Here is a 57148-nt window from a genome sequence, read left to right on the forward strand (position 1 = left end):
GGGTGTCACCGAACTACCAGGGCTAACATCAGATCCCATCTATACGGCGGACCGCAGGGGTGGAATCCTCATGTCTTCCGGACCCAATCGTAAGCCGAGAAGGGCTATAAACCCTTCGAACCGGCTCGGACTTGATCCGGGGTGCGACCGGGGCGATCCGTGCCCCGTCCGAACCACGTTCGTATTCAATCCGAAGTGCCCTGTTACACTTAAGGGCATCGGATCGAATCGCACCACGCGAGTGGCGCGACGCGGTCGGAGGGGCGCCGTTCGCCCTTCGTCGCTGCGTATCTATGCAGATGGGAGGTAATTACTTAAACCCGTCGAAGGAGACCCGCCACGTCATGCGATTACAAGCAGAGAGGGATGTCGTACCGTGACATGGTGGGCGTGGTATCGGCAGCGGGCCCACACACCCGCCAACACGTGGGGTCTGTGTGTGAGACAAGGGAAGATTGAGGCCATACGAGTCGACGACCGTTTGGCTGGAGGGCCAGCCCGGACACGGGAGTGGTTACTTCCGGAGCTGTAGTGACTCCCGGAGCAGGAAGAATGTCGCGCGGCCGGAGGTCGAGCGGTCATCCCGCGCGTCGTGCGTCAGGTCACCCCGAGTGAAAGCCGCGCACCGGGGGTTGGCTGTCGGGATAGTAGAGACTATCGACTCCGAGAAACCGCCGAAAAGTGATGTGCGGGTGGGGCTTGCCTCAGATTTCCTCGAGATGCTCGACACCCTGCTTGGAGACGTTGCCCTTGGTGATCTCACCGGGCATCCAGTCGGGCTTGTCGTCGGGCGCGTCCTCTTCCCAGGCCCAGCCTTCGTAGACGTGGACCTTCTCCGTCCCCTTCTCACGGAGCCGGATCGTCTCGGGATCGGCCGCGTCCTCGCTCGGTGCCGGATCGAGCCGTCGTGCAGCCTTCAGCGCCGCCTGGCGAGGTGTCCCCCCCGAGAAGACACTCGACTCGTTCCCGTCCGATTCGCGCAGTGCAAAGTTCCGTTTGTCCGTATCACGTGCCATGGTTTTCGATACTCCATGTCAACCCAGAACATGACACACTATAAAAATACCCCCCGATTCGGGGGGCGATTGCCACAAAATATTTATGTGAAAAATTGACGGGCGGCGATATTCGCCCGATTACCGGGCATTCGACCGACAGCGCGCGGTTCGCGCGCGCCCCATTGAGACCGATGTCCCAGAGTCCACAGTATGAGGCGCCTGAGACGGACGGCACGGTAGGCTTAAGTGTGTCCTCCGGCCAACCACAGGTTAAGATACCGCGATGGTGCGAAAGAAGAAGCTCAGCCCAAGTGGCGCGAAGGACGAGGACGGGGAATACCACAACGTCCACATCAACCTTCACGAGGACGAGTTGGCGGTCGCCGGGATGGAGATCGGCGACGAAGTGTTCGTCAGAGTCCGGGACAACAAGATCATCATCCAGAAAGCAAACCCGGAGGACGTCGAACACGACTTCTAGGCCCTTCGCGGGTTGGCCGCACCCGGGATCGACATACCATGAACCCCTATAACCTCACCAAGCCGCTGTTGTTCAAGCTATCACCCGAGACTGCACACGCGCTCGCGCACGAGGGACTGTCGCTCGTCGACGGGACGCCGATCGAATCGGCCCTCGCCCGCGCATTCGGTGTCGACAATGATCGGCTGCGGACGTCGGTCTTCGGGTGTGAATTCCCAAACCCGATCGGCGTCGCGGCCGGCTTCGACAAGACGGCCGAGGCACCTGGCACGCTGGGTGCGCTCGGCTTCGGTCACGTCGAGGTCGGCGGCGTCACTGCCGAGCCCCAGGATGGAAACCCGCGCCCGCGCGTGTTTAGACTCGTCGAGGACGAAGCAGTCATCAACCGGATGGGGCTCAACAACCCGGGCGCGGACGTCATCGGCGAGCGTCTCGATCACACCGACGTCTCGATCCCGGTCGGCGTGAATCTCGCCAAGAGCGAAGACGTGCCGATGGAGGAGGCGGCCGCGGACTACCGCTACACGTACGAGCAGGTTGCCGAGGGTGGCGATTTCTTCGTGATCAACGTCTCCTGTCCCAACTCGCCGGGGTTCAGAGACTTACAGAACCGCGAGTCGCTGGAAGACATCTTCGGCACGTTGAAAGACGCCGGCGCGAGTCCGCTCCTGGTGAAGCTCTCGCCCGACCTGCCGGAGCCAGCCATCGAGGAGACGTTAGAGCTCGTCGAGGAGTACGATCTCGACGGCGTGATCGCGACCAACACCACGACGGACCGGCCGGAGACGCTCACCAGTCCGGACCGTGTCGAACAAGGGGGGCTTTCGGGCAGACCCATCGAGGAACAGGCGACCGAGATGGTGAAGTTCGTCGCCCGCCGAACGGACGTCCCGGTCGTCGGTGTCGGCGGCGTCTTCACTGCAGCCGACGCCTACCGGAAGATCCGTGCCGGGGCGAGCCTGGTCCAGATCTACACCGGCTTCATCTTCCGCGGGCCGACGATCGCCCGGAACGTCAACCGTGGGCTCGCGACGCTACTCGAACGCGACGGCTTCGACAGCGTCGAGGACGCCGTCGGTGCGGACCTATAGGCAAAGAGCCGAGCAGAATACTCCGAGAAAAGTTCTTATCGCCAGTCGGCCGCTGACACCGCGTAGTCTACGTCAACGGAGATCCACGTTGTTCCGATTTCCGGCCATTCGGCGTCAGCCGGAAACACCGTCAGGATCGACGGATCGTCTTGGTCATCGTAGGCCCGGTCCAGTTCGCGATCCGTCTCGCGAGAACTGGCTGGCAATGCGGGCGTCGCGGTGTCGTCGGTGGTCGACATCGTTACTCAACTCCCTATAACAGTTGTTTCCTTATATATCGGATTGTACCGGAAATACTGGCGTCATCTCACAGAATTATCGGACAAAGTAATACAATCCAACCTAAATCCATACTGCAGAGTTAAATTATAATCCTAACACCCGTGGCAATGAGTATCCCACCACTGACTGCCGGCTTTTCCATCGACATCGACACTTCTCGCGCGCGTGGTCCACGTGAGCGAAGCGAGTGTGGGGCTCGGGAACGTTTACTCCGGTGACGAAAAACCGCTTGCTTACTGCAACGCCGTCAGGTCGAACTCGAAGGCCACTACCGGCAGTTCCAGATCGTGTTCAACCACCTTTTTCCGCTCGAAGCAAAGCTTCTCGCGCAAAAACGTGGGCGAAAAACCGCTTGCTTACTGTAACGCCGCCAGGTCGAACTCGAAGGCCACTACCGGCAGTTCCAGATCGTGTTCCACGAGCACGGCGGGGTGAACTTCGCCGATCACGCCGACCGCGTCGCCATCGATCTCGACGGCAGCAGTCCGACCGTCGATGAACGAGGGATGCGCCGTGGGTGGCGTCTCCAGTTCGGCATCGAAGTCCGCCACCAGTGCCTGGAGGCGAGCCTTGGCGTCCTCGTAAGACACGTCATGACGCGCGAGCGCGCCCGCGACGTGACGGGCTTCGGCGACGCCAGTGTTTGCGCCGTCGTCACGCTGGGCGACGAACCCGACCTCGGCGAGGTCCTGGGGGTAGCGTCGATGAGTGTTGTTCTCGAGGACCTGCATGATCGACGGGAGCAGCCACGTCCGGACGACCGTGTAATCCTCGCTGTAGGGATTGCGGATCTCGACAGGGTCGCCGCCACCCAGGGCGTCCACGCCTGGCGCTATCCCCATGCGGTCATGCAGTTCCTCGGCGCTCGTCAGATGGAAGTTCAGCAGGTCCTGAAAGCCGAGTCCGACCAGCGCGGTCCGGACGGCCTCCTCGAGTCGTGCGCGCTCGTGTCGCCCGCCGATCGTCCCGACCGCGGGATAGCGCGGGTCGAGGTTATTGAAGCCGTAGGCCCGCCCGATGTCGTCGATCACGTCGACGGGGTGGAGGACGTCGACGCGATACGGGGGGATCGTGACGTCGTAAGCTGGCGACCCGTCCGTCTCGGTAGACTCCCCGTCCAGTCCGGATCGTTCGAGTAGGTCGATCACGTCCTCGCCTTGCAGGTCGATCCCGAGTGTGCGCTCGATCCGATCATGGGGAACGGTCTTGGTTTTCGTCGAGAAATCGGGGCAGAGGAGCGAGTCGCGGTACTCCTCGGGTGCGTTCTCGTACTCGACGCGGACATCCTCGATCGTCCCGCCGCGGGCGTCCAGGGCGTAGCAGACCACGTTGAGCATGTGATCGATCGTCCACTGGTCGGTGCCGGTCATCTCGATGAACAGATCCCGCGAGTCGGTCGAGACCTCCGTCCGGCGGCCGTTGACCACCGGCGGGAACGAGAACAGCCCGATCGAGTCGTAGATCGCGGGCACGCGGTCGTACTCGGCGACGAGGTCGGCGTACTCCTCGCCGATGTGGTGCTCGGAGAGGACCTCGCCGGGCGTCATCTCGGCGTCGCCCTCCAGTGGCACGAAGGTGTCGCCGTCGCGGTCGATCCCGGTGTAGCGGACGGACTTGCCCTCGCTGTCGTCGGCAGCCTCGCCGCCTTTCAGCATTGTCAGGTCGTGCACCCCGATCGCGCCCTTCGCACGCTTGCGACCTATCGTTGCGTGGAGTTTTTCCTGAAGCTGGATCAGCGAGTCCAGCGATGCCTCGTCGAGATCCAGCCCGCGGACGACTGCCCCTGTGACATACGGGCGTTCCTCGGGCACGTCCTCGACGCGGATCGTCCAGTCGGCGTCGTTGGTCTTCGGGACGTAGACGCCCCGCGAATCCCCGTACTGGTAGCGCAGCGACCGGGCGACCCCTTCGACGGAGAGGCGATCGAGGCGGTCGGGTTCGAACTCGAAGCGCAACTCGCCGTCCTCGGTTTCGCCCTCGTACTCCAGGCCGAGTTCGAAGAGATCATCGCGCAGGTCGTCATCGCTCTTCTCGCCGTGGCCGGTCAGTTCCCGCAGTTCGTCAGTGTCAATGTCGACAGTGGGCATCAGTAACGCACCTCCTCGGTTCGCAGGTACTCAAGGTCCGCCAGCGTCCCGTGAACGTCCCGGATGTCCTCGGCACCGGTGACGAGCATCATCAGCCGCTCGAGGGCGAGTCCCCAGGCCATCACGTCACACTCGACGCCGAGGGGATCGAGCATCTCGGGCCGGAAGATGCCGGAGTTGCCGATCTCGACGACCTCGCCCGTGACCGGGTGCTCGCCGAAGAGCTCGAAACTCGGCTCCGTGTAGGGGTTGTACGTCGGCTTGAACTCCAGGTCGGTGATCCCGAACTGTTCGTAGAACTCCGTGAACGTGCCCATCAGGTCCCGCACTGAGAGGTCCTCGGCCATCACCCACCCCTCGATCTGGAAGAACTCGAGGAGGTGAGTCGCGTCGATTTCGTCGTTGCGGTAGGCCTTCTCGACGGAGAAAAAGCGCTGTGGCGGTTCGAGGTCGCCCTGCGCAACGCCCGCGAGGTGACGGGCAGAGAGTGACGTGGTGTGGCCACGAAGGTCGACCTGGCGGGCCATCTCCTCGCCCCACGGCGAGTGATATCCCTCGCCATCGGGGCCAGCACCCTCCCGATGGGCTGCCTCGACATCCTGGCGGACCTCGTCGGGCAGGTCGTCCATCGGCGGGACGTCCAGCGCGAACTGGTCCCAGTGCGTGCGCGCGGGGTGATCCTGGGGCATGAACAGCGCGTCGTTGATCCAGAACTCCGCGTCGGCGTGGGGACCGTTCATCTCCTCGAAGCCCATCCCGACGAGGACTTCCTTGACGCGCTCGGCCATCCCGCGAAGCGGGTGCATCTTCCCGCCGTCGATGGCTTCGGCGTCGGCCTCGACGTTGTAGTCGGCGAATTCGACATCCTCCCACTCGCCGCTGGTGAGGAGATCGGGCGTCAGACGATCGACTTCCTGGGCCTCCTCGATCCCGGCCATGAGTTCCGTCACAGCCGCGTCGGTGAGTTCGACCGACCGGACGGTGCGCTCATCGCGCTCGATCAGCCCGCGTCGGTCGAGGTGGTCGAGGACGTCGTCGTCCCCGACAGCGTCGCCTGCATCGATGGCCTTCAGGGCGGCAGCTTCCGGGTCGTCGTCCGGGTCGATGCCGGAATCAGCGTTGATCTCGCCGGAATCGATCTCGCCGTAGCCCTTCCGGGCGAAGTTCGACAGCGCGATGTCGACGGCCGCGCCATCGAGATCGGCGGCCCCGATGACCTGCCCCATCGAGACGCCCCCCTCGTCGGCACCGGCCTCGACGGCAGCGGAGTAGAGGCGGTGTTCGGGCAGACCGGCGTCGAGATAGGACTCGCCCTCCGCAGTCAGCGAGACGGATTCGTCGGTCGTTTCGGTGACGGCAACCAGCCCCTCGGCTTCGAGTTCGAAGGCGGCCCGCGTGACGGCCGCGGTGGCTAGGCCGGTTTCCTCGCTCAGCTGTTCGACGGTGCGACGGTCGTCTGCGCTCGCGGCTTCGACCACCGCGAGTTGGTCGCTCGGGAGTTCCATCAGTTGTTGTCGGAGTACCGTGTGTTGTTCGGATAACGGTTCTCAATTTCACTCATAGCGGAGCGCAACCTGCGACGTCGGTTTCGTCAAGGGGGCAATCCGACCCCCGAGTCCACCGATCGTCAGAACCCGTCAAAAAAGCCGAACGCCCGACCGACTCGCGACTGGCTGGCGATCCACCGAGCGTGGGCGTTCGGTGCCATATCCCTGGGTTGGTAAGCCATCACACAAAAACGTTGCGTCCCGTGACTACAGCGATCAGTCGTCCAGCGCCGTCTCAGGGCGGTACTCCCGGCTGATGGCCTTCCACTTGCCGGTCGAGAAGCGGTAGTAGTTCCCGACAGCAGGCACGAGCGTCTCGCCGAGGAACGCGACGTAGATGCCCCAGACGCCGATCGATGTCTTCGCACCGAGATACGCGGCCGGAATCGAGACGGCGAAGACGCCCAGCGTCTGATAAATGAACGGCCAGTTCGTGTCGCCGCTGGCGTCCAGGGCCCCGGCGATGGTGCTGTTGACGCCCTGGGGAATGATCGCGAGGCATCCGGCAAAGACCATGCCGACGGCGATCGGAATGACCTCGCCCTCGGCCCCGAGCAGGACGACACCTGGCCGAGCAACCAGGGCGACGACTGCGGCCGAGACGCCGTAGGTCGCGACCGCCATGAGGACGATCTCCCGGCCGTAGACCCCGGCTGTCTCCTCGTCGTCCTCGCCGAGATGCTGGCCGACCAGACTGGACGCCGCGAGGCCAAAGCCCCATCCGGGAACGTTCATCAGCCCCCAGATCCGCCGGGCGACGGTGTACGCCGTCAGGACGGTCGTCCCGAACATCCCGACGATGAACAGCATGGGAAAGCGGGCGACCGTCCAGGTCATGTTCCGGCCGACGACGGGCGTGCCGATGGAGACCACATCGGTGATGTCGTCCCAGTGGAAGTACGTCCCACGCGGTGAGACCGAGACCGGGAACTGGCCGATACCGGGGAGCCAGCCGGCGATAAGCCCGACTATGAACAGCGACGTGACGAGGACGTTCGCCGCGACGGTCCCCCAGGCCGCACCGGCCACGCCCATTCCCATCCCGAAGATGAACACGCCGTTGAGGACGATGTTGAGAACCGCACCGCCGCCACGGAGTATCATCGGGATCTGGGCGTCGTCGGCCCCGATGAGGACGCGACTGCCCACGAGGTTGAGCCCCGCGAACGGGACGCCGAGGCCGAGGATCTGGAGGTAGGTCGCGCCGTAGGTGATGACCGGTTGATCGCTGTTGAGCAGGCTGATGAGCCACTCGGGGAACAACCAAAAGGCCGCGCCGACGGGGACGGTCACCGCAACGACGACGACGAAACTCGAACGGACGGCCTGGCCGAGCTGGCCGAACTCCTCGGCCCCGAATCGCTGGGAGACCAGCGCGATCGTCCCGGCGGCAAAGCCGCCGCCCAAAGCAAACGCCAGCCCCCAGAACGGGCCGGCCAGACCGACACCCGAAATCGCCGGCTTGGTGGCGATCCCCGAGGCCGCCCCGACCATCGCCACGTCGGCCGCGTTTTTCGACATCCGGGCGATCCCAGTGACCACACGCGGCCAGGAGAGATCCGTCGCTTTGCGTGCCCGCTCGGCGTCCATCAACCCGAGGCGGGCAAGCCCCAGGCCGATGAGAAGGATAACGCCTCGGACAGGGTTTGCGCGGGAACCGGTACGCTTGATCGACTGGACGGCGCTGTCGATCGAGGACTCGGGACGAGACACGAAGTGATTGTTCGTTCAACGGCAGCGGAAAAAGGTCTTCCCATCTTCCGCGAATATCACTGCGAGGTACCCATTCGCGGACGGCAGTTCGGATTGTCCGGCCGGCTGCGGGTTCATGGATGGTTCCATCGTAGGCATTACTGGCGAAGATCTGGAGAATCGAACGATTCAAGCACGCACTGTCCGACAGGGCCAATCGGATGATACCCTGGATGGTCCTCCTGGCCGCAGTCGTCGTGTTCTCGGGTGGCTACTGGTGGTTCGTCGGCGGTCGCGGGCGCTGGGAGTCTCTGACCCGGGATCGGTTCGTCCGGGGGGTCCCCTGGGCGACGTTCGCGACGGCGGCGCTGGTCGTCGGCTTCTACCTGTTCGTCCAGGGCGGCATCGGACACTGGAGCCAGCCACTGACGATCCCCTTCCGTTCCTGGAGCCTCTTCGAACCGGTCGGACTCCTCACGTCGGGACTGGCACATGCCGGTCCCGCTCACCTGCTCGGGAACATGACGGGGCTGGTGGTGTTCGGCGCGATCGTCGAGCACGCAATCGGCCACTACCCAGGGGACAGGGACGACACTGCCTCCCGACGGTGGAACAGACTGCGTCGCCCGGGAGTCCGAATCCTTCTGATTTCGCTCGGCATGATTGGCCTGGCCGTGGTCCCCTCACCGTTCGTCCTCGGGTGGGTCCTTGGCTACTCGGGGGCGGTCTACGCCCTCGCTGGTTTCGCTCTGATGACGCGACCGCTCGCTGCCGTCCTCGCCATCGTCGCCCACGACGCGCTGGGAGTCCTCGTCGACGCCGCCGAACAGCCGGTCGTCGAGGCGACGCGGTCGGTCGGCCCGCCGACGCCACCTTCCTGGGCCGGGATCGCCTTCCAGGGCCACCTGCTGGGCTTCCTCATCGGCATCCTACTGGGAATCGGCCTCCTCCGTCGGTACGATTGGACGCCGGAACCGGTCAGGCTGTTCGGCGCGGTGATCGCCTTCGCCCTCACGAAGTCGCTGTGGTTGGTGGTCAGCTCCGGGGTCGAGGGCGTCTACGTGTTGTATCGCGGTGCGGGCGTCGTGATGGTACTGCTCGGGACGCTCCTGGTGACGCTTGCGGCGACCGGCGCGCGGCCGGGGATCTCGGCCCCACGCGCGCTTCTGTCGCTGTCCTGGCAACCGGATATCGACACCGGCGTGATTCCGGGAGCACTCCGCCGTCGGGTCGCTGCCGTTTCGATGCCGACGTGGGTCCGGGAGGTACTGATCGTCGGACTCACGTTCGTGGCGTACGTCCTCGTCGAGCCGATCTCGGAACTGGCCGCCAGAGCGTTAGCGCTCGGCGTCGTCGCCGGCAGTGGCTATCTGGTTCTCAAACTCCTGAAATGGGCCCTCGGCCACCTCATCGCCGCGGTGCCGACGGGCGGCTGGGTCGGACGCGTTCCAGTGCCGTCGATCCCCCGTCCAGGCAAGGCAACCGGGACGCTCCTTGGCGCACTCGCCGTGGTCGCACTGCTCGGCCTCCTGTTCAGCCCGGCCACCGTGAGCACGGCCTCGCTGGCGGACACCGGCGAGGTCGAGATACAGGACTACACGATCACCTACGCCGAAAACGTCAGCGAGGGGCGAGCACTCACCTGGGACAGCGAAATCTTCGACGGAACGTCGAGCGGCGTCATCGTCGCCAGCGAGCGCCGGGCGGTCTGGATCGAGGCGATCAGCCCGGATCGACTGGCCCACGACGGGTCGGCGACCGTCCGCGTCGGTGGCCTCGACTGGGAGCAGACAGTCGATGTTGAACGGCAGGCGGTCAGCGTCGTGGGGAACGAGAGCGTCTACGCCGTCGACCTCCGCACGGAGGGCACGACGACGCGGTCGTTCAGATCGGCCCCCGCGACTGCTGACGCCCGCATCGACGGTCGCCGGGTCGCGGTTGCACCGACGGCGGACGGCTTCGAACTTCGGGTGCGCCGGAACGGAACACTCGTCGGGTCGCGCCCGCTCCCGGCTGCCAACGCGTCCACGTCGGTCGGGTCGCTCCGGTTCGTCGCGTCCGAAGCGAACGAAACCCGGTCGATCAGGGCCGTTTCGGGGACGACGAGCGTCCGGATCGCCAGCGTAGAGGGTAACGCGACTAACTGATGCCGAAGAGGATTCTAGCGAATGAGGGGTGAGCGAAAAACGAGACGAGGGGTTCGGATCGCCAGGGGAGGCGGACTCACCCGGTGGCAGAAGTAGCGAATCGAGGACGGTCGATCAAGTTCGTTTACGGCTCGAATCGAAGTCGATATCGAGTTCGTCGAGTTTCTCAGTCCACTCCTCGCGTTTTTCCTGGTGATCTTCGAGGAAAGACTCCATCAGTTCGGCGGCCTGTTCCTTGCAGCCGCCACAGAGTCGCTCGCCGCCGGCACACTCCTCGTACACTTCGGTCGCGAACTCGTCGTCGTCATCCGCCAGCAGGTAGGCGTAGAGTTCGTAGACCGGGCACTCGTCGGGTTTCCCGCCGAGTTCGCGCTGTTCCTCTGCGGTCTCGCGGCCGCCGGTCGTCGCCGCCCGGACCTTGTCGTAGCCGTCTTCGGGATCGTCGAGCAGGCTGATGTGACTCTCCGGAACGGACGAGGACATCTTCCCGCCGGTCAGACCGGTCATGAAGCGGTGATAGATCGAGGAGGGGGCCAAGAAGCCGTAGCCGCCGTTGGCGAGTTCGACCTCGCGGGCGAGTGCCGCGGCGGCCTCGTGATCCAGTTCGAAGGCGTCGATGTGCTCGTCGTAAACCCGCTTCTCGCCGTCGATGGCCTCGATCAGGGCCTCGAAGGCCTCCTCGGTGGCGTTGCGGTCGAGGAACCGGACGCGGGGACGGAGCGGTTCCTTGCCGGCCTCCCGGAGCATCGTGATGAGGCGATCTTTGGTCATCGCGCCACCGTCAGTCGCGTCGCGATCACGCTCGTTGTCGAGGTAGGTCGCGGCGTCGCCACACCGGATCGTCTCTCCCGGATGGTCGCCGGCAAGCGTCTCGTAGGCCTCCGCAAGCAGCGCTCGCTCCTCGTCGTCGGTCTCGAAGGAGGCGTAGGCCTTCGTGACGCCGAAATAGCGCATCCGGGCGGCGACGTCTCTCGCCAGGCGCATGTGCGGATCCTGGTCGGGACCCACCGGGATGACGGTCGGTTTCGGCTCGTCGAGTTGCGGGTAGAGGATGTCCGCGATCTGCGTGACGACGCTCTGCATGTGACTGACATCGGTCTCGCCGTCGAAGCCGTAGATCCCCTCGAACTCGGCGAAGCGGGCCTCCGCGCCGAGTTCGAACGCCAGATCCTGCAACTCGCGGTTCTCGGACTGTCGATAGAGCGTCCCTTCCTCCGGGTCGAAGCCCAGCGCGAGCAGCGAGAGGATGTAGTCACGGGCGTGCTCGTCGATCTCGTCCCACGTGAGTCCGCGGGCGGCGTGGGCCTCCAGATCAGCGATGAGGCCGTAGGCGTCCCCGCCCTGGCGTTGATGCCAGATGATCTCGTCGAAGACGAGTTTGTGGCCGATGTGGGGGTCGCCGGTGGGCATGAATCCCGAGAGGACGGCGAATGGGTCGTCGTCGCGCATGGCGCGGGCGACCGGCCGGTAGTCACGATGGCCGAAGATGACCCCGCGGCGCATCAGATAGTGGGGCGCAGGGACATCGGGCAGGATTTCGTCGAACTCCTCGATGCCGAACTCCTCGAAGAGGTTGCGGTAGTCGGCGACCGTCGAGGAGCCCCACGGATCAAGCGTCGTGTCGTCGGCACCGGCGGCTGCGCCGCCGTCAGTGCGGAGTCGGGGGGTGGCCTGTTCACGCCGTCGGTCGTCTGTCGGTTCGTCGTCGGTGTGTGAGTCTCGCGTCATTGGTGTCGTGTCTCGTGTGGTTGGTGCTCGAAGCCACCGGGCCGAGAAAGCGGAGGGAGCATCGCCCGCCGGGCGACGAGTTACGCCCGCCGACCGGCGACGGCGACACTGTCCACTTCCCGGGGGTGCCAGCGACGGACGTCGGGGGAAGTGGACGCCATGTGCGTACGTCTCCACCAGCAGGGGTTTAACTGTTGTGAGACGACACGCCCGAGAGTGGATCACAACACGCCTGAACGATCCAACAGGCAGGACATCGCCACAAAGACAATATATCCGGTCGTGAAAACATATATAACTCGTTATGCCGTATCAATCGTATGATCGATACGAGCCCGGGCAGCCGGTGGCGAGAGGAGCGGACGACGTTTCAGCGAGTCTACGACGTGATCGTCGGCACCCAATCACCGGGCACCGCCGGCGAGATCGCCGAGCGAGCCGATTGCTCGGAGACGGGTGCCCGAGAATCCCTGGAGCAACTCGTCGAGATGGGAGTCGCCAGGCGAGACGACGGACGCCCGGCCACGTACCGGCGAAACGACGCCTACCTGACCTGGAAGCGCGTCGAGCGCCTCGCTCGCGAGCATCGACCGGCGGAGCTCCGCGAGCGCGTGGACTCGTTGCTCGAAGCGGACGAGGCCTTTCAGACGCGCTACGGCGTCCCGGAGCCCGACGCCGTCACGAGCGAGGATGTCGAAACCGAGGATCACGACGCACTCCACGACCACTGGGAAGGATTGAACGAGTGGCGGACGGTTCGTCGGGATATCCGTGTCCTGCGTCGGGCCGTCCAGCGCGCCGAGACACGACTCGACGGCGAGGCGCGGGCGTGAACGACGACGAGACGGCGGGTGGATCCCGCCACGATCAGGCGAGTGGAGCGCTCGACGTGGCGACGCTCTCTTTGCTTGCCCGACGCGCCGAGACACACCCACTCGTCGTGGGGTGGGCATTCGAGCCGGATTCGATGTCGCCTCGGCTGCTCGAAGTCCATCTCGACGCCAGCCAGTACCCTCGATCAGTCACTGACGTCCGACTGGACGTTCGCTGGTTCGAGGGTGGCGACTACACGTTCCACTATCTCGAAACCCACGAACGAGACGACTGGCAATGCCGATGGGACCGCCACCCGAAGCCCGAGGCACCACGAGCACACGTCCATCCACCGCCGGACGCCGCGGGTATCGAGGAATCCGGGATCGACGAATCACACCATCTCGGCGTCCTCTTTACTGTCCTGGAGTGGATCGAATCACGTCTCGAAGCACTTCATGAAGACGACTGATCGACGAGAGAGGGACGGCCAATACCGTCTATGGCGTCAGTCGCCCGACTTCGAGCCACTCGATTCGGGGGTCGCCGTCCGCGTCAGCCTCCGCCACCAGCGCGAACACCATCCGCTTTCGAACGCCGTGGGCCAGTCGGACGTCAAGCGCGAGATCGCGCGGCGTGAAAGCGTGATTCGCCGGTAACACCCGCACGAGCAACTCGGAGTGGCCCAGCGAGTCGACGGTCTCGACGTCGGCGTACGTCCGGAAATCAGCGCCGAACTTGTAGCCCGTCTTGGGCACGACGCCACGCTCGCGGAGTGCCCGATAGACCGCGAGGCGACGGTCGAAGCGCTCGCCCTCGACCTCGCGACCGCACTCGACGATCGCGTCCGCACCGCCCTCGACGTCGAGCACGCCTTGGCGGGCCAACGCGGCGGCCTCGATCAGCGAGAGCTGGATGGGCTCGCCCGTCTCGTCGTCGAGCGGTTGGCCGTAGAACCCCTCGTGGTAGAGTGCTTCTGGCGGGTCCCAGACCAGGACTCGGTCGCCCAGCAGGTCGGCCGCGACCCCGGTCGACAGGTCGACCGTCGTCGAGCCGTCGATCTCGGGGTGGCCCGTTTCGAGATAGGTGATCGCCGACTCCTCGTCGACGACTGCCAGGACGCTATCGCCCAGCGTGGCCGCGGAGACGGCCGTCCGCTCACTTATCGCCCGGATCCGATAGGCGACATCGTCGTCCCAGGGCCCCTGTCCACGCGGGTAGACAACGAAGTCGGCCCCCGCTGGATCGTCGACCCAGCCCTCGCGGGCGGGCGAGAGGTAGAACCCCCGATCCCGGAGGTCCTTGTAGACTAAGACGGCGATCTCCGAGACGGCGGCCGAGGAAACGAGCGTCCGGAAGTCCAACGCATCGCCGGTTGTGGCATCCCGGACGTGTTCGACGTCACCCCGGTAGAGAAGATGGGCGGCCTCGACCGGTGCCAACACCAGCCCGCCGGCCTCGACATGACCGTACCCACGGGAGTCATAGAAGCGCTCGCGAGCCTCGCTACCCCCGCGGACCACGTCTCCCTCACGGACCAGTTCCATGGTCTGACCTGCCGGCGGGCGGGCAAAGGCGCTACGGTCCAAGCCCACAGCGGCCGGTCGAAGGGAAACGGCCCATCGCCGTGTCAGGGTTCCGCCGGAACGCCGCCCGAACCGTCCCGCCAGGCCTCACAGGTCGCGTCCAGACACCGCCGCCCGCCGGCGGTCTCGAACAGCGGAAGGCCACAGGTACACTCGCCGACCACGACGCCGGCGGGGAACGCAAAGCCGGTGTCACACTCGGGATAATGCTCACAACCTGCGAGCAAGCCGCCGCGACGGAGAACCCGGAGATCGCCCTCACAGTTCGGACAGTCCCACTCGCGGTCGAAGACCTCGGCGACGGCGTCGTCCATCGATTCGCAGTCGCGGTCGACACAGACTTCGAATGCTCGACCGCGTTCGACCCGCATTTTCGGGAGGCCACACTCGCAGTGATCGTCGATGACTTCGGCGTCGCCGGGGAGTCCATGGCGGGCGTCACAACCCGTGCAGGCGACGGCGTCGGTAACCCGGACGAGGGCCGCTCCGCAGTCAGGACACTCGCCGACGGGCGACCCCGCGGCGCTGGCAGGGTAGCGACCGCTCGCCGTCTCGTCGTGGATCTCGACGGTGAGGCGCTGGTCGCCGTCGGTCGCCGCGAGGTGGGTTCCGTCGATCGTCACCGTCTCCGCCCGGGTGAGCCACGCGACCGGCTGGTACCCCTCGGCGTCGTGGACCAGGACCGTGTTGTCCGGCTTGACGACGACCAGGACCTGCCCGCGCTGTTCGTGCTCGCGGACGCGAGAACCGTCGAACGTAGTCGTACACTCCCCGGCGACGACGTGAATGCCATCGTGCATACGCCAGTTGGCCGCCCCCTCCGGTATAAACGCGCGGCCGGACTGACGGGCGACGGCGAACGGAACGACAGACGGCTGATCGACGGTGTTGCAGAAGTGCAGCGGTCGATCCCGGCGTGAGCACGGGCACGGCCCAGCGAGAGGGTCACCGCGAAGCACGCTCTGCAGTCCAATCAGCCCTCGGCTCGACAGCGTTTCGAATCGTCAGCCTGGCGACTTCCGGCCGGGCGTTGTTCTCGCCGCCGGCCGGGAGGAATTCGAAGGGGTATGGGCCCCCACTGTCGCCGAGGCGTGCCGCAAGCGTAACGAGGTCCCCGGCCTCGGCAACAACGAATTCGCGCCGGACCCGGGTCTCGCCGGCGGGAACGATCGTTTCGAGGGACGCTTCGTATCGGTCTTCGACGGCCGTTACCGAGACCGGAAGTGAACGCGCGGCCGTGTTCTCGATAACCACCGTGCCGCCCGGATAGATCGGATCGGCACTGTCGGTCATCACTAGCCCGAAGCAGCCTGATATGGACGTGATGCCAAGCAAACTCCCGACTGTTCCGAGAAACTGTCGTCTGTCAGACATCGTCTCTCGTTTCGCGGATGGTGATGTCTCGGGTCATCGGTGGCGGGAACTGTCTGTCAGTTTCGGGGCCGTTACAGCAACGGCGGGAGTATCCCCACCTCCCCGGACGGAGTGATACCCGAAGGGGACGGACGATGACGACGGCGGCGATCACGACGAGGGCGAAGGGAGGGCGCATGGATTGAATGTCTGATGTGGCTCGACTGGGTCGCACTGATCGACGGGCTTGCTGGACGGTCGTCGACAGGACGTCCGTTCCGGCGTTTGCCGCCAAGAGATATACGGATTGTTCGGCGTTTCGGATTCGGAAACCGTGCAAGCTATGGTATCGGTGTGACCCGGAAACGCAAGTATGGGCGTACGCAACCGGCTCGGTGAGATCGACGGCCTCGTCGCATTGCGGTAGTCGCTACTCAGTGTGTCTGCAACGATTGAATCGGCGGTGCTCCCCGAGCAATCCGACCATCACATTTATCCCCCTGTGTAAAACATGCTTTACTGTAAAGAGTTGTTTACACCCATGACGGACGACTCCGCCCCAACACGGTCCCCACAGCACGCATCGCCATGTGGTCGACGAACGCCCGGTGTCCCATGTTCGAGGAGGGAGCCACAATGACGGAACCAGCTGTCGTCGCCGACGGCCTCACGAAGCGCTACGGCGAGGACCCCGTGGTCGATGACCTCTCGCTGTCGGTCCCGCGAGGAAGCGTCTACGGATTTCTCGGGCCGAACGGAGCCGGGAAGACCACGACCATGCGAATGCTGGTTTCCCTCTCGGAACCGACAGCCGGGTCCGGGACGGTTGCGGGCGTGCCGATCTCGAACCGGCCGGCACTGACCCAACGGATCGGCTATCTCCCGGCTGACCCGCCAGTCTTCGAGGAACTCACCGCCTGGGAGCACCTGCGTCACGTCGCCCGTCTCCACGGAATCGACGACGAGCGAGCCGACGAGCGGATCGAGACGCTCCTCGGTCGATTTGGCCTGCTCGAAGACGCCGATAGCCGGATCGAAGCCTACTCGACAGGGATGACCAAGAAGGTCGGGATCATCGCGGCGCTGTTTCACGACCCCGACGTGGTCTTTCTCGACGAACCGACCGCCGGCCTCGATCCGCGCGCCGCCCGCACCGTCAGAAACACGATCGCCGATCTCGTCACCCGGGAGATGACCGTTTTCCTCTCGACGCACATCCTGCCCGTCGTCGAGGAACTGGCCGACACCGTCGGCGTCATCGACGAGGGGACGCTCGTCGCGGAGGCCCCGCCCGCGGAATTGAAGCGACGGGCCGAAGCGTCGCCCGATCTCGAGACGGCCTTCCTCGAGATCACTGCCGAACGGGACGGATCGCCCGCCGATCAACCGGCATCGTCGGCAACCACCCAGGCAGCCGCCGGCGGAGGTGGGGCGGATGGCTGAGGAGTCGTCTGTGCTGTCGCGGTCCTCGACGAGTGCGTCGAGCGACCGCGGCGTCCGGTCGGTGGGAGGGTGGCTGTACTCGTTCCTGCCGGTCCCGGCCCGGAGCCTGGAGGTCGCCCGGATCGACCTGTTGCGGGGGTATCGCTGGGTCAGACACCAGGATCTCTGGCTCGCCTTTAGCGCAGTCGTTGGCGTGATGGGCGCGTTCTTCCTCGTCCAGACGTACGCGATCGCGAGTGACGTCGGCGCGGCGATCGCCGCCGGGGAGAGACTCCCGACGTGGCTCGTCTTGGCGACGAGCGTGGTCTGGGTCTTCCTGGCGGTCTTCCTCGCGGGGGACGCCTTTGGGACGAACGGCGATCTCGATCACGGCGGACAGTACCTCACGATCCGACCCGCCGCGGACCTTGTGGGCGGACTCCTGCTGTCGGCCGCCGCGAAGTTCTCGGTGTACACGATCGGTCTCGGCCTGGCCGGCGGTGCGGGACTCGTCGTCGGGACTGGCTCACCACTCCCGCTGGTCGGAGTCGCCGGTGCGGCCGTGCTCATACCGACGACTGCGACGGCGGTCGGCTACCCGGTCGGGTTGGCGCTGAAGGGTGTGGTCCGCCGCTCGGCGAACCTCAAGCGGCTGACGACGGTGCTCGGCGTCGGGATCGGCCTCGCGTACGTCACGCTCTCGGTGACCGGCGAGTTGGTCACCCTGGTCGTCTCCCTCCACCCAGTTCTGACCTCGCCCCCGCTAACGTGGTTCGGGCATCTCACCGTTGTGACGACGCCCGGTGCCGGCGTACCCGTCGCCGGCGTTCTCTGGCTCCTCGCCGTCGCCCCGCTGGTCGTCGTCGGTGGAACGATCCTTTCGGTCCCGATCGCTCGCTACGCGTGGCTCGCAGATCCAGCCCGCAGGACTGACGACGAGGACCCGGATCTGCCGGCTGCCCCCGACTCCCGGCTTGACGACGTGCTCGACGTGCTCTGTCGAACGCCCGCGACGCGTGGCGTCGCAAGTACGACGCTCAGGCGGGCGGTCCGGTCGCCGTTCCAGTTCGTCTTCGTCGCTCCGCCGCTTTTGGCCGGGATCCTCTTCGTCGAGAGTGCGGTGACGACCGGCACCGTCCCGTGGTACGTTCCCTGGTTCGTCGTCTGGTACGGGGCGTGGGCGGCCGGCGCGGTCGTGCCGCTGAATCCACTGGGGAACCAGGGCGGGACGCTGCCCAGGCTGCTGACGTCCCCGGCACGGGGCCGACACGTCGTCCACGGCACCGTTGTCGCCGCCACGCTCGTCGCCGCTCCGCCGACCGTCGGCATCGCGCTCGGGGCTGGCTACCTGGCCGACAGTTCCCTGGCCGTGCTGGCCTCCCTCGCCCTCGCCGGCGTCGGTGCTGTCGCGGGAAGCGCCGTCCTCGCGACCGGAATCGGGTCCGTCTTCCCGCGCTTCGAGGGGATCAGTCTGGACGGGGGTCGACAGGCAGTCCCGCCGAGCAAGCGTGCCTACACCCTCTTCTCGATCGTGCTGAGTACGGTCGTCCTCGCTGTCGCATTCGTCGCCGACGGGACCGCTCGGGTTCTGGGGTCTGCCCTGGTGTCGCAGTGGCTGCCGTTCGGACTCGATATCGGTGCAGGGATGCTTGAGACGGTCGCGTGGCTCGCCCTTGCGAGTGCAGCCCTCGCGCTCCCGCTCGCCTACCGACTCGCCGTCCATCGGCTCGAAACCTATCGTCTCCCGTAACGGTGTCCGATCGACGCCATCCGTCGTTACCGATCGTGCGGTTCGCTCCCGACGGCGGATGACACCAACTATATGATCGCGGTGTAAAACAGCCTTGACGACAACGAGGCTCAACCGTGACTACTGGAAACGTACTGAACCTGACCCGTCAACGCTACCGGGGGCTCGTTTACGGTATCGCCGCCGTCGCCATCCTTGCACTCCTCGCCGGGTTGGCGGTTGGGCAGCACCTCGCCGGTACCGTCGTCTACATGGTCGGTGCATGGTTCGCCGGCGGCATTGCCGTGGTTGGGCCCGTCTGGAGCGACAGGACACTGCAGGACGAGCGCGATTACGAACTCCACAACCGGGCCAGCGGGCTACTCATCGGGATCACGATGGTCGTCGGGTTGAGTGTGTTGCCGGCAGTCTACGTTCTCGACGCCGGCGACGTCCTCGAGATCTCGGGCGTCGTCTCGGGCATCGTCCTCACGCTCTCGGCGCTGTTCCTGCTGTACGGCGTCTGTTTCGGGATCGTCAAACGACAGTACTGACCCATGCGTAATGACCTCTCCGAACGACGGGAAGCCCAAGGCGTGAGCCAGGGCGACCTCGCGCAGGCGGTCGGCGTGACGCGTCAGACGATCAACGCGATCGAACGTGATCGCTACAACCCGTCGCTCGAACTCGCCTTCGCCCTTGCGGAGCACTTCGACTGCGCTATCGAGGACATCTTCGATCCAGTCGAGATCGACCCATGAGAGTCGGTCTTTCCACCGCCGTCGACCCGTTGGACCGACAAACCGAAGAGGATCGCCACCTGTGACCCCGACACGTGCGCGTCCCGCCCTCCACCATCGATTCGTTGCCCGCTCCCGCGTGGCTCCGTGACCTCCCCGTCGTCGTCGGGAACCTCCTTCCGATCGCCGGCGTCCTCTGTTTCGGGTGGTCGCCGACGGCCCTGTTGCTCGTCTACCAGGCCGAGCTGGCGGCGATCTGCGTCTGGACCGTAGTCAAGATCCCCTTCGCCCACAAGCGACCCAACAACGCCATCGACGACCGCTTCAGGCTGCTCGGGCCACTCCAGGAGAAACGCGGTGCGGTCGGAGTGCCGGGGCGGCTCCCGCCGGTGTACCCGCGGAACGTCCCGACGCTCGTCTTCGCGGTCGTCATCGCACCCGTCGTCGTCGGACTGGCGTTCGTCGCTTTCGCACTGACGCGGCCGACGGTCACCGAGGCCGACGCGGCTGCGTTCCTCCTCGGGGGGGCCGCGGTGTTTCTCACCCGCGGGATCGACACCTACCGCGAGTACTTCCGTGGAAACGGGTATCGCGAGCACTCCCCTCGCTCGTTGCTGCTCGTTCCCTTCAAGTACCTCTTCGTCGTCGGCCTCCTGTTCATGGCCTTTCTCTCGCTTGAATCGACCGTGGAGACGACTGCAATCCTCGATCCCCGGCGGTCGGTGCTGGTCCTCGCCGTCGGGAAACTCGCCTACGACATCCGGGCGAGCCGACTCGAACGTGACGACGACCGCCGGAGCCTGTTCTCGCGGCTCTACGGGAGCAAACGCACCGAGATCGAACCCGAACCCGTCGAGACGCCGGACGCGGAACCGGGTCTCCGGACATCGATGAGTCGGACGGCGGCAATCGTCGATGCCCTGCTTCACGGGCTCGCCTATCTGGCTGGCGCGATCGGGTTCGTCACCGCTTTGATCGTCGGCTTTGGCGTGCTCGCGTCGAGCGTCGGGATCGTCGTCGTCGGCCTCGGCCTGGGCGGGTTCTTCGTGGCAGTGCGAGCAACCACGCGCTATCTCCGGTACGGGACGCTCGAATACCACTGCTACGACGACGTGCTCGTGGCCTACGACCGTCTCCTCGGGGAACCACAGGCGAAAGTAGAGAAGCATGCGATCACTGATATCACGCGCTCGGAAGGACTGATCGATCGCCTGCTCGGAACTGAGACTCTCGATTTCGACGTGTATTTGACGGACGACACGACGATGGAGCTGTTCGTCCCGGGTCCCGAAATGGTCGATACCGACGACGACGCCAACGAGAGCGTTGCGATGGTCGTCCCGCATCTCTCGGATCCCCGGTCGATCACGGAGACGCTCGGACTCTCGTGGCATCTCGACGACAGCGCAGGTGAGTGAACGGGTGCGTTGGGCCCCCGGACAACACCGCCGCCGAACGCGGTTCAAACGCCCCTTTGACCTTCTGTCAGGTATATGAGCGTGGGTCGAATACGGTGAAACGTGGAGGTGTCACGATGCCGCTCCTGAAATGTTCCCACTGTCCCCGACGGTTCGACTCGCTCTCCGACGTGCGCGAGCACGTCTCCCGTGACCACGAACAGAACACGCACGGACACACGGGACGCTGATTTCGTCCCGGAACCCGTAGACCGGCCCCGAAACGACCCGTCAGAGACTGTTTCACGTCCGGAAACGCTGGCCACTGTTTGACGGCCCATCACCGCGTAGCCGCCTGTGCCCGCCCAGGTCGGAGGCGGGGGGTCAGTATCCGGCCCCGGCTTGCCCGCCGGTTGTCGCTTCCCACCCTAACCCGCCCTGTTTTCCGTTCTGTTTCCGACGGCGATCACCCACTTTCGCGCGCAATGTCGTCGAAGGCGTCGAGTAGTTCCGTCGCTTCCCCCAGGAGTCGGCGCACGCGTCGTTCAAGCCGCCGTGACCGTTCCTGCCTGCGCTGGTAGGCCTCGTGGGACTCGCGCTGATCGGCCGGGAGTTCGGCCGCGATGACCTGTCGCTTCGCTTCGACGCTGAAGTACTCCCCCAGCGTCGCGTACCCGAGGATGGTACACTGCTGAGTCACGGCCGCCCGGACGTCCTCGCGATCGACCGGCTTACAGAGGTAGTCGTCAAACGGCATGTCGAGGACGTCGAAGTCGGGATCGATCGCCGTGACCATGATGACCCGCCCGGTGAACGTCATCGCCGCGAGTTCTTCAAGCACGTCGTCGCCGGATATGCCGGGCATGTGCCGATCGAGGAGGATGACGTCAATCTCGCGATCGCGGACGGTCTCCAGCGCTGTCTCGCCGTCGTAGGCAGTCTCGACGTCACAGAGCCCGCGCAGGCGGAGCGCGTAGGCGTCCGCGACCTCCCGTTCGTCGTCGACCACCAGCGCGTTCGGGAGTTCGTCGGTGGCACCCATCGGGCACAGTTCCGCGGCGACCGCTCTTGAATGTTCCCCGCGCACGGTGGCGCGGGGAATCCTGCTCTCACGAGGGCAGGCTTCCTGTTTCCACGACGTGACTTGCAGACACAGATTCAAACTGAATCGTGTCCGTAGCGGTCACAGTCTCAACAGGCGTGTCTTCGGGCCATCCCAGCCCTAACTCCTGAAAGCCTCTCTGCAACACGTTCATCGCCGCATTCGCGTCCCGATCCGTCTCGAATCCACAGGAGGGGCAGGAGTGTTCCCTGATCCAGATGGGTTTCGCCGTTTCCACGCCACACCGAGCACACTCTTTGGTTGTTCCCTCGGGTTCGACCTGCACGACGTGCGTGCCGTGCAGGTCGGCCTTGTATTCGAGGAGCGTGATGAATTGTCGCCACGCCGCGTTCTGCTTGTTCCGGGCGTTTCCATCGCCCTGAAGCATCCCCTTCACATTGAGATCTTCCACGAACACCGCATCATACTCACGGACGAGATACTTCGTTATCTTGTGCTGGTAGTCCAGCACTTTGCGACGAACCCGACGCTTCACCGTAGCGACCTGCTTCCGTTGCTTCTCGTAGTTGTTCGACCCCTTCTCCTTTCGTGAGAGGGTGCGTTGCTCGCGGCGCAGACGCTCGTATTCGTCTTCGAGATCAAGCCACTCCACTGTCGTTCCGTCCGACGTGTGGATGTAGTTGAGAATGCCGAGGTCGATACCCACGCTGTTGCTCGCGTCCAACGAGTCCACGTCGGGCTTCTCGGGGAGGGCAGCATCGTCGATTTCCAGCCCGAAAGAGACGAACCACTCGCCAGTTGTCTCCTGTTTGACCGTGACTTCTTTAATCGTGGCGTGGTCAGGGATTGGACGTGAGTAGCGGATTTTTACCCACCCAATCTTACTGAAGCGGACGGACGCGTCTTTGTCGTGGCCCCTCTTTTCATCGAGGTCGAAACCACTTTGGTTGTACGTCACACTCCGGTAATCACTGGGCGCTTGGCGTGTGAGCCGACCGACGTTGTACCCCCTCTCCTTGAGTTTGCTCAAGACAGTGAGATTGTGGTGGAAGCGTGCGACGGTGGCTTGGGCGGCTTTCGAGTGTAGATCACTGAATAGCGGCCACTTGCGCTTCCACTCGGGGAGTTTGTTGTTCTGTTCGTACTCGCTCGGCTTGTCGTCCGCGGGGCTATTCTCGTAATCCCAGCGGACGTGGTTGTAGAGTTGGCGATGAACATCGAGATGGTGCTCCAGCCGCTCCGCTACCGCTTGTGTCGGGTAAGCTTGGTAGCGGTAGCTGTATTCCATCGCTATCTATTGGTTAGAGATATGTCGACTTAATGGTTTGTATCCTGGTGTGACGGCTTCATCCCCGACCACGGTGGGTCGGGATATTCGCCTCGCTCTTTATATAAATGCCGGCCCTTCCGGCGACGGACAGCAGCGTTCCTCGCCCCCATGCCGAAATCGAGGGGTGCCGACCGGCGTTGATCGCTCGTGTCTGTATAGCTAGAGGGTGTCGAAGACCGCCGCCTCGATAGCTAGCTGCCATCGATACGGCCCCGGGACACCTCTCCCGATGTACAGATGTCGAGCGAACCACTCCGACCCCGAGTTGGTCCCGACGCACCGGCAGGCACCCCCTCCGCCACGGATCGAAACGACGAATGGCACCACGACGACCCGACGGCGCTGCTCGAAGCCCTTGGCGACGAGTACACGCGAGCGGCCGTCGAGGCCGTCCTCGATCAGCCCCGGAGCGGGCGGGAGGTCGCGGCGGCAACCGACATGTCCCGGCCGACAGCGTTCCGACGGCTCAACGCGCTCGTTGATCTCGGGATGCTCGAAACCGAGCACCGGATCGACGCGGCCGAGGGCCACCACCACAAAGTGTATCGCCCCGTCGTCGACTCGGTTGCGGTGACCTTCGACGACGGCGAGATAACGGTGGTCCTCGAATCAGCCCGCCCGTCCGGCCCCCACGTCGAGCAGTCGACGCCCGTCCCGGCGAACGACTGAGCAGTCGCGTCTCAGCCGGATCTCGCGACCCCCGGTATCCAAGTGGCGCGGGCCGCCAGTCGAACCCACACGCCAGCGATCACGGGCAGATATAGTCGGCCCCTGCTCTCGGCCGGGGCCGCCACGTCGATGGCTTCGGACCGACGCGACAGTCGATAGACCACGGACACATGGCGCCCCTCACTGTACTCCGCCTCGGTATCACCGCGTTCGCGGCGCTGGTAGCTGTTGGGCTGATCGTAACCCTGCTGGGCGATCGTGAACGGGGCAGTGCCCGTCCACTCCTGGGCGTCGGCCTGGCCACGGCCGTGGGCACCGTCCTGCACCTGCTGGTCGCCGATCTCACGCCGCCGAACGCGGCGCTCGCGGTGACCGGCTGGGACCTCGATGCGACGGCGTGGGTCGTCGTCGGGACGACTACCGCGGTAATCGTCGGCGGGCTGTGGGTACTGTTCGCGTTTCGATACACCGGTCGGTCGCGACGCGTAACGCAGGTGACTGCGGGGATCGTCGCGGGGGTGTCGCTCGGTGCCGTCGCGATCGCGGGGGTCGCACTCGGTGACCCGTCGACGATCGCCTTTCAGCTGTTGACGGTGGCGTACCTCCTGGTGGGATTTCTGGTGACAATCGGCGTGTTCTTGCTCCTGTGGACGTCGATCGGACAGCAGGCAGTCCCGCTCCGGGAACCGGTGTTGCTGTCCGCCGGTGCGATCGTGTTGCTCGCCGGGAGTTTCGTCGCGCAGCTATTCGAACGGCCGATCCTCCTGCCCGCGCTCACGTCGGTTGGGTGTGGGCTGGTGGTGGTTGCCGTCGTTCGTTACCCAGTCTTCGAGACGCCACCGGCCGCACGGGTTCTGGGCCGCGATCGGGTTGTCGACGAACTGGCCGACGGCGTGCTCATCGCCGACCGGCGGGGGCAGCTGCACGACCTCAATCCTGCCGCGGAACGGCTGTTCGACGTCTCGCGGGCGTCGGCCCTGGACGAGCCGATCGAGTCGCTCTTCCCGACGCCCGTCGCTCCCGGGGAGCTAGCGGGGGACGGGGAACCGCTTCGAGTCGAACTCGCGGACGGGACGACGCTGTCCGTGACGGCCGATCCTGTCACCGACGGGAGAGACCGTTCGTTCGGCTATCTGGTTCGCTGTACGGACGTCACCGACAGACGACAGCGGGAGGAACAGCTAACCCTGCTCAGTCAGTTCCTCGTCGAGGTGGTCCGGGGACGCATGGCCGCGGTGGCCGACGAGACGGCGTCGTGGACCGCCGAGCCGGGGGATGGCGACGCCGCGGCGCTCGCGGATCGGATCTGGGAGCGGACGACCGAACTCACGACGCTCGTCGCGGGGACGCGCTCGATCGAGCGTGCCATCGCCGAGGGGGCGGTCACCCCGGAGCAGCGACTCGGCATTCGGCCCGTCGTTCGTGAACTCCGTGACTCGATCGCCACCGAGCCGGGTCCACAGATCGCGATCGACGTGCCCGGAGAGCCGATCGATACCACAGTGACCCCGACCTTGCTATCGTCGCTCCTCGAACCAGTGCTCGAAGACGCTTGTGCCAACGCAGTGACGCGGGTCGAGATCGCCCTCGACACTGACGGGCCGGCAATCCGGATCACCGACGATCGCCCGGTTGGGGCCGAGTGTGGGGAGCAGGAACGCGACGCCGACCTCCCGCTTGCGGTCACACGCCTGGCGCTCGAACAACTCGGTGGACAGCTCTCGGCGAAGCGGACCGACGACGGGCGATGGGCGGTCGTCGTTGGGCTCCCGACGGCTGACGCACGCGGAGCGGCCCCACCGGCACCGGGCGGGGGTGACGGAAAGTGATCCGCCCCGTCTGGACCGTTCTCGGTGTCATCGTGCTGGGGGCTGGGGTCCTGATCGCGGGGCGAACCGCACGGCGCGAGCATCCGGGGGCCGTGCCGTACGCGCTGGTCGCCATGCTGCTGGCCGGCCTCGGCGCGACGATCGCGTTGGGCCGCTCCGGGGCAGTGCCGATCGAACTCGACGCGGTCAGCGAGTTGCTCCTCATCGGGGGGTACGCCTTCGCGTCGCTGTTGTGGATCGCGTTCGTCTTCGAGTACACCGGCCGCGGGCCGGCGATCACGCCGTGGCGCTGGGTGGTGATCGTGGTCCTGGGCGGCCTGACGGTCGCGAGCACGGCGGTCACGTGGGGCCAGCAGACGGGCAGGATACGGCTGGGCCTGCTCGGGCAACTGTCGTATCTCACGACGTTCGGCCTGCAGGTGACCGTGTTCTCGCTGGGCTTGCTCGGCGTGATCTTGCTCGTCAGGTCGGCGGTGGCGTATGACGACCTGCCGCTTGGCTCCGCGGTGGCGTTCGTCTTCGCAGGGGTCGGGATCTCGTTTCTCCCGCTCTCGATCGGGTACGGCGGCCGAGTGGGCGGCGCATCGATCTATGGCGTCGTCTTCCTCCAGTTGATCGCTATCATCGCAGTCTTCGCCTGGATCTCGTTCGGTACCGACGCCTTCGAACGCGCGGCTGCGGCGGGGCATCTCGCACGCGAGACTGCTCTCGACGCGATGTCCGCGCCCGTGATCGTCGTCGATCGAACCGGCCGACTGCTGGACGTGAACCGGGCCGCCGCGGACACCTTCGGCGTCGGGACCACCCGACTCCGGGACCAGTCGCTCGCGGACGTGGTAGACATCCCTAAGGATCCGTCTGTCGAGCAGCCGATCACGCTCGAGACAACCGCCGGGCGACGGGAGTTCGTCGTCGACCGGACCGCGATCGACGAGGGCCGCGGCCGTGCCTACCGGTTCGAGGACGTGACGGATCGTCGGACCCGGGAACAGCGGATTCAGGTCCTCAACAGGGTGATCCGACACAACCTCCGGAACGACCTCGACGCGATCCGCGGGTTCGCGGAACCGATCCGCGACGGGGAACTCCCGGCGGCGGAGGCCAGTCAGTACGTCGACCGGATCGGAACGCTCGCGAGCGGGCTGGTCGAGCTCGCCGACGCCGTCGAGCGATCCGAGCGCGTCCTGACGGAGGCACGCCTCGATCGCGAAGCGTGTGACCTCGTCGCGATCGTGCGGTCGGTCGCCGACGGGGGCGTGGACGGCGACATCACGCTCGACACGCCGGCGAGCGTCAAGCTCCGATCCGATCGCGACGCCATCGAACTCGTGGTCGTGGAACTGCTCGAGAACGCCGTGACCCACACCGACCGGGAGACACCGTCAGTGACGATCCGCGTCCGCTCGACGGCCGCCGGTGGGCGGATCGAGGTCGCAGACGACGGCCCGGGGATCCCACCCGAGGAGCGGGCCGTCCTCCTCGACGGTGAGGAGACGCCAGTCAGACACGGCAGTGGGATCGGCCTCTGGCTGGTCTACTGGACCGTAACGCGGCTGGGTGGAGACCTATCGTTCGGAGACCGGGAGCCACGCGGGAGCGTCGTGGTCGTCGACCTGCCGGACTTTGCCACGTCGAGCCGTCCCGAGCGGACGGCGGAGGGAACGTAACTATGGTCACGACGAGGTGTGTAAAGACATCGTTTATGGCGCTGGTCGCCAAACGCTTCCGTCAAGCTGGCCGGTCACCGGCCCAGCCCTCGCTATACCCATGACAGCCCTCCACCGACGTCGGTTTCTGGAACTCGGCGCGGCCGCGACTGTCGTCGCACTCGGCGGCTGCCTCGCGGACGACGATACGCCGTCCTACGCGGAGTGGATCCCGGCGACAGCTGGCGGCGTCCGTGTCGGCTATTTGGACTTCAGTATCGCAAGAGAGACGACGGCGGGCGAGGAACTGTTGCCGCTGATCCTTCCCGCGGACGCGACCGGCGGCCCCGGCGAAGTCCTGACCGAGATTTCTGGCGCCGACAGTGTCGATGATCCGTTGCTCACCTGGCCGCTTGAGATCGGCGGGCGGCTGGTCGCCGGAGCCTCCATTGCCATTGCCGTGTCCGGTCTCGACTATCTCATCGATCCGGCACAGCCCGACCGCGGTATCGACGAGCTGTTCATGGCGGATACCGTGGCCGTCGGACGGGGCGAGATCGACCTCGACGAAGCCACAGAGCGGTTGCGTGCCGGATCCGACGACCCCACTGGTGGCATACAACTCGAAGAGAGCGGGTCGATCGGGGAGTTCACCCTGTACGAACCGAGCGACGACGAGACACTGGACGGCGTCACGGCGATCAGTGAGACCGCCGTCCTCGTCGCCGATACGAGCGAAGCGATCCGAGGCGTCGTCGAGGCCACGGCGGACGACCGCGCCAGGGAAATCGAGAAGACCGAACCGTTCGAGTGGCTACTGAAGACGGCTGGCGACGGCCACGTCGCGGGCGGGTGGCTGGGACCGATCGACCTCGGGGACGCGTATTTCGGCGATCCGGCCGAGCGTCCCGTAGCCGACCTCCTCAGGGAAGACGACGACGTTCTCGCGTCGGTGCGTTTCGACGCCGACAGCGGCGAGGTCACGGCTTCCCTCGCCGCCCGGCGTCCGCTCGAGGGCGCGACCGCCGAGCAGTTCGAATCCCGGTTCGGGTCCGAGAGCGAAGACCACTCGGTGACGGTCAAAGACGAACGCGTGACCGCAAGCGGAACCTACAGCGAGGACGTGCTCGACTTCGAGTTCACCCGGCCCGACCGGACGGCGACCGGGGAGCCAGACGCGAGCGAGGCCGTCGATCCGCCCGAAGCGGTCGCGAAAGCAGTTCCCGAGGGGGCCTTCGAGTTTACCTACGTGGAAGGCGACAATCGCGTCCGGGTCGGGATCGTCAAAGAACTCCAGGCCGACGAAGTCACGTTTTCAGCCGTCCAAACGGACTCCGAGGCCTCGACGACGACACCCCGATCTGGCCTGTACATGTACCTCTACGTCGATCCTGCTGGCGATACGGTCATTGTGACGGCCACCGTCGACGGCACGTCCGGCGTCGTCGCTCGGAAGGAATTCCCCTGATACTGGTAATCCAGCCGCCGCTCAGGTTCGTATCACGATGGTGTTTCCCACCCGGTCACCGAGCCGTCTGTCCGATTTCGAGACCGCGATCGTGACGATCCCGACCAGGTAAACGAAGGGCAACCAGTCGATGAGCCGGAAGAGGTTCCGAAGGAGCGAGCCCAGAAACGACGGCGGTGAGCCGTCCGGTCGCGTCACCGTGATGCTGACGAGGTACTTCCCGACGGTCTTGCCCCACCGCCATTCCAGCACCGTGTGATAGCAGATCGAGACGGCGAGCCACAGCGCCAGTCCGACGACTGCAGGGCCACCTTCGAGATTCGTCTCGATCCCCTCGCTCGTCGTCTGTAAGTCGCCGCTCACGAAGCCGACCGCGGAGACGACGACCATGAACAGGGCGATCCAGACGATCGAGTCGATCGCCATCGCGACGCCGCGAATGCCGACGCCACACCGCCGATCAGTATTCGACGTCATTCCTATGTACCGCTGTCTCGGCGGAACGGAAAGACCCGATCTGTGCGTTTCCCCCGGTGAAACACGCCGCCCCGGGTTTTGTTCTCTCCCCCATTGGTAGTGGTATGGAACCGATCGAAACATCCCCACGAGACGTTGAAACGACTGCCACGACGCGGTCACCCCCTGCTTTCGACCGCCCGCTCGACTGGGCGATCGGCGGGGTGCTGGCCGTCCTCGGGTTCCTGATCGCCCTCGGCGGCGGGATCCTGTACGCCGCCGTCGATCGCCCCGAGATCGCGACACTGATTCAGGAAAGCGAGTTCCGCTCGGACGGCTTCACCGAGGGGGAGGCGATCGACGCGGTGGTGGCACTCGCCGAGTGGGGCGGTATCGGCCTCGTCGCGACCGGCGTCTCGATCGTGCTCATCGGCGTCGCCGTCGTGGTGGCCCACGGCCGGGCCCGACGCCACGGCCGGGGCACCCCGCGGTGGATCCTCGGCGTGGTCGGCGCGATCATCAACACCGTCCTCAGCTTCGTCCCGCTCTCGCCGCTGCTGGGCGGCGCGGCCGCGAGTCACCTCTCGACCGATCGCGAGGCGAGCGGCGTCGCAGCCGGGGCCTTCGCCGGCCTGTTCACGATCGTTCCGGCACTCGTCACCCTCGCGTTCGTCGGCGTCGGGCTGTTCACGGGCCTCCCCGAAGCGACCGCGGGGGCCGCCGTCGCAGCACTCGTGATCGGCGTCCTCCTCACCATCGTGTATGTCGTCGGGCTGAGTGCCCTGGGCGGGTACATCGGGCATCGATTGTAGTCGACAGCGTCGGATCGCCGGGGGGAACACCCTTAACAGCCCGCCACACGGTGATGGAACACGATGGACACCGGGTTCGAGCACGCACCGATCGGAATCCTCGAAGTGAGTCCGGACGGCGTCGTTCGGGACGGCAACGACGCTGCGGCGTCCATGCTCGCGGTGGACGCGGCCGCCAGTGCCGGCGAGCCGATCGATACCGTCTTTCCGGCATCCGTCGAGGGGCGCGTCCCTCAGGCGTTCGAGACGCCACCGGACGCGGAGCTGTCCTTCGTGGAATACTACCCGGAACTGGATCAGTGGCTCGCGGTCGATCTCGTCCCCGGTGACGACGCCGTCTACGTCTACCTCCGGGACGAGACCGACGGCCGCCGACGCGAGCAGCGACTCGACTCGCTACGATCGGACCTCCGCCGGCTGACGATCGGAAACGAACTCATCGCGGACATGCTGGGCGACCTCGTCGGGGCCTCGACGCGCGAGGAGATCGCCGAGACCATCTGCCGGCGGCTGGGCGGGACCGACATCTACGCGTTCGCCTGGGTCGGCGAGCGCGCGGTCGGATCCGGGGAAATCGTGCTGCAGGCCGCCGCTGGGACGACCGGCCGCACGCTCGAACAGCTCAAGACGGCACTCGACGGCGACGCGGATATCCCCGAACTGCGTACGATCGAACGGGGCGCACCGACGATCGTCGGGTCACTCGGCGAGGACAAGTCCGTCCCCGAAGACATTCGTCGAGCGGCGTTCGCCGACGGGTTGGGATCGCTGCTCGCGGTGCCGCTGACGTACGGATCGAGCGTCTACGGCGTCGTCGGTATCTACGCGGCCGAACGCAACGCCTTCTCCGAACGCGAACGCGAGAGTTTCGGGACCGTCGGGGAGATGGCCGGGTTCGCCATCAACGCGACCCGCAACCGGTCGTTGCTCTCGTCCGAACGGGTCGTCGAACTCACGTTCCGGTTGGCAGATCCCGCCGCGCCACTCGTCGCCACGGCCACCGAGACCGACGCCCGGATCGACGTGACAGGCGTGCTCGCGCAGGGCGAGGAGCTTCGCTGTTACGTCGACGCCGAGACCGAGCGGTCCCCGGACGAAATCGGCGCGGTGCTGGCGGACCACGAGTCGGTGATCGAGACGCGAACCGTCGCCGAGTACGACGGCGGGGGCTCGATCGAAGTCGTTCAGCGCGCCGAGACGCCGCTCGGGCAACTCCTCAGTCAGGGCGGCACAGTCCAGTCGGCCACGTTCGGCCCGGACGGCGATCGGGTCGTCGTCGACCTCCCACCGTCGGAAGACGTCCGCCGGATCGCCGACGCGATCACCCGCCGCTACGATGCCGCTGTGATCGCAAAACGGGAACGCCGACGGGACGAACGGACGACCGGGGAAGTCCGGGACAGCGTGACCGACAGGCTGACCGACCGGCAGGAAGAGGCCCTTCGGACGGCGTTCTTTGCGAATTACTTCGAATCACCACGCGGCAGTTCCGCCGAGGAAGTCGCCGATGCCCTCGGGATCACCGGGCCGACGCTGTTGCATCACCTCCGGGCCGGACAGCGCAAGCTCCTGGCGGACGTGTTCGAGGCGACCGATCGACGGCCCGACGTGGACCGGTCAGCGACTGACGGCTGACGGCCGAGCGACTCGGACGGAATTTCAGGCGTGTTCTTCGTAGGGCTGGACGACGACGAACCCGCCGGGATCGGTGAACTCCATCTGGAACCGTTCGCCGGACTCCTGGCCGATCATGTCCGAGAGGTTGGTGTTGACCTCGACCTCGGGCGCGGTCGCGCTCCAGGCAACTGTCGCACCCGGATCGGTCGTGACGGGCGGTTCCATCACGACCGGATCGCCGTGGGTGGTCAGCGCGACGTGACCGGGGCCTTCGAGTGCGACGTTGGTGAACCCGCCGGCAAAGGCTCCGGCGAGGCTGTCGATCTCGGTAATCTCGTAGGACAGTCCCGACTCGAAGGCGAGGATGTCCTCGCCGTTGACGGTGAGTGATTCGCCGTCGTCCAGTCGGAGGATCTGGATTTCCTTCCGCTGATCGGCGAGATAGAGGTGGCCCGATCCCTCGACGCGCATGATCGGCGTCCCCTCGCCGGTCGCGGCTTCCTTGATGAAGCCGGTGATCCCGCCTTCCGGAGTCGCCTGGCCGGTGAAGGTGAGGTCCCCGGTATACGCGACCATCGAGCCGGCTTTCGCCAGCAGCGACCCTGCAACGGCCACGTCGAGCGTGTATTTGTTCTCCAGGTCGAACGTCTCCTCGGTCTCTGTCGGTGCGTGTTCGGCGGTAAATTCGTCTACGTTCATCGTTTCACAGAGCCGTGTGAACAGACTCCGGGTTCGAATCAGTTCGCCGAACAAAAGAACCGGTAGACCGTGTTTCCGAGCGGGAAACCCGACTCGGCGATCAACCGGTGTCGAGACCCGTGATCTCGAAGCGAGCGCCCCCGCTCGCGGAATCGGTGGCCGCGACCGACCAGCCGTGGTGGTCGGCGATCCGGGCGACGATCGACAGCCCGAGTCCGGTCCCGTGATCGTCGGTGCTGAATCCAGGCTCGAAAACGCGCTCGCGTCGCCCCGGCGGAATGCCGCGACCGTCGTCGGCGACGTAGAACCCGGGAGCGTCAGCGAGCGGCCCGACAGTGACCGTCACGTCGGTCCCGCCGTGCTCGATCGAATTTCGGAAGAGGTTCTCGAAGAGCCGTCCCAGGCGGTCGGGATCGGCGACGACCGTGGGCAGCGATTTCTCGACGACGATGTCGGCGTCGTCGGTCTCGACAGTCGCCCACGCCCGCTCGGCGGCGGCCGAGATATCGACTCGTCCATCCGGCTGGACGACGTCGGCCCCCCTGGCCAGCGTCAGCACGTCCCCGACGATCCGTTCCATCCGGTCGTGGGCGTCAGCGACGTGTTCGAAGTGCTCGACCTCGCCGGTTTCCCGAGCCGCGCGCAAGCGGGCTTTGGCGACATCCAGCGGGTTGCGAAGGTCGTGGCTGATCACACTTGCCACGTGGTCCAGCCTGATCTCGTCGGCCGCCCGGGCGATCCCCGTCGGCACAGGAGTAAAGAGGAGGACCCCGCCGGCGTTTCCGTCCGTGGGGACGACCCGCAGGAGATATCGGTCATGCGACGCCGCCCCCGACTCGGACGGCTGCGTGCCCGTTTCGACGGTGAACTGATCGGCGGCCGTCCCGACGACAGCCGGCTCGTCAGGCCCCTGGACGATCGACAGCCCGACCGTCTCGAACAGCGAGGCCACCGGTTCGCCCGCATCCACGGGCCCGAAGGTTGTCTCGAAGGCTTCGTTGACCGTTTCGACGACCGGGGTTCCGTCTTCGATCCCGTAGTGACAGACCGGGTCGGGCCATTGCTCGGCGTCGACGATGCTCGTGGGGTTGTCGGTCATGTCTCGCGTGGTGCTGTGTCCGGCCCCTGTAGCGCTCCGATCGAGAACGGTCTTGCGGACGTCATTTGTGCGATGGCGGTGATCACCGTTCGTCCCGGTCGCCTAAAGCCCTGGAGGCTAGTTATACAGACGCCACCGACGGGGACGGCCACGGTACCGACTCAGTATCCCTAGCCTGGGAACTCAGGGGAGTACAGCACGACTATCCGGCCATGAAGGGACGCCGCTCAACGCCGAACGGAACTCCCTCACCCAACGGCGCTGTCGATCGTGGAGACGAACCCCGACCGGACACAGTCCCAAGCGGGACGATACTCGCCCTGCTCGGGGATACGTACGCTCGCCGGCTTCTGTCACTGGTAGTCGAGCAACCCCGGACGGGCCGGGAGCTCAGTGCGGCGACTGACATGTCCAGGCCGACGATATACAGACGGCTCGAACGCTTAGCCGAGCACGGGCTCGTCCGGACGGAGCTGGAGTTCGATCCAGACGGCCACCACCGAAAGCGGTTCCACGCCACCGTCAGCGAGTTCGACTTCGACCTCGGCTCCGACGGGATCGACGTGCATCCGCGAACTCCGGACGACGAACGGTCCTGACAGCGCCGCTGACGGCGCGTCCGCTCACCCGCAGTCGATCGATTCGCCGACGGCGCGGACCGTCTCTCTCGGGGCGTCGCCAAAGACCGTATAGCGATATCCGTCACAGGACCAGATCAGCGACGTGCCGCTTTCGAACGACTGGATCACTGCCTCCTGTCCGTTGATGTCGAGGCGATCGCCCTCGGGGAGAGTACCACTGTCGCCTCTCGGTTCGGACTTCGTCACCCGGAGGGTCGCCGACCCGTTCGTATACTGGAGTGACGTGCGGACCGTGCCGTTGTCGTCGAAATATCGCGCGGAATCGAACTCCAGGGGTTCGGGCACGTCCGGATCGGGAATCGCCATCTCGCTTGCGGCAGCCAGTTCACCGCTGGTCCCGAAAGTCCGGCTGACGATCTTCCGTTCGGTGACCGTCACGTTCGCCGGCGGATCGAACGTGAACGTGCCGGCCGGGATCGCGGGATTGAACGTCACGTTCCGGTAGGTCGTCCTCACGGTCCGTCGCTCCGTATCGACGACGATCGTCGAGTTCCACTGGAGCGGATAGTACCACTCCTGGTCGATCCACAGCGTGATATTGGCCGTGTTGACGTCCGCCTGTGGGACGGCTTCCACGACGTACGCCTCGCGACCGGCGACTGTCCCGGTCCCTCGGTAGTGCAGCGAGGCGTTTTCGAAACTCTCGACCTGTCCAGTGAACGGCTGTGGGCCGCCGCTTCCGGCAGCGGGTAAAACGAGTGGATCGAGTGCCGCTTCCCGCTCGGACTCGTCCGCCGGTGCGTTCAATCGCCCGAAGATCGACCGCATCGCTCGCGAAATGCTGGTGGTTGACTGCTGGTCCCCCTCGACCCGTCGCGTCCGCTGGACGGTGTTCGCGGCTCGGTCGTATCGCCACGTCACGGAGTCGTTTGCGACGACGAGTGACCGCGTTTCACCGGTCTGTGTCGTCGATCGACGCCGGTCGGTTCCGACCTCGAACACGGTCTGCCGGGCCGTGATTCGTGTCCCGTCCAGTGTGGACACGACCGTCGCATTCACTGCGTCAAGATCGGCGAGCGACCCCTCGACCGCCTCCGCCGTCGGCAGGTCCGACTGCTGGCTCCCCACTCCTGCACAGCCTGTGAGGACCGCGAGGATCGCGATCGACACCAGGAGGAGCGGTCGAAGCCGGGAGGTGGAGGGCGTCTGCATGTGACACAGTACGTATAGATCCCGAAAAACCTGATGGAGGTCGCTCAGATCGCACACGGTGTAAGCGATCCCCGAACAGTGTGTACCGGAGCCCGAAGGTTCGTGTCCCCGGCACACATGATATCTGTATGGAAGGACCCCGCGTGGTTGTCGTGATCGCCGTCCTGCTGGCCGGCTGTACGCTACCGGGCATCCAGCCGGACGCCGGGACGGCCACATCACCAGAAACCGGTGGCACCGCCGCGGAAACGCCGGCGACGGGGACGCCAGTACTCCCGGCGGAGGAGACCTGGACGGTGACGGTCGTCGAGGTGATCGACGGCGACACGATGGACGTCCGGTTCGCGAATGGGTCCACCGAGCGGGTCCGGTTGCTCGGCGTGGACACGCCCGAACCCTACGCGGAAGTGGCTCCCGCTGAGTGGGACGGCGTTCCCGATACAGAGGGCGGGCGTGCGTGGCTTCGCGGCTGGGCTGACAACGCCACGGCGTTCGCCGAGCGGCGACTGGCCGGCGAGGACGTCCGGATCGTCACCGACGAGGTGGCGGGTAGCCGTGGGGGATACGGCCGACTGCTCGTCTACGTAGTGGTCGACGGCGAGGTGTTCGGCGAGCAGTTACTCGAGAAGGGCTACGCGCGGCTGTACGAGACCGAGTTCGGGCTGTACGATCGGTTCGCCGCGGCCGAGGTGCGGGCACAGACGGCCGAAAGTGGCGTCTGGGGGTTCAGCGACAGGTCACGGTAGCCCGAGGCGATCGTTCCGAGCAGCCCGCGCCGGACGGCCAACCATGTCCGTGGGTTTATATACCAGAGTCAAACCAGGGCAGGCATGACCAAGTCGTACGACATCGAGGGCATCGAGTTGACCGACGACCGCTACACCGTCGTCCAGTCGCTGATTCGCAACAAGTACCGGGCCGAGGACGAGCAGGGGAACGTCGTGCTTCGGGGCAAACAGAAGCTGTTCAAGCTGAAAGAGAAGTTCCCGTTCGTCGACGCCGACGGCGAGGAGGTCTTCACCGTCACGGCGGGCGGGATCCTCGACGTCGCCGGCGACTACGTCCTCAGCGACGCCCGGACCGGCGAGGACATCGTGATCCTCGACAACGACTACTCGATCTTCCAGGACACGTGGAAGATCCGGGACGCCCGGACGGAGGCCAAACTCGCGGAGATCAACTCCCGGGGCGCGATGGTGACGCTGGCGCGAGCGTACGTCCCCTTCGGTGGCTGGATTCCACACAAATACGAGATCACGGACCTCGACGGCGACCACGTCGGGCGGATCGACGGCGAACTCTCGCTGAAAGACCGCTACGACATCGTCATCGACGATACGAGCGACGTCCCGAAAGAGCCGATCGTGGCCGCCGCGATGGTCGTCGACGCGATCCAGGGCCACTGACGAGACTCACAGCGACACCGTTGCTCGGCCACCCACGAACCGCCACGGCTTTGTCTCGCCTGGCGAACGTCGAAGTATGACTGCAGTCCTCTGTGACATGGACGGCGTGATCGTCAGTTCCGAGGCCCACTGGAAGCGCCACGAGAGCGAGGACATCTACCCGGCGACGGTCCCCGATCAGGAGGTCCCGCCAGAGGAGACCACGGGCATGTACTACCGCGAGATCTACGACTATCTGGACGACAATTACGGCGCGGCGATCTCTCGCGAGGAATTTCTCGAACTCTTCGAGGAAGCGGGTCGGCAGATCTACGGCGAGGAGGCAGAGATCGTCGCGGGTGTCCCCGAACTGCTCCGGGACGTTCGCGCCGACGGGCACGGCGTCTCGCTGGTGACCTCCTCGCCACATCACTGGATCGATGTCGTGCTCGACCGGTTCGACCTCGAAGACGATTTCGACGCGATCGTCAGCGCGGCCGACGTCGAGGCGGGCAAGCCCGCCCCGGATGTCTACGAGCGAGCGGCCGAGCTTGCCGGCGAGGATCCCACGGACTGTATTGCGATCGAGGACTCGACGAACGGGGCGTCGGCAGCCAAAGCGGCGGGCGCGTTCACGATCGGCTTCACCGGCGTCCACAACGACATCGACCGCTCGATTCCGGACGTCGTCGCCGAGGACGTCGCGGAGTTGCGGGAGCGCCTGCTCGAACGATTGTAAGCACCGACCGTCTCAGTCCGGAGTGAACGACGTCTCCTCGTCGGCCGTCCGGCGACAGACGGCCCGACCGCGCGCCAGGTCGTGCTGGACCCAGACACAGGCCCCGAGCACGAGGCACGCGCCGATCAATGGGGGCTGAATCCGTCGCAGGACGTCCGTAGCCAGCCATGTGGCAGCCCCACCCAGCCCGGCCGGAAGGTCGCTCGTCATCATCAGCAGGGGCTCGGGCGGGATAGCGAGCCAGAGCAGGATCGTGCCGATCGCGAGGACGCGTACTGCCGGATGGTTCTCGATCCGGTAGGCGACCAAGACGAGGGGCGCGACAGCGAGCGTGAAGTAAAACCATTCCAGCGGGACGACCGCCAGCAGGCCGATCACCGTCGCGAGAAAGGCCGTCTCGGCACCGGCCGGCTCGTCGAGTCGACGATAGCACGCGAGCACTGGCGGGCCGAGGAGGCCAGCGGCCCCGATCCAGAGCCACGGGCCCGAGACGCCCAGTGCCGACAGCGGACGCATGACGGTCACGTGGGCCGGTCGAAGCGGCGGCCCACCCGCGAAGACGGCGGTCGAAGACTCCTCAAAGAGGACCGTCGTGACGTAGGATTGGGTCAACTCGATGCCGACCACGAGGTTCCCTAGCCACCCGACGGCCAGGACCCCGATCGCGACGGCAAGTGCCCGCCAGGAGCGCCGGGCAAACAGCCAGGCCCACGTCCCGCCGGGATAGACTTTGATGAGCGCCCCCAGCCCGAATCCGACCCCTCCTCGCCAGGCGCGGTCGGTGAGGGCGACGAGGAAGCCGCCACCCACACAGAGGGCCACGACCGGGGATATCTGTCCCATTACGAACGTGCTGGTGACTGGCCCGGCGGCGAGGATCGCGAGCGCGGCGAGTCGCCGGTCGATCCGAGACTTCGTTGGGAGGCGATCCAGGACGAGCCACGCAAGGGTGCCGAGTGCGAGCAGATTGACGCCGACCTGCGTGACGTAAGCGGCGGTCGGCCCGATGAGCCCGTACCCGATCGAGAGAACGGCGACGACAGGTGGGTACTTGAACGTGAATCCGGGGGTACCGGTCGGGCTCACGGCGTAGACCGCCTCGCCGTCCAGCATGGCCCGGCCCGCCCGGGCGTAGACGTCGGTGGCGACCGAGAACTGTGCCGGACGAACCACGGCCATCGAAATGACTGCGGTGAGACCGGCGAGCAGCCCGACGACGAGGGAAAGGCGTACCCACCACCGGCCGCTCGGCCGGTCGCCACCCCCCACCGACGGAATCGAGTTCGGCAGCGCCATATCCCATCTCCAACCGGTCTTCGGAGAAAAGTATCGGTTCGACACTGGGGTTGCTAGCTCGGAGTCGAATCCCGTCCAGGGTGGTTCGATCCAGCGGTGGCCCCGCCGACACCGAATGACGTGCTACTGAGGCGAAAAAGGCTCGATCGGGCCAGCTTCGGTCGGAGGGCTACAAGAGGGACGGAAGCGTACCTGGAGCTGATGGCGGACTTCGAACTCACCGTCGACGATCGAACGCTCGAAGCCGAATGGCTCGACGAGAGTCCCGACCTTCGGGACGCCCTGGCTGATGCCCTGCCGGTCGAAGGCCAGGCGGCCCGGTGGGGTGACGAACTGTACTTCGACGCGAGTCTGGACGGCCAGCCGGAGACGACGAGCGAGGAAGTGCCGGTCGGCACGATCGCCTACTGGGCAGGCGGTGAAGTGATCGCACTGTTCTGGGGGCCGACACCCGCAAGCACCGACGAGACACCGAAAGCGGCAGCCCCGGTCGCGCCACTCGCGCGGATCGAAGACGTGCGTCCGCTGGCGGATCTCGACGGGGGCGCGACGGTGCGGATCGAACCCGTGGAGTGATTAGGACGGGCGCGCCGACAAGTCGCTTGCGAGGATGAGGGCACAGCTGCGAGAACTGGACCGGAGTCGGACCCTACTCGGCCCCAGCAACGGTTGCAGCGACGACACGCCAGTCAGAAGAGCGTAAGCCCGCGTCGGGCAGACAGACGACTCGTCGGAGCAGCATCGGTCAGTATGATTCAGTCCACACGTCGCTTGGTCGACAGAGGAGAAGTGGATGCGTTTAGCTGAAATCACCATAAATCATCCATCGAAATCATGGACCCTCAACTCAAAAATACTTTCCGTTAAATTTATATATACACTATATAATCTGGAGTTGTGATGAGAATTATTGAAAGAAATGGAAATTATAGTGGAATGAAGTACAAGCTGCAAGGACAACGAAAGAGTTCAGTTCTGACTGCTGCTCTCCTCGGAGCGATCCTGATTCTACTGGTATTGTCAGCCACCGGTGCTGCGTCAGCGAGCACTGCCGTGGAAAATTTGTCGGATCCAGCAGTGAATACGGGACTACAGTCTACGGCAACGGAAAACAACCAGACTTCAGTCGAGTATGTCACTCTCATCACTGGCGATACAGTGGCCATTGTCGACAGTGCTAACGGGACACAATATCGTTTCCTCGGCAATACGAACGGCACGATCTACGAGACGGATACCAGCGTCTATGTAGTCCCCGACGGCGTCAACCGTTCACGGTTCGATCGGACGCTTTTCAACGTTGACCTCCTTCGCCAGCAAAACCTCACTGATCGAGAGAGCGGATCACTGCCGATCATCGTCAAGTGGACCAGTGACGGTCAAAGCCGCCATAGTGGTCGGCGGCTACTCCGTCGATCGGGCAGTCGTACGACCCATAATCTGGATATTATAAACAGTACGTCTATCACTATCCCCAAGGCGCAGGCGACAGAGGTGTACCAACGCCTCAAAACAAGCGATCGGATTGCGCACGTGTATTATAACGCAAAAGTCCAGGCCACAGCAGCACCCAGCAGAACGGCGATCGATGCCCAGATTGCACGGAATCGATACAACGTCACAGGAGAAGGGCTAACCGTCGCAGTTCTGGACTCCGGCGTTAACGAATCCCATCCGGACATCAATGGTTCGGAAATTGCCGAGAAGGATTTCACTGGAGAGGGGACAACTGTTGACCTCGCCCGGCATGGTACCGCCGTTGCCGGGTTGATTACTGGCGATGGAACAGCCTCAAACGATACGTACGTCGGCGTTGCCCCCAACACGAATATCGTTGATGCACGCGTACTCGATCGGTTTGGGGACGGAAGCGTTGCTAACGTCATCGCCGGCATCGAATACGCTCTCGAACGAGATGTAGACGCCATTTCGATGAGCCTCGGACACCCGGCGACCAGCACTCGCCAGAACGACCTATTCCGAGAAAGTATCGCCAGGGCATCACAGCAGGACGTTCTGGTAGTTACTTCGTCCGGGAAACAGCCCGGATATGGATCGATCACCTCACCCGGAACACTCGGCGAAGTGTTGACGGTCGGTTCGAGTATCGGCGACAAACAGCTTGCTCAGTATACCCCGCAAGGCCCGACACCGCACGGGAAGTACGTTAAGCCGAACGTTGTTGCTCCAGGATCAAGCGTCCGTGCTCCTGGTACCGACGGCGGATACCGGACGTCGAAGGGGACATCCTTTGCAACACCGCTGGTCACTGGGACTGGCGTGCTGGTCCGACAGGCACATCCCGGATGGAGTGACGAGCGGATCAAACATGCGATCACATCAACCGCGGATCCGTTCTCAGGTGCCGACGTGTACACGCAAGGGGCGGGCATCGTGAATGCCTCGGCAGCGATCGATACACAGGTGCTTGTCGAACCAGCTACGATAAACTTTGACACCGTGACAGTTGGTTCGAGTGAATCCCGGACATTCACGGCCACAAATCTCGGAAACACATCACGGAAAATGAATATCTCCGCAGAGGTTCGCTCCGTCGAATCAGGTACTCCGGATGACATCTCGCTCAACCGGACACAGCTACATTTAGAGCCTGCCGAATCAGCGACTGTTCGAGTCACAGTGCGTCCGACTGACGAAGTCTCGGTACCACATTCCGGACGGATCACAGTCGGGAACAAGACAGCGATCTTCGGATACACTCCTTCGCGAACGATTACAGTCAAAAAGCGGGGGTTCGGATCGAAGAACAACGACACAGTCGCAGTAGTGAATACCGACACCGACCGCGTGTACGGCCCCCGTGAAATCGGTGGATCGACAACCACATTCTCCGTTTCGAAACCCGGAACGTACGTTGCGGTCTCGACGAGCCGGCATAATGGCCAGCCAGTTGTCACAGCGAACGAAACGACCGTACAGGGGGAGGCGACGATCATCCTCGACGAACACCGGACAGTGCGACGAAGCATCGCAACGTCATCGCTGCCGGAGCCCGCGTCAGCATTACACAACCGGACAGTGGCCCTAAACGCCACCGTCGATGGCGCACCGTACGACGTGCGACTGGTCGCCAACGACGCCGGAACTGGAACGGTGCGTGTGAGTCCGACCGAGCGGATGACCTACGCAGTTCGGCGAGTGATCACAGTCTCACCCGAGGCCAGGACGTTCGATACGCCGACGATCTACCACCTGAAACACGTCTCCGAGACCATCGAAGATTCTCACAGGCACGACACGGTCAACGTGGAGAACCTTGCGACTCAACACGTCTCCTATTACCGTGGTCGACCGAACGAGACGTATTCGGCAACGCTGGCGGCTGATGAGTTCGACGACGTCTCGCTCGCGCAGGCATATACAACCGGAGGGCTCGCCGATCGTCACGAGCAGACGATTCGCGTATCACCGAGTATCGTCCAATATCACGATTCGGTTGCATTCGGCCAGTCCGGATACGTCAGGTGGACGGCAACGGGACAGGCCTTCGTCCGATCTCTCGAAGGCGGCGAAGCGATCCGAACAGCTGTCAAGAAACAGCCCTATCGGTCGATGCTCAAGTCGTGGTCCCTCTCCGACCGTTATTTCGAGGCGGCAATATTCCCGACGGTCGGCCAGCCACCACGTGGGTACGTGATGAGTGATAGCCCCCGCGAACAGTACACGGTCTGGATTAACGGGAACCGGACAAAAACGACAACTCGAAACTATGCGACGGCATATCTTTCGGCCCGACAGCAAGGGATCGACAGGGTGCGGCTTCGCGTACAGGACCAACATGGAATGTCGCCGCTGTCGAACGACACCGTGACGACGTTCGCGGCGTCGACGAACGGGAGCGATCGGCGACCGCCGGCCGTTCCGGACGTGATCTTCGAAAGCCAGAGTGCGACCAACGTCGTACCGAACGGCAATCTGAGCGTGACGATTCGAACGAGCGATGCCGGCAGTGGCCTCAGAAACGCCACGCTCTACGTCGGGACGCGTAACACCACAGGTTCACCGACCGGTACGCCCTTCGAGAGTGGAACCGAATGGCAGGAAGTCCCACTACACCGGACGGCTAGTGGCGAGTATACAGCGACGTTGCCGCTGGAGAAGTACCGCGGCAGCCTCAGCGTCGCCGTGCGAGCGATCGACAAGGCGGGGAACTACGTCGAGACGACGGCGACGGACGCGGTCGTCGTCGGGAGTCGTCGTCCAACACCCGTTGTGACGGCAAATCGGACATTGATCACCGTGAACAGCACTGTTCGGCTTGACGCGAGCAATTCATTCGACGATCTCGGAATCGATAGCTATCAGTGGGATATTGACGGTGATGGAACCACTGACCGAACGACGACCAGGCCGACGACCACTGTGAGCTACGCCGAGCCGGGTGCGGTCAATCCAACCCTGACCGTCAGCGACCTGCAAGGCTTCTCGGCGAGTACGGCCATCGCGACGATCGCGGTTGCGGAGCGTTTACCTGCGGAGCAGTTGCCAAAGCAGGTTCGAACTGACATCCACGATGCAGTTATCACTGACAGTGTCGGGACAGCCGGCGTGGCGTACGGTCGCCGGTCAGTCAAAGGTGATTCTGTGTTGTACGTCACAGGCAGAAGTAATGGCGGAATCGACGCTGGCCCGAACAGTACCGTCGTCGTGAACGGCACGTCCGTCAGTGGGAGGACGGCTGGGCACAACGTGATCGCACGGAACGGAACGTTCCGGGGTGGAATCAATGCCTCTGGGACCGTCGTCGTTGCAAGTAATCAAACAATCGTATCCGGAAATCTGCAGTGCGAGGAGTTAATCCGAGTTCTGCCCGGTGCGACACTACGCGTGCAGGGGACGATCGAAGCACAACGCGTCGACGTCGCAGAAAGTGGAAGTGTCGTAGCTGACGCGGGGATAGATGCACAGGTTGATGCTGAATCCGACGCGAACGAGACTGATACGGCCGACGCACGTGCACTCGTGGATGCACGCCTTTCGGACGTACTATCGTCGAACGCGAGCGTCCAGCCCGACATCGAGCATGCGGTCGAGGGCGGGCAGGTCGAAATAGCACGGAAGGCACAGCCCGGCAGAACGGTCGCCGCCGAGTCAGTCGTGTTTGTGGATGGCAAGACGAACGGCGGGATCAGCGCCGGCTCGAACAGTACCCTCGTCGTGAACGGGACTGCAGTCAATGGGAAGGTGAACGGTCACAACGTGATCGCCCGGAACGCGACGTTCCACGGCGGAATCAACGCATCCGGGACGGTGGTTGTTACGGGCAACCGAACAGTCGTGTCCGGCGATATGCAGAGTGCCGAAACAGTCAGAGTGTTGCCAGGTGCGACACTGCAGGTCAGCGGGACAATCGACGCACAGAAAGTCATCGCCGAGAAGGGGGCCGTGTCGGTCGCAAAGACCAGTAACGCCAGCTAATCCGTCGGTCACGTTCGAACGTGACCCACGTGACTGAGACGGACACTCATATATCGATTAGGAAAATAGTATAGATGGTACATTCATCCGCACTATATAATATAATATATTAATAAGTAATATCTATTATAGTTATATCCAAATTAGAAATTATGTAAGTTATAATGGTCTAACCAGATTGTAGATTGAAAAGACTTATTGTGTTGTTATGATATCACCCTGTATGGTTGAAAACCATGAAAAGAGTCGGAGATCGTTTTTGAAAACAACTGGGATAGTCGCCGCTGGGGTCGTTGGGGTCGGAAGCAGTACCACCGTATCTGCAAGACGAAGACGACAGCATGCAGGAAAAAAGGAAGAAGATGACAAGCAACAGAATTCATTCACACCGTCCGGCAAGAATTCTGATTTGCATCAGAAAATGAGTGAGGCATTTCGTAAAGAAGGATCATCTGGAGTTGATTCAATATTGTCCGAATCGGGTCGGGGGTATTCCCATATTTCATCTTCAGCAGAAGATACATCGGAGAAAGATGATGAACTTGAAACAATGGACAGGTATATCGAAGATGATTCAGAGATAAGTACAGCTACTGTCGCTATCCCTAATACAGACCAAATCAGTGTGCATGTTATGGTGAATCTGAGAAATGTCGAATCATCTTGGGGATCGGCCACATATGCGGAGGATGCAATCGGTGTGGGTTTCAATCCCGACCACTGGTCGTCAGTCGGTGAGCCAGACATCTACGCTGAAGATCCTCATTCGGGGGACTTCTTTTCAGGAACTTTGGATGGCGATGGTGGTGGTGTTATCGGAGTGGTCGATCTGGAAGCCGACCCAGTAGTTCTTCCGAACGAGTCATATGTTGAGCTCTATGCTGAGTTAGAGAATTTAGATGGGGTTGCAGGAACAGTATTAGGATACTATGAACATTGCGAAAAGCTTACTACATGGACGGGGAAAGGAGTGATCGATAGTGTCGAAATTATTACAGATAAGCTTGGTATAAATATAGACACCGGCGCGTCTACTTTATGGGATTTTGCTGATCCCCATGATCCAGAAGACGCTCTAAAAAAGTAATTTAAGTTAGTAAATACAATGGATACTGAAGCATTCATTTTCAATTGCGGCGAGCTCTGGTTTTTAGCTCTAATATACATTGAAGTCTATCCACATCCAGGTGACGTTCCATCTTTGGGGGCCTTCATTACTTTGATAGCCCTCGGACTGATCTATGCGATTCCGCTATATTTCGCGTGGAGGATCGTCTCTGAGCTATACGATACCGCTTTATCTCTCGTGGGAGATCGTCTCTGAGCTATGATTTTCGATAATTTGGTCTTGCTCGGCAACGAACGGGATTCAATGTCAGGAATGCTCACCGGCTACTCAGCGATACCACAGCCGATCGGGAGCAAAAGCGTGCGGCCCGCGAATCGCTGAAAGATATCTGGACGGATGTCGAGATCAAATCCCAGACCAAATCTTGGCGGGCGATCCAGAGACAACGCGAGAATGGGGGGAGAGAACATTCACGCGGTCGGTGCGCTGACGACGACGTTCTCCTTGGTCTCGATCAGGGCCGACAATGTCTCGGCCTGCATCGCGTTGAAGGTCTCGAAGGGGAACGCGCCGGCGAAGGCACTCTTCGGGAAGGACATCTCCAGCGGAGAGACGAACTGGCGGTGGTTCTTGATGTAGATATTGTCGGTGATCGCCACGACGGTCGAATAGAAGGGTGGCTGGCAAAAGCTATTCGGACCAAAATATACCCACCGTATCTGTAAGACGAAGACGACAGTATGCGGGAAAATCGGATGCAACATATAATTAGTCAGTAGAAAAAGAAGAAAGTATGGCTGGAGTACAGATCGTTGGCGAACTGGGCTTGCCAAGCGTGGCGTGGATTCCAAATACAAGGACAGCCGGGCCCAGGTTTCAGAGTTTCAGTTCGAGTGGAGATGCCTCAATTACGTTCGGTAGCGAAACCAAAGTGTGGCGAGCTGAAACACACGCAACAGAGGAGGAGATGGATGATGGTGACTCGTGGGTTGACCCAGACCCGGTTTGAATAACAAGTTCTCAGAATGGAAACAAAACAAGATGAAACGAACCGAAGGCGTTTTCTCGGCGTGGTAGCGACAGCACTCGGATCGACGGCCGGTTGTGCAGAAATCAGTCGCCTTCTCGGGGAGCCAAGGGCGCGAAAACGAACGAATCTGAGCTGGCGCGCATTTGAACCGTACGTGAAGGGGCAACCGAACCTCGATGCGGCACCGGCCGCGGACGGCTGGCTCGCGACCGATCCGGACTGGATCGATCGGAACGTTAGATGGCCAAATCTGACGGGGCACGAACAGGATAGTATGCGCCAATTGCAACAGCGGTTCGAGCCGGGCGAATACTTCTTCACGGCGATCGTCGGTGCGCTCCCGTTTGACTACGCTCTGGGAAAATACCGAGATGTCAGAATCGACGGGCAAGCGATACACGTCTACGCAAAAGGTGCCTCAACATCTCCCGATGGTAATTCGGATCCGGACCCCAGCGAACCGGAGTCAATCTACGACTACACGTTCACACTCTGGAAACTTCGGGACAATCTGAGCGCGCCGACCGACATCGACTTCAACTTCCGACGTGGTGAATTGCCGACCGACACCTGGTCGAACAGGTAGGCTCAGATTCACTCCACCGCGACCAACCGGCCCTCCACCACCGGCCCAATGGCACGTCCGGGAACGCCACCTCGATCGCGAACTCTAGTTCCTCGGCATCGCCGCCGGCGGGCAGCGTCAGGCCTATTCCTGAATTCCAAAGAGGAGGTACTTGAAAAATCTCAATACCCGGTCGAATGGGGGCTAGATCACCGCAGTAGTAGTCCGTGTCACCCCGAGGACTCAGGCTCAGCCTCTTCAAGCATGGAGTACAGCGACGAAAGAACACTTCCGAGTAGCGCGATTCCGCCGATGAATAACGGAAGTTTTGCCTGCTGTTCCGCGATGGGGTCAACTCCCCCTGTTTCAATTTGCACTACCCACACCATCAATAGGATACTGAATAGGAGCGCATCTCTTGACAGTGACATGTGTGAATTGGTTGTAGGCATATTTATAAAAGATTTCGTTCTACTGATACCATCGGCGACGAGAACGCCACCTGGCTGGACATCCCACCGGGTGAAAATGCCCACGCGAAATGTGCACTTGCATCCGTCGTTAGGCAAGAGAAGAGCCACACCACTGCGGCGGCTTGGCGAAAACGGGTTGTCCCGAGCATGGGGCCACTCAGCCGACACGAACATGCGGATGTGATAGCAGGATAGAAAGACTGATATGATAATCGGATTGGAGATTGTATATAATGCGTCGACGGAAGTTCCTCTCGCTGGCGTCTACGTCGTTCGCACTGGCAAGCGTTCCTGTATTACGCAGTGTGATGGGACCGACAACCGTCAGCGAGACCGTCTTCGGCGCGAGTGAATCTCCCCTCTCAGAGGCGGACATCAAAACGGCCAATCGACGGGCACTGAAGAATACAGACGAGATCTCGGCCCAGTCGAACGGTGGAGATGCTGCTGCGATGATGCCGTCGCCGGTGACCGGAGAGAACGAAGCCGTCGTCGGCTATCGAGTTGCAGTCGATAGTAGCGGGCATGTCGATTACCTACTCGGGAGTGTCAGTACCGGCCGTGGCGACGAACGACGACGATCCCACGACACGACGAGGGGACGCCAACGCCGTGACAGCGAGGCCACAACCCGCGCGGCCAGTGACGAAAGTCCCGCTCAAAGCGCCGTCGAAAGGGTACACGAAGGATTGAAAGGCGCAACTGATCGAACGGTTTCAGCACGATCGGGCGGGTGCTTCGAGCCAAGCGGCCTGTTCTCGGATGCCACGAATCTCGAAGCGTGGACCGACCAGTGGGGGTGTCCTGATACGAGTGGTCGCAGAGTCACGATCGGAGAGCCCGCAGGACGGGATCAGTTTACCAACAAGGATGTGGAACGGGCGTACGGACAACTGTTCGTCGATGAGTATGTCTTCCGGCAGAAACGAGACGGCGAGCAACTCATCAGCACGCTGAGCGAGTACGAACTGCGGCCAGGCGAAGCCATAGATGAGGACGGTTTCAAGAACTACAAGCTCGAGGGATTTGAGCCCACCCATGACTACGGAGTGGCCACCAGAAACGAAGTTCGCCAGATCGAGGGGGCACCAACCTACAAAAACGAAGCCCCTTCCGACATTACGGGGTTCTCGATGGATGCCGGTGTCACGCCAGTCAGTATTGATCTGAGCTGGAGCAACGAGCCCGACGAAATTCAGCTGATCAAGCACGGCCATCCGGCTGATGCTATCAGATGGGAACACACGTGGGCGAAGACACAAGCAACACCGACTGTGTTCGCGGCGAGCGCAGCCAGAGTCGCTGACGAGTTTGCGGACGGTGAGAAAGTGCTCCGGACCGAAGCAGAAATGGACGTGATAGATCCAACGCCGTGGTATTTGCCGTTACCAGGGAGCCACGGATCGCTTTTGACCGCCGTGGAATATTATGTGGGAGAAGGAGAGAGTGCGTAGATGAGTGGTGTGGGCCGAATGATCTGAACGGAGCATTCCACCTGATGTAGGAGGACACAGTGACAAACGATCACCTCGGCACCATGTTCCCCAGTACCATACTGCTGGATTGCGATGGAACTGGCGATATGATTTGTACCCATATACCACCCGGAGTTTCGACAGGGTCGTCGCTCAGACAACTTCGACCGTCCGCGTCTCGACGACCGGCTGAATCGGGAGTTCCGGGAACGCCACTTCGACGCGGAAAGTCAGTTCGTCGGCGTCACCCCCGAAGACGCCGACCGGAAGCGTCGCCTCGCCAAGGTAGGTCTCACTCGCAGTCATCTCGACGCCGTTGACGGTCACGCGGATGCCAGCCTGCCCGCCGCCGGCCGTGTTCCGGATCGTCACCTCGCACATCTCGTTCTCGCCGTGGGGGATCGACTCGGGGAAGTCACCCCAGTCGATCTCGACCACCGGCAGGTCACGTGCACTCTCGAGGACGCGCTCGGCGACGCCCTCGCTCAGGTCCGCGTCGACCAGGCCCTCGACACCCGCCGCGACCACGTCGGCTGGCGTCGCCAGTCCCTCGGCGGCGAGTTTGCTCGCCCGACCGGACCCGACGCCGTCGATGGCCGTCAACCCGACCGCGTCGTCGCTGATGCCGTGTTCGACGCGGGCCTCGATCCGACGGGCGAGATTCGCCGCGCGTGCGCCGTCGAACTCCGCAAGAAAGGCCTGGAGTGCAGCCAGGAGGCGATTGGCGTTCTGGCGGATCACCCAGGCGTCGCTCTGAAGTTCGGTCGGCGTCGTTCCCCGCATGCTGGCCTCCAGGATCGCCAGCACCTTCCGCTGACCCGAATCGAGATCGACGTCGACGACGGTCTCCTGATCGGTTCGGTCGTCGCCCAGGACCGCGTGGACAGCGTCGCGTTCGTCGGTTCGGGCGCTGACGCTGTCAAACTCGCCGGCCCCCGCGACGGCCGAGAGTATGTCTCGCTCGGTGAGTTCGGCCTCGCCCGCGGCGTCGGCGAGATCGCCGAAGTGCCGGGCAGTATCCAGCCGGAGGTAAAAACGCGAGGCGAGGCGGCCAAGGGCGGTCGCCGAGACCCGGAGATCGTCGTCCATCTCGACGAAGCCCCGATCAACCAGCCCACGCATCGTGGAACTGGCCTGCTCCCGAAGCGATCCCGCGGCGTCGTAGCGATCTGGGGCATTGTTCGCGCGCACGTAGTAGAACGTCGTCTCCAGCCAGTCGAGCACGTCGTCGAGATCCCGGATCGTCCCCATCGCGATCTCGGCGTTGAGGTGGGCATCCAGGCTCTCGGCCAGCCGTGACTCGATCTCCTTCCCGTCTCGGAGGAGTCGCCGGTACTTGTCGGCCTCGCTGCGGTCGGTGATCACCCAGGCGTACCCGTGTTCGTCGTAGCCCGGCCGGCCCGCCCGCCCGAGCATCTGGAGGACGTCCAGCGGACTCATGTCGACCTCGCCCTCCAGGGGATCGTGGAGTTTGGTATCACGGATCACGACACACCGGGCGGGGAGGTTGACGCCCCAGGCGAGCGTCGAGGTGGAGAAGAGGACCGCGAGTTTTCCCTCGCGGAACCACTGCTCGACCAGATTTTTGTCCTCCCGGGAGAGCCCGGCGTGGTGGAACCCGACGCCGTCGAGCACCGACTGTCGGAGGGTGTTGTTGTTGAGTTCGGAAGCGTCGTTGTGAAAGTCGTAGTCGCCCCGGGCACCGACCGGAATGTCCCGTTCGGCGAGTTCGTCGCGGGTCTTCTTGGCCGCCTGGACCGTGTCCTGCCGGGAGGAGACGAACACGAGTGACTGCCCGTCCTCCCGGAGGTGGGGTTCGACGAGATCGAGGGCTCGGTAGAGGCGACGGTACTTGTCGGCGAAGGCGTTCTCGCCGTGGCTGTAGGTCTTGACGTCGGCGTTGAGGGGGACCGGTCGGTAGTCCTCGCCGAAGGCGAAGGTGCTCTCGGCGGGGGCCTCAAGCCACTCGGCGACGTCCCCGATGTTGGTCATCGTCGCCGAGAGGGCGACGATCCGGGGGTCACAGAGGCGTCGCAGTCTGGAAATGGTGACCTCCAGCACGCTCCCGCGGCGGTCGGCGTCGAGTAAGTGGACCTCGTCGATGACCACGCAGTCGACGTCGGTGACGAAGCTGTACCGGCTGGAGTCGTGCTTGCGAGTCGCCGAGTCGGCCTTCTCGGGGGTCATGACGAGAACGTCCGCACGCTCTGCGCGGCGGGGGTTGAGGTCGCGTTCGCCGGTGACGACGTACACCGAGTAGCCCAGTTCCTCAAAGCGATCCCACTCGCTCTCCTTCTCGTTGGTGAGTGCCCGGAGCGGCGCGAGGAAGAGCGCCGTCCCGCCCCGATCGATGGTCTTCGCGATGGCGACCTCCGCGACCGCGGTCTTGCCGCTGGCGGTCGGCGCGCTCACGACGACGTTCTCGTCGCGCTCGAGCAGCGCCGGCAGGGTCTCGGCCTGCATCGCGTTGAACGACTCGAAGGGAAACGCCGGCGCGAAGTCGGGCAATACGTCGGCGACGGGCACCGCTTTTGGGCTCTCGACTGGCTCTGCCACGCGTAGGTCAGAGACGGGGCGGCGCGTGCATAGGCGTTTCTGTCGCGGGTCCCAGCCCGATCGGCCGATCGAGATACCTGGCCAACCGGTCGACACTGGCGGCGACCGGACAACCACCCCGGACAGTCCCCCTGTTTTATCCTGCCAACGAATGAATGCGACCCTATGTACGACCAGATCCTCCTCCCGGTCGACGAGCAGACTGGACCCGCCGAGGTACTCCACCATGCCGGCGAGATCGCCCACCACTTCGACGCCGAGATCCAGATCCTCTACGTCGCTGATACCGACGAGTACAGCGTGACAGTCGTTGACGAGGGGGTGGTCGACGGGCTCGTCGAACACGGCAAGCAGGTCGTCGCCGACGTGGGCGAGACCCTCGACTCCCTCGACGTCGCCCACAGCGCCGATGTCGTCCAGGGGACGCCGGCCGAGACGATCGTCAAGTACGCCAGCGAATACGGCTACGACCTGATCGTGATGCCGACCCACGCCCGCGAGGGACTCTCGCGGTTCCTGCTCGGTAGCGTCACTGAAAAGGTCGTCCGACTCGCGGACGTGCCGGTGCTGACCGCCCGGATGATCGAAGAGGATGCGTTTACCTTCCCATACGAGCGCATCCTGCTCCCGACCGACAGCAGCGAATCGTCACGTCGCGCCGCCGAGCACGGCCTCGACCTCGCGGCGGCCATGGACGCCGCGGTCGACGTGCTCTCGGTGGTCGAGACCGCCGCGCTCGGGCCGGATATCGGCTCGAACGTCACCAGCGGCGACTTCGACCAGGGTGCCCACGAGGCGGTCTCGGAGGTCGCGAGCATGGCCGAAAAGCGGGGCGTCGAGGCGAGCACACACGTCGAGACCGGGTCGCCCGACGAGGAGATCCTCTCGGCCGTCGACGAGTACGACTGCCAGGCCGTCGTGATGGGCACGACCGGCCGCCGCGGCGTCGATCGAATCCTGTTGGGCAGCGTCGCCGAGAAGACCGTCCGGTCCGCGCCGGTGCCGGTCGTGACCGTGCGTGAGGAGTGAGAACGCAGACGAGACCGCTATCGGCAATGGATTTTGAGTACCGCGTGAGTACAGCATCTCCCGCTCGCTTTCGTCGTGACCGGTGACGACTCCGGACCAGAATATATTTATTAGATTTACTGCAAGATTCGATATCAGGTCGAAGATGATCTCGACATGAACCGACGGACGTTTCTCGCAACGCTGGGCGGGACTGCCGCGGTCGGTGGCGCGGGCTATATCGCCATAGATCCGTTCCAGCGAGAACACAGGCTCTGGTGCGTTCGTCTCAATAATACGTGGTTTGGAGAAGCCGAAGTCGATGCGCGAGTGAAACGTAATGGCACAGTTGTCCACGAAGATAGTTACGAAATCCCAGGAATGGACGCAAGTCCGAGGGGGGACGAGGAGCCGCTGTATTGGGTCGACGTGAACAGGAGATTACTCTACGGGTGGAATACCGATCCGGCAGTGTTCACTGTCGAAAGTCGCAGGTCCGACCGGGACAAGTGGGTGAGTCAATCATTCGACCATGTTGAAGCCACCAACATCCATGCAACAGTCGATATATATGGTAGCTCGGGAGTCGCCGGGACCCGCGCACACGAATTCGGATCGTTAGCGCAAGCGAAAGGATTCGTCGAAGAAGTCAAACCAGCCAATAGAGATCAGTCGGCCGGGAACACCACTGAGAGGGCAAGCCCACAGAAATGAACCGACGTCGGTTTCTCGCAACGCTGGGCGGGACCGCCGCGGTCGGTGGCGCGGGCTATATTGCCTTGGATCCATTCCAGCGGGAACACCGGCTCTGGTTCGTTCGTCTCAACAGATCGTGGCCTGGAGAAGTCGAAGTCGATGCCCGGGTAAAACGCAATGGCACAGTCGTTTGCGAAGATAGCTACGAAATCCCAGGAATGAACGCAAGTGAAAGTGTGAGCGAGAAGCCAGTGATTTTTGTCGACGTAAACAGTAGATTACTTTACGGCTGGGATACCGACCCAGCGGCGTTCACTGTCGAAAGTCGCATCTCCGGCCGGGACGAATGGGTGAGTCAATCCTTCGGTCACGTTGAAGCCAATGCCAGCATCGGAGCAACGGTTGAAATCCTAGGCCGCGGAGTCGCTGGTGTCCAAGCACACGAATTTGGATCCGCAACGCAGGCGAAACAGTTCCTCGAAGAAGTCAAACCAGCCAATAGAGATCAGTCGTCCGGGAACACCACTGAGAAGGCAAGCCCACAGAAATGAACCGACGTCGGTTTCTCGCAACGCTGGGCGGGACCGCCGCGGTCGGTGGCGCGGGCTATATTGCCTTGGATCCATTCCAGCGGGAACACCGGCTCTGGTTCGTTCGTCTCAACAGATCGTGGCCTGGGGAAGTCAAAGTCGATGCGCGAGTGAAACGCAACAACACAGTTGTCCACGAAGATAGTTACGAAATCCCAGGGATGGACGCGAGTGAAACGCTGGACGAGAAGCCATTAGTTTGGGTTGACGTGAACAGTAGATTACTCTACGGTTGGGATACCGACCTAGCGGCGTTCACTGTCGAAAGTCGCATCTCCGGTCGGGACGACTGGGTGAGTCAATCCTTCGGTCACGTTGAAGCCAATACCAGCATCGGAGCAACGGTCGATATCCTCAGTACCTCACAAAGCCGGTTAGTTAGAACGTCTGCTTGCTGAAGATGTGTCCAAACACCAGCAGCAAGCAGACAGTGAAATCCACGAAGACCAACTCCTTAAGTTCCTCGTCAACCGACTTGACGAGGAAGTTTCTCTGAACCTCGCCAACAACGCTGAAATCGATGCAGAAGACATCTACGAGGTCCTCGTCGGCGCTACCGCCGACGGGACCTCGATCTCCACGCTGTGCAACTCCAGTGAAGACTCGCCATCTGCGAACACGATCCTCTACCATCTGCGGACGAAGTTCGAGCCGGAACGGCTCGGTCGAGTCGCTAACACGCTCCTTCGACGGGATGTCGTCGAACTGCTTCCCGAGCAGATGGAGGTCTGCGCAGACCTCCACCTGCGACCCTACTACGGTGACGAAGACGATACAGACAGCCACTACCACTCGGAAGCGAAGCGTGGAACCACCGCGTTCCACGCTTACGCGACACTATACGCGCGTGTGAAGAACAAACGGTACACGCTGCGGTGCGCCGTCTCAAAGACGGCGACACCGCCAGCAGCGTCCTCGCTGAGTTTCTTGGAGTGCTCGACGGCTTTGACATCGAGGTCAAGGCCGTCTACCTTGATCGCGGATTCTACGACAGCAAGTGTCTCACGTTACTCTACGCGCACAACTACGCCTACGTGATGCCGATCATCCAGTGGGGGAAGACGATTCAGCAGGAACTCTCGAAAGGGTGGAGCCGCGTCATCAACCACGACCTGACAGGGAAACTCGACGGTCACAGCTGGACCGTCGAATTTCCCGTCTACATCGACTGTACGTACCTAAATGGACGGTACGACGAGAACGGTGTGGCGCGTCACGGCTACGCCGATGACGCGCCGTTCATCGAGACACCACGCGATGCTCGATACCACTACAACAAACGCTTCGGTATCGAGTCGAGCTATCGCTTGTCTGAGCAAGCGATAGCGACGACAACGACACGAGACGCAACGGTGAGACTGCTGTACGTCGTGGTGAGTCTGCTGTTGCAGAACGCCTGGCGGTATCTCCACCACGAATACGTGGCGACGCCCCGCCGAGGCGGGCGTCGCCTCTGGTAGTGGCCCTACAAGGAGTTCATCAATATGGTTCGACGGGCCGCGTGGACGGCCCTCGCGGTGCGTCGGGCCGTCCCCGCGAATCGGCCACCAGACGACCGGTTCCACCGGTAGTCACCGACCGAGTACGCCGCTTCGTGAGTGGCAACGCTGTCGAGTCGGCGGCTGAGTGCCGCCGACAGCGACAGCCCCCACCAATTCATCCGTGATTGCTTGGTGAGAATCAACAGTAGGTTCGCTTCGACACAGAACTCACGCTCCAGAAGCATTAGCCGAGGACGCTTTGTGAGGTACTGAACATTTATATGCATTTGGGATGAATACCGGATTATAAATGTCATCCAACAATGTAAAAACGGATTTATTGATTACAACGATCGCATTTATAATTCTCCCAACTACTTTGCTCGTTATGTTCGTTTGGGCACCACCGATGGAAGTCGTGGATTTGACGGGCTTGAAACTATTTCCTGCATTTGGAGTCTTCATATTAGCACTCATTCTTGGAGTGCTCTTCGCAACTACTCCGACATCCGATTCCGATGATAGGTTCATCCGAAGTCCAGGCCTGACCTCGGAGTTGAGCGTCAGCTCATGGTTATCTTGGCTTGTCCTCGTTTGTAGTGTTGGGGCATTATCAGGTTTGATCGGGGCCTTCGCTGGGGAAATGACGAAGTATTCGGTATTGTTCTGGATCTGCGCTGCATACGGAGCAGCACTAATCAAGTTCTATGACCTAAGCATTGAAGACCAAGCACTAGGCTCTGCCAATGGTGACAAGGCTTCCAAACATTAAAGCGGATTTGCATTTCAAACGGTAGTGTATATATAAGCTGGTACCATGCGAAAGCGAAGGATTTGAGACAGTCGTCAGCTATTTATGCAGCGGCGTAACTGAAACAGTTTGAATACGAAAAAGTACGGCGTTTTACCTCACGAAAGATACGTTCGACACTGCCCTATTTTCTATCGAGTTTGTGGATGAAATTTATTAAGTGACGTCGCTTTCGCCATTGGCGCCTGACTTCGGCCGACAGCGAAAGCTTCTGCCAGTTGATCTGCAATTACCTAGTGAAAATCTACGGTAGATTCGCATCGACACTGAACTCACGCTTAAAAATAATTAGTCAAGGACGCTTTGTGAAGTACTGATCCTTGGCCTCGGAGTCGCCGGTACCCGCGCACACGAATTCGGATCCCCAACGCAGGCGAAACAGTTCCTCGAAGAAGTCAAACCAGCCAATAGAGATCAATCGTCCGGGAACAACACCGAGTGATCGAACCCGACACGATGTGGCGAGTTCAAAGAAGCAGACGGTCGGGTCGCCGGCCCATCCGACGCGTTCAAAAGCACGGCTGACGACAACCAGACAATGGCAGCCTCGAACGACAAGGGCGACCGCCGGGAGCGCGAACTCGTCAACGAACTCGACGAGGCCGGCTTCGCCGTGATGCGTGCGCCCGCGAGCGGGTCGGCCACCGAGCGCGAACTCCCGGACGTGCTGGCTGGCGACGGCGAGGACTTCTACGCGATCGAGGCCAAGTCCAGCGCCGGCGATCCCATCTATCTCGACGGCGAAGAGGTCGAAGCCCTGCTGTTTTTCTCACGAAACTTCGGCGCGCGCCCGCGGATCGGCGTTCGATTCGACCGCGAGGAGTGGTATTTCTTCCACCCGGCCGACCTCTATACGACCGACGGCGGCAACTACCGCGTCAAGCGCGAGACGGCGATCGCCGAGGGAACTGACTTTGCGGAACTCGTCGGTCACTCCGAGAAGGTCCGCCTCGACGAGGTC

General features: G+C 63.1%; 51 protein-coding genes and 2 pseudogenes (1 of these 53 cut by a window edge). 32 read left to right on the top strand and 21 right to left on the bottom strand.

Translation table 11 applies throughout. The features are described from left to right. Nucleotides 1-704: 704 nt before the first annotated feature. On the bottom strand, nt 705-1016 hold the full coding sequence (locus HBNXHr_RS13850; protein ID WP_015789426.1) for a non-histone chromosomal MC1 family protein: 312 nt from the start codon (nt 1014-1016) through the stop codon (nt 705-707). A 265-nt stretch (nt 1017-1281) separates the two neighbouring features. On the opposite strand from HBNXHr_RS13850, the gene HBNXHr_RS13855 reads away from it, so the two are divergent. Together HBNXHr_RS13855 and HBNXHr_RS13860 are read left to right on the top strand one after the other, a co-directional pair. After that, a complete protein-coding gene (locus HBNXHr_RS13855; RefSeq protein WP_015789425.1) occupies nt 1282-1479 on the top strand; it encodes a hypothetical protein in 198 nt (65 codons plus the stop codon). Nucleotides 1480-1517: 38 nt separating this feature from the next. After that, nucleotides 1518-2570 carry a quinone-dependent dihydroorotate dehydrogenase gene (locus tag HBNXHr_RS13860; protein ID WP_275882592.1) on the top strand — a complete coding sequence of 351 codons (1053 nt, stop codon included), beginning with the start codon at nt 1518-1520 and terminating at the stop codon, nt 2568-2570. A gap of 35 nt (nt 2571-2605) precedes the next feature. Here HBNXHr_RS13860 and HBNXHr_RS13865 read toward each other — a convergent pair whose 3' ends face one another. From HBNXHr_RS13865 to HBNXHr_RS13880, 4 genes are all read right to left on the bottom strand, one after another. Beyond that, nucleotides 2606-2809: a hypothetical protein gene (locus tag HBNXHr_RS13865; protein ID WP_275738155.1), complete on the bottom strand. Its 204-nt coding sequence runs from the start codon at nt 2807-2809 to the stop codon at nt 2606-2608. Between the two features lie 399 nt (nt 2810-3208). Further along, on the bottom strand, nt 3209-4939 hold the full coding sequence (gene pheT, locus HBNXHr_RS13870; RefSeq protein WP_275882593.1) for a phenylalanine--tRNA ligase subunit beta: 1731 nt from the start codon (nt 4937-4939) through the stop codon (nt 3209-3211). Next, nucleotides 4939-6444 carry a phenylalanine--tRNA ligase subunit alpha gene (locus tag HBNXHr_RS13875; protein ID WP_275882594.1) on the bottom strand — a complete coding sequence of 502 codons (1506 nt, stop codon included), beginning with the start codon at nt 6442-6444 and terminating at the stop codon, nt 4939-4941. The genes pheT and HBNXHr_RS13875 overlap by 1 nt, the downstream gene beginning before the upstream one ends. Before the next feature lie 258 nt (nt 6445-6702). Further along, nucleotides 6703-8199, bottom strand: coding sequence for an MATE family efflux transporter (locus HBNXHr_RS13880; protein ID WP_275882595.1), 1497 nt, complete (start codon nt 8197-8199; stop codon nt 6703-6705). 200 nt (nt 8200-8399) lie between these two features. On the opposite strand from HBNXHr_RS13880, the gene HBNXHr_RS13885 reads away from it, so the two are divergent. Next, nucleotides 8400-10325: a rhomboid family intramembrane serine protease gene (locus HBNXHr_RS13885; RefSeq protein ID WP_275882596.1), complete on the top strand. Its 1926-nt coding sequence runs from the start codon at nt 8400-8402 to the stop codon at nt 10323-10325. Between the two features lie 114 nt (nt 10326-10439). On the opposite strand, the gene HBNXHr_RS13890 is transcribed toward HBNXHr_RS13885, so the two are convergent. Next, the gene (locus tag HBNXHr_RS13890; protein ID WP_275882597.1) at nt 10440-12053 is read right to left on the bottom strand and encodes a tryptophan--tRNA ligase; all 1614 of its coding nucleotides are present in this window, start codon (nt 12051-12053) and stop codon (nt 10440-10442) included. Between the two features lie 320 nt (nt 12054-12373). On the opposite strand from HBNXHr_RS13890, the gene HBNXHr_RS13895 reads away from it, so the two are divergent. Together HBNXHr_RS13895 and HBNXHr_RS13900 are read left to right on the top strand one after the other, a co-directional pair. Next, nucleotides 12374-12886 carry a helix-turn-helix domain-containing protein gene (locus tag HBNXHr_RS13895; protein WP_275882598.1) on the top strand — a complete coding sequence of 171 codons (513 nt, stop codon included), beginning with the start codon at nt 12374-12376 and terminating at the stop codon, nt 12884-12886. After that, the gene (locus tag HBNXHr_RS13900) at nt 12883-13338 is read left to right on the top strand and encodes a hypothetical protein (RefSeq protein ID WP_275882599.1); all 456 of its coding nucleotides are present in this window, start codon (nt 12883-12885) and stop codon (nt 13336-13338) included. Before HBNXHr_RS13895 ends, HBNXHr_RS13900 begins: the two co-directional genes overlap by 4 nt. 28 nt (nt 13339-13366) lie before the next feature. Here the strand turns inward: HBNXHr_RS13900 and endA are convergent, their stop codons facing one another. From endA to HBNXHr_RS13915, 3 genes are all read right to left on the bottom strand, one after another. Continuing rightward, nucleotides 13367-14413 (bottom strand): tRNA-intron lyase, encoded by a 1047-nt coding sequence (gene endA, locus HBNXHr_RS13905; RefSeq protein ID WP_275882600.1) that lies wholly within the window; start codon nt 14411-14413, stop codon nt 13367-13369. An 83-nt stretch (nt 14414-14496) separates the two neighbouring features. Then, nucleotides 14497-15252, bottom strand: a complete 756-nt coding sequence (locus tag HBNXHr_RS13910) for an endonuclease NucS domain-containing protein (RefSeq protein ID WP_275738173.1) — start codon at nt 15250-15252, stop codon at nt 14497-14499. A gap of 145 nt (nt 15253-15397) precedes the next feature. Next, nucleotides 15398-15826 (bottom strand): hypothetical protein, encoded by a 429-nt coding sequence (locus tag HBNXHr_RS13915; RefSeq protein ID WP_275882601.1) that lies wholly within the window; start codon nt 15824-15826, stop codon nt 15398-15400. Between the two features lie 615 nt (nt 15827-16441). Here HBNXHr_RS13915 and HBNXHr_RS13920 point away from each other — a divergent pair. From HBNXHr_RS13920 to HBNXHr_RS13940, 5 genes are all read left to right on the top strand, one after another. Beyond that, the gene (locus HBNXHr_RS13920; protein WP_275882602.1) at nt 16442-17248 is read left to right on the top strand and encodes an ABC transporter ATP-binding protein; all 807 of its coding nucleotides are present in this window, start codon (nt 16442-16444) and stop codon (nt 17246-17248) included. After that, nucleotides 17241-18977 carry a hypothetical protein gene (locus tag HBNXHr_RS13925; RefSeq protein WP_275882603.1) on the top strand — a complete coding sequence of 579 codons (1737 nt, stop codon included), beginning with the start codon at nt 17241-17243 and terminating at the stop codon, nt 18975-18977. The genes HBNXHr_RS13920 and HBNXHr_RS13925 overlap by 8 nt, the downstream gene beginning before the upstream one ends. Nucleotides 18978-19093: 116 nt before the next feature. Continuing rightward, nucleotides 19094-19510: a DUF2178 domain-containing protein gene (locus HBNXHr_RS13930; protein WP_275882604.1), complete on the top strand. Its 417-nt coding sequence runs from the start codon at nt 19094-19096 to the stop codon at nt 19508-19510. A 3-nt stretch (nt 19511-19513) separates the two neighbouring features. Continuing rightward, entirely contained in the window at nt 19514-19717 is a 204-nt protein-coding gene (locus HBNXHr_RS13935; RefSeq protein WP_275738183.1) for a helix-turn-helix transcriptional regulator, read from the top strand. Between the two features lie 74 nt (nt 19718-19791). After that, nucleotides 19792-21114, top strand: coding sequence for a DUF6498-containing protein (locus HBNXHr_RS13940; RefSeq protein ID WP_275738184.1), 1323 nt, complete (start codon nt 19792-19794; stop codon nt 21112-21114). A 445-nt stretch (nt 21115-21559) separates the two neighbouring features. Here the strand turns inward: HBNXHr_RS13940 and HBNXHr_RS13945 are convergent, their stop codons facing one another. Continuing rightward, entirely contained in the window at nt 21560-22135 is a 576-nt protein-coding gene (locus HBNXHr_RS13945; RefSeq protein WP_275738186.1) for a response regulator, read from the bottom strand. 67 nt (nt 22136-22202) lie between these two features. Then, a complete protein-coding gene (locus HBNXHr_RS13950; RefSeq protein WP_275882605.1) occupies nt 22203-23444 on the bottom strand; it encodes a transposase in 1242 nt (413 codons plus the stop codon). Nucleotides 23445-23723: 279 nt separating this feature from the next. Between HBNXHr_RS13950 and HBNXHr_RS13955 the strand changes: the two genes are divergently transcribed. The 4 genes from HBNXHr_RS13955 (at nt 23724) to HBNXHr_RS13970 (ending at nt 29098) form a co-directional block, all read left to right on the top strand. Then, on the top strand, nt 23724-24155 hold the full coding sequence (locus HBNXHr_RS13955; protein WP_275882606.1) for a winged helix-turn-helix domain-containing protein: 432 nt from the start codon (nt 23724-23726) through the stop codon (nt 24153-24155). Between the two features lie 170 nt (nt 24156-24325). Beyond that, complete coding sequence (locus HBNXHr_RS13960; protein ID WP_275882607.1) at nt 24326-25984, top strand: PAS domain-containing protein; 1659 nt, start codon at nt 24326-24328, stop codon at nt 25982-25984. Continuing rightward, a complete protein-coding gene (locus tag HBNXHr_RS13965) occupies nt 25981-27651 on the top strand; it encodes an ATP-binding protein (RefSeq protein WP_275882608.1) in 1671 nt (556 codons plus the stop codon). The genes HBNXHr_RS13960 and HBNXHr_RS13965 overlap by 4 nt, the downstream gene beginning before the upstream one ends. A gap of 100 nt (nt 27652-27751) precedes the next feature. Next, entirely contained in the window at nt 27752-29098 is a 1347-nt protein-coding gene (locus HBNXHr_RS13970; RefSeq protein ID WP_275882609.1) for a hypothetical protein, read from the top strand. A gap of 21 nt (nt 29099-29119) precedes the next feature. On the opposite strand, the gene HBNXHr_RS13975 is transcribed toward HBNXHr_RS13970, so the two are convergent. After that, entirely contained in the window at nt 29120-29575 is a 456-nt protein-coding gene (locus HBNXHr_RS13975) for an RDD family protein (RefSeq protein ID WP_275738198.1), read from the bottom strand. Between the two features lie 104 nt (nt 29576-29679). Between HBNXHr_RS13975 and HBNXHr_RS13980 the strand changes: the two genes are divergently transcribed. Further along, nucleotides 29680-30366: a DUF5518 domain-containing protein gene (locus HBNXHr_RS13980; RefSeq protein WP_275882610.1), complete on the top strand. Its 687-nt coding sequence runs from the start codon at nt 29680-29682 to the stop codon at nt 30364-30366. Nucleotides 30367-30429: 63 nt separating this feature from the next. After that, nucleotides 30430-32001, top strand: coding sequence for a bacterio-opsin activator domain-containing protein (locus HBNXHr_RS13985; RefSeq protein WP_275882611.1), 1572 nt, complete (start codon nt 30430-30432; stop codon nt 31999-32001). A 24-nt stretch (nt 32002-32025) separates the two neighbouring features. Here HBNXHr_RS13985 and HBNXHr_RS13990 read toward each other — a convergent pair whose 3' ends face one another. The 4 genes from HBNXHr_RS13990 to HBNXHr_RS14005 form a co-directional block, all read right to left on the bottom strand. Next, on the bottom strand, nt 32026-32682 hold the full coding sequence (locus tag HBNXHr_RS13990) for an AIM24 family protein (RefSeq protein WP_275882612.1): 657 nt from the start codon (nt 32680-32682) through the stop codon (nt 32026-32028). A gap of 100 nt (nt 32683-32782) precedes the next feature. Further along, the gene (locus tag HBNXHr_RS13995; RefSeq protein WP_275882613.1) at nt 32783-33781 is read right to left on the bottom strand and encodes a HAMP domain-containing sensor histidine kinase; all 999 of its coding nucleotides are present in this window, start codon (nt 33779-33781) and stop codon (nt 32783-32785) included. A 443-nt stretch (nt 33782-34224) separates the two neighbouring features. Then, on the bottom strand, nt 34225-34350 hold the full coding sequence (locus HBNXHr_RS14000; protein ID WP_275882614.1) for a hypothetical protein: 126 nt from the start codon (nt 34348-34350) through the stop codon (nt 34225-34227). 54 nt (nt 34351-34404) lie between these two features. Next, on the bottom strand, nt 34405-35574 hold the full coding sequence (locus HBNXHr_RS14005; protein WP_275882615.1) for a DUF2092 domain-containing protein: 1170 nt from the start codon (nt 35572-35574) through the stop codon (nt 34405-34407). Nucleotides 35575-35702: 128 nt separating this feature from the next. Between HBNXHr_RS14005 and HBNXHr_RS14010 the strand changes: the two genes are divergently transcribed. The 3 genes from HBNXHr_RS14010 (at nt 35703) to HBNXHr_RS14020 (ending at nt 37698) form a co-directional block, all read left to right on the top strand. Further along, entirely contained in the window at nt 35703-36320 is a 618-nt protein-coding gene (locus tag HBNXHr_RS14010; protein ID WP_275882616.1) for a thermonuclease family protein, read from the top strand. An 84-nt stretch (nt 36321-36404) separates the two neighbouring features. Next, a complete protein-coding gene (locus HBNXHr_RS14015) occupies nt 36405-36980 on the top strand; it encodes a hypothetical protein (RefSeq protein WP_275882617.1) in 576 nt (191 codons plus the stop codon). 76 nt (nt 36981-37056) lie between these two features. Further along, the gene (locus tag HBNXHr_RS14020) at nt 37057-37698 is read left to right on the top strand and encodes an HAD family phosphatase (RefSeq protein WP_275738217.1); all 642 of its coding nucleotides are present in this window, start codon (nt 37057-37059) and stop codon (nt 37696-37698) included. Between the two features lie 12 nt (nt 37699-37710). Here the strand turns inward: HBNXHr_RS14020 and HBNXHr_RS14025 are convergent, their stop codons facing one another. After that, nucleotides 37711-38994: a glycosyltransferase family 87 protein gene (locus HBNXHr_RS14025; protein WP_275882618.1), complete on the bottom strand. Its 1284-nt coding sequence runs from the start codon at nt 38992-38994 to the stop codon at nt 37711-37713. Nucleotides 38995-39195: 201 nt separating this feature from the next. Here HBNXHr_RS14025 and HBNXHr_RS14030 point away from each other — a divergent pair, with 201 nt between their 5' ends. From HBNXHr_RS14030 to HBNXHr_RS14045, 4 genes are all read left to right on the top strand, one after another. Continuing rightward, nucleotides 39196-39570 (top strand): cyclophilin-like fold protein, encoded by a 375-nt coding sequence (locus tag HBNXHr_RS14030; protein WP_275882619.1) that lies wholly within the window; start codon nt 39196-39198, stop codon nt 39568-39570. A gap of 324 nt (nt 39571-39894) precedes the next feature. Beyond that, nucleotides 39895-44433: a S8 family serine peptidase gene (locus HBNXHr_RS14035; RefSeq protein WP_275882620.1), complete on the top strand. Its 4539-nt coding sequence runs from the start codon at nt 39895-39897 to the stop codon at nt 44431-44433. 223 nt (nt 44434-44656) lie between these two features. Then, complete coding sequence (locus HBNXHr_RS14040; protein ID WP_275882621.1) at nt 44657-45520, top strand: hypothetical protein; 864 nt, start codon at nt 44657-44659, stop codon at nt 45518-45520. A gap of 18 nt (nt 45521-45538) precedes the next feature. Next, a complete protein-coding gene (locus HBNXHr_RS14045) occupies nt 45539-45757 on the top strand; it encodes a hypothetical protein (RefSeq protein WP_275882622.1) in 219 nt (72 codons plus the stop codon). Nucleotides 45758-45972: 215 nt separating this feature from the next. On the opposite strand, the gene HBNXHr_RS14050 is transcribed toward HBNXHr_RS14045, so the two are convergent. Continuing rightward, nucleotides 45973-46161: a hypothetical protein gene (locus tag HBNXHr_RS14050; RefSeq protein WP_275882623.1), complete on the bottom strand. Its 189-nt coding sequence runs from the start codon at nt 46159-46161 to the stop codon at nt 45973-45975. A 134-nt stretch (nt 46162-46295) separates the two neighbouring features. On the opposite strand from HBNXHr_RS14050, the gene HBNXHr_RS14055 reads away from it, so the two are divergent. After that, nucleotides 46296-46511 carry a hypothetical protein gene (locus HBNXHr_RS14055; protein WP_275882624.1) on the top strand — a complete coding sequence of 72 codons (216 nt, stop codon included), beginning with the start codon at nt 46296-46298 and terminating at the stop codon, nt 46509-46511. A gap of 175 nt (nt 46512-46686) precedes the next feature. Beyond that, nucleotides 46687-47118 (top strand): hypothetical protein, encoded by a 432-nt coding sequence (locus HBNXHr_RS14060; protein ID WP_275882625.1) that lies wholly within the window; start codon nt 46687-46689, stop codon nt 47116-47118. Between the two features lie 209 nt (nt 47119-47327). Here the strand turns inward: HBNXHr_RS14060 and HBNXHr_RS14065 are convergent, their stop codons facing one another. Continuing rightward, nucleotides 47328-47528 carry a hypothetical protein gene (locus HBNXHr_RS14065; RefSeq protein WP_275882626.1) on the bottom strand — a complete coding sequence of 67 codons (201 nt, stop codon included), beginning with the start codon at nt 47526-47528 and terminating at the stop codon, nt 47328-47330. 275 nt (nt 47529-47803) lie between these two features. On the opposite strand from HBNXHr_RS14065, the gene HBNXHr_RS14070 reads away from it, so the two are divergent. Then, entirely contained in the window at nt 47804-49024 is a 1221-nt protein-coding gene (locus tag HBNXHr_RS14070; RefSeq protein WP_275882627.1) for a hypothetical protein, read from the top strand. 174 nt (nt 49025-49198) lie between these two features. Here the strand turns inward: HBNXHr_RS14070 and HBNXHr_RS14075 are convergent, their stop codons facing one another. Then, nucleotides 49199-51571, bottom strand: coding sequence for a DEAD/DEAH box helicase (locus tag HBNXHr_RS14075; protein ID WP_275883728.1), 2373 nt, complete (start codon nt 51569-51571; stop codon nt 49199-49201). 195 nt (nt 51572-51766) lie between these two features. Here HBNXHr_RS14075 and HBNXHr_RS14080 point away from each other — a divergent pair, with 195 nt between their 5' ends. From HBNXHr_RS14080 to HBNXHr_RS14100, 5 genes and pseudogenes are all read left to right on the top strand, one after another. Then, nucleotides 51767-52630, top strand: a complete 864-nt coding sequence (locus tag HBNXHr_RS14080; RefSeq protein ID WP_275882628.1) for a universal stress protein — start codon at nt 51767-51769, stop codon at nt 52628-52630. Nucleotides 52631-52786: 156 nt separating this feature from the next. Continuing rightward, the gene (locus HBNXHr_RS14085; protein WP_275882629.1) at nt 52787-53323 is read left to right on the top strand and encodes a hypothetical protein; all 537 of its coding nucleotides are present in this window, start codon (nt 52787-52789) and stop codon (nt 53321-53323) included. Between the two features lie 200 nt (nt 53324-53523). After that, complete coding sequence (locus HBNXHr_RS14090) at nt 53524-53856, top strand: hypothetical protein (RefSeq protein WP_275882630.1); 333 nt, start codon at nt 53524-53526, stop codon at nt 53854-53856. A gap of 441 nt (nt 53857-54297) precedes the next feature. Beyond that, nucleotides 54298-55466: pseudogene (locus tag HBNXHr_RS14095) on the top strand (ISH3 family transposase). 220 nt (nt 55467-55686) lie between these two features. Further along, nucleotides 55687-56148, top strand: coding sequence for a hypothetical protein (locus HBNXHr_RS14100; protein ID WP_275882631.1), 462 nt, complete (start codon nt 55687-55689; stop codon nt 56146-56148). An 82-nt stretch (nt 56149-56230) separates the two neighbouring features. Here the strand turns inward: HBNXHr_RS14100 and HBNXHr_RS14105 are convergent. Continuing rightward, nucleotides 56231-56308: pseudogene (locus tag HBNXHr_RS14105) on the bottom strand (IS6 family transposase); the annotation flags it as partial. A 417-nt stretch (nt 56309-56725) separates the two neighbouring features. On the opposite strand from HBNXHr_RS14105, the gene hjc reads away from it, so the two are divergent. Then, nucleotides 56726-57148, top strand: partial view of a Holliday junction resolvase Hjc gene (gene hjc / locus HBNXHr_RS14110; protein ID WP_275882632.1) — the 5' portion only. The gene runs 96 nt beyond the window's last position; 423 of the gene's 519 nt are visible here — the first part of the coding sequence; its start codon is at nt 56726-56728; its stop codon lies beyond the right edge, outside the window.

It is taken from the genome of Halorhabdus sp. BNX81, from assembly GCF_029229925.1.
GTDB lineage: Archaea > Halobacteriota > Halobacteria > Halobacteriales > Haloarculaceae > Halorhabdus.

Excerpts from the sequence above, each read along its gene's own strand:
- HBNXHr_RS13850 (WP_015789426.1), bottom strand. The coding sequence starts at position 1,016 with ATGGCACGTGATACGGACAAACGGAACTTTGCACTGCGCGAATCGGAC.
- HBNXHr_RS13855 (WP_015789425.1), top strand. The coding sequence starts at position 1,282 with ATGGTGCGAAAGAAGAAGCTCAGCCCAAGTGGCGCGAAGGACGAGGAC.
- HBNXHr_RS13860 (WP_275882592.1), top strand. The coding sequence starts at position 1,518 with ATGAACCCCTATAACCTCACCAAGCCGCTGTTGTTCAAGCTATCACCC.
- HBNXHr_RS13865 (WP_275738155.1), bottom strand. The coding sequence starts at position 2,809 with ATGTCGACCACCGACGACACCGCGACGCCCGCATTGCCAGCCAGTTCT.
- pheT (WP_275882593.1), bottom strand. The coding sequence starts at position 4,939 with ATGCCCACTGTCGACATTGACACTGACGAACTGCGGGAACTGACCGGC.
- HBNXHr_RS13875 (WP_275882594.1), bottom strand. The coding sequence starts at position 6,444 with ATGGAACTCCCGAGCGACCAACTCGCGGTGGTCGAAGCCGCGAGCGCA.
- HBNXHr_RS13885 (WP_275882596.1), top strand. The coding sequence starts at position 8,400 with ATGATACCCTGGATGGTCCTCCTGGCCGCAGTCGTCGTGTTCTCGGGT.
- HBNXHr_RS13890 (WP_275882597.1), bottom strand. The coding sequence starts at position 12,053 with ATGACGCGAGACTCACACACCGACGACGAACCGACAGACGACCGACGG.
- HBNXHr_RS13895 (WP_275882598.1), top strand. The coding sequence starts at position 12,374 with ATGATCGATACGAGCCCGGGCAGCCGGTGGCGAGAGGAGCGGACGACG.
- endA (WP_275882600.1), bottom strand. The coding sequence starts at position 14,413 with ATGGAACTGGTCCGTGAGGGAGACGTGGTCCGCGGGGGTAGCGAGGCT.
- HBNXHr_RS13910 (WP_275738173.1), bottom strand. The coding sequence starts at position 15,252 with ATGCACGATGGCATTCACGTCGTCGCCGGGGAGTGTACGACTACGTTC.
- HBNXHr_RS13915 (WP_275882601.1), bottom strand. The coding sequence starts at position 15,826 with ATGTCTGACAGACGACAGTTTCTCGGAACAGTCGGGAGTTTGCTTGGC.
- HBNXHr_RS13920 (WP_275882602.1), top strand. The coding sequence starts at position 16,442 with ATGACGGAACCAGCTGTCGTCGCCGACGGCCTCACGAAGCGCTACGGC.
- HBNXHr_RS13925 (WP_275882603.1), top strand. The coding sequence starts at position 17,241 with ATGGCTGAGGAGTCGTCTGTGCTGTCGCGGTCCTCGACGAGTGCGTCG.
- HBNXHr_RS13935 (WP_275738183.1), top strand. The coding sequence starts at position 19,514 with ATGCGTAATGACCTCTCCGAACGACGGGAAGCCCAAGGCGTGAGCCAG.
- HBNXHr_RS13945 (WP_275738186.1), bottom strand. The coding sequence starts at position 22,135 with ATGGGTGCCACCGACGAACTCCCGAACGCGCTGGTGGTCGACGACGAA.
- HBNXHr_RS13950 (WP_275882605.1), bottom strand. The coding sequence starts at position 23,444 with ATGGAATACAGCTACCGCTACCAAGCTTACCCGACACAAGCGGTAGCG.
- HBNXHr_RS13955 (WP_275882606.1), top strand. The coding sequence starts at position 23,724 with ATGTCGAGCGAACCACTCCGACCCCGAGTTGGTCCCGACGCACCGGCA.
- HBNXHr_RS13960 (WP_275882607.1), top strand. The coding sequence starts at position 24,326 with ATGGCGCCCCTCACTGTACTCCGCCTCGGTATCACCGCGTTCGCGGCG.
- HBNXHr_RS13970 (WP_275882609.1), top strand. The coding sequence starts at position 27,752 with ATGACAGCCCTCCACCGACGTCGGTTTCTGGAACTCGGCGCGGCCGCG.
- HBNXHr_RS13975 (WP_275738198.1), bottom strand. The coding sequence starts at position 29,575 with ATGACGTCGAATACTGATCGGCGGTGTGGCGTCGGCATTCGCGGCGTC.
- HBNXHr_RS13980 (WP_275882610.1), top strand. The coding sequence starts at position 29,680 with ATGGAACCGATCGAAACATCCCCACGAGACGTTGAAACGACTGCCACG.
- HBNXHr_RS13985 (WP_275882611.1), top strand. The coding sequence starts at position 30,430 with ATGGACACCGGGTTCGAGCACGCACCGATCGGAATCCTCGAAGTGAGT.
- HBNXHr_RS13990 (WP_275882612.1), bottom strand. The coding sequence starts at position 32,682 with ATGAACGTAGACGAATTTACCGCCGAACACGCACCGACAGAGACCGAG.
- HBNXHr_RS13995 (WP_275882613.1), bottom strand. The coding sequence starts at position 33,781 with ATGACCGACAACCCCACGAGCATCGTCGACGCCGAGCAATGGCCCGAC.
- HBNXHr_RS14000 (WP_275882614.1), bottom strand. The coding sequence starts at position 34,350 with ATGCACGTCGATCCCGTCGGAGCCGAGGTCGAAGTCGAACTCGCTGAC.
- HBNXHr_RS14005 (WP_275882615.1), bottom strand. The coding sequence starts at position 35,574 with ATGCAGACGCCCTCCACCTCCCGGCTTCGACCGCTCCTCCTGGTGTCG.
- HBNXHr_RS14010 (WP_275882616.1), top strand. The coding sequence starts at position 35,703 with ATGGAAGGACCCCGCGTGGTTGTCGTGATCGCCGTCCTGCTGGCCGGC.
- HBNXHr_RS14015 (WP_275882617.1), top strand. The coding sequence starts at position 36,405 with ATGACCAAGTCGTACGACATCGAGGGCATCGAGTTGACCGACGACCGC.
- HBNXHr_RS14020 (WP_275738217.1), top strand. The coding sequence starts at position 37,057 with ATGACTGCAGTCCTCTGTGACATGGACGGCGTGATCGTCAGTTCCGAG.
- HBNXHr_RS14025 (WP_275882618.1), bottom strand. The coding sequence starts at position 38,994 with ATGGCGCTGCCGAACTCGATTCCGTCGGTGGGGGGTGGCGACCGGCCG.
- HBNXHr_RS14030 (WP_275882619.1), top strand. The coding sequence starts at position 39,196 with ATGGCGGACTTCGAACTCACCGTCGACGATCGAACGCTCGAAGCCGAA.
- HBNXHr_RS14035 (WP_275882620.1), top strand. The coding sequence starts at position 39,895 with ATGAGAATTATTGAAAGAAATGGAAATTATAGTGGAATGAAGTACAAG.
- HBNXHr_RS14040 (WP_275882621.1), top strand. The coding sequence starts at position 44,657 with ATGGTTGAAAACCATGAAAAGAGTCGGAGATCGTTTTTGAAAACAACT.
- HBNXHr_RS14045 (WP_275882622.1), top strand. The coding sequence starts at position 45,539 with ATGGATACTGAAGCATTCATTTTCAATTGCGGCGAGCTCTGGTTTTTA.
- HBNXHr_RS14055 (WP_275882624.1), top strand. The coding sequence starts at position 46,296 with ATGGCTGGAGTACAGATCGTTGGCGAACTGGGCTTGCCAAGCGTGGCG.
- HBNXHr_RS14065 (WP_275882626.1), bottom strand. The coding sequence starts at position 47,528 with ATGTCACTGTCAAGAGATGCGCTCCTATTCAGTATCCTATTGATGGTG.
- HBNXHr_RS14070 (WP_275882627.1), top strand. The coding sequence starts at position 47,804 with ATGCGTCGACGGAAGTTCCTCTCGCTGGCGTCTACGTCGTTCGCACTG.
- HBNXHr_RS14080 (WP_275882628.1), top strand. The coding sequence starts at position 51,767 with ATGTACGACCAGATCCTCCTCCCGGTCGACGAGCAGACTGGACCCGCC.
- HBNXHr_RS14085 (WP_275882629.1), top strand. The coding sequence starts at position 52,787 with ATGAACCGACGGACGTTTCTCGCAACGCTGGGCGGGACTGCCGCGGTC.
- HBNXHr_RS14090 (WP_275882630.1), top strand. The coding sequence starts at position 53,524 with ATGAACGCAAGTGAAAGTGTGAGCGAGAAGCCAGTGATTTTTGTCGAC.
- HBNXHr_RS14100 (WP_275882631.1), top strand. The coding sequence starts at position 55,687 with ATGTCATCCAACAATGTAAAAACGGATTTATTGATTACAACGATCGCA.